We start from the raw sequence: 57,671 nt of genomic DNA on the forward strand, positions 1-57,671 counted from the left end.
ATGAGCCGTGGTCGTCTAAGCTACACCACTCCATGGGACACGATCGGGTCAACTTAAAACCGCATGCTGGGGTAGTGTGCCGCCGGCGGGGGATCAAAAATTTTCCGGCCGGGTGATCCCGCCGCCGAGCCTTTCTTAAACGTCCGCTTTGCGCCCCAACCCAGTCGTTCACGGCGCACCCATACGTTCCTAGAAGCGGACATCAAGCCGGCCGTGTGAAATTTTGCTCATCGATGAAGGTGACTTCCTGATCCGCTCGAGAACGATCTTGGCTTGCACTGTGTAGTCGCCTTGCCCCCGGTCCTCATCACGTGTCGTCTGCATACTCTTAAACCGCGAATGGAACAGTCTACGAAAGGCACGCTCAAAACGCACCAGACATAGTAAGGGGCATGTTGTGCAGTCATACTGTACAGTCCGCCCACGCAATCCCTTGTTATTGCTTGAGTCTCGGGCTACCCGGACTGCGGCCGGCAGCAAGTCGATGGTGCGGCGCACGGTACTGCCGGCTGCGGCGGCGGCCATGCTGGCGCTGGCCGCTGGGCTTGGGATCGGCTGGCAGGCAGCCTCTGTCGAACCGCGGGTCGTTGCTATTCTTCTGGATGATGCAGGCGTCCCGCGGGCGATGGTGGAAGATTTCGGAGACGATACCGCGCGTCTTCGCTTTCTCGCGGCCGTCGAGGTGCCGGACGATCGCGTGATGCAGGTGTGGACGCTGCCCTCTGCCGATATGGGCCCCAGATCCATGGATCTCTTGCCGGACTCCCGCGTGACACGGCTGGACGATTTCAACCTGCCGCCGCCGGCAAACGACCAGCTCTACGAGATCACGCTCGAGCCCGAGGGTGGATCGCCAACCGGGCTGCCGACCGGGCCCATCCTGGCGAAGGGTTTCGGCGCCTTCCAGACATACTGATGCGATGGATGGACAAGCGCCTGCCTTGCCACCCTTCGCTACCCGTCAAAGCTCGCGAAAGGGAAACTGGGACGCTTGGCAAAGGGCTGCGCGCGGGCAGAGAAGGCATGCACCCATACGCGGTGGCAATAACTGAGCTTCTCTGCCTGACGGGGTGCCGAGTGGGCGAGATCGCTAACTTGCAATGGTCCGAGATCGATGATGAGGTCCAGTGCCTTCGCTTGGGCGACACAAAAACCGGGAGGAGCGTTCGACCTGTAGGAAAGCCGCTCTTGATTTCCTTAACGCCTGAGCTCGTTAAGTTGGCTCCCCGTTCGTCTTTCCTGTACTGCGTGGGAGCGGCAGCTATCAAGGCATCAAGCGAGTGTCGCGGAAGATCTTCGAAGCTGCTGAGATCGACAGCGCGAGCAGGCATACCATTCGGCACACGTTCGCAACGGTAGCAGCCGGCCTTGGATACTCAGATGCGATCATCGGCGGCCTCCTGAGCCATGCCAGCCGGGGCGTGACGTCCCGGTATTTGCGCCGGCCGGACGAAGCGTTCGTTGCAGCCGCTGATGCCGTATCAACGAAGGTCGCGTGGCTGGCGGTCGACGATCGCGATGCAGATGGTCTCTGAATCGGCCGAGAAGGCATCGTTAACGCGCGTTTGGTGGAATTCCGGTGGTCCGTCTAGCGCGACGAAGGCAGCCCCATGTGGCGGCCTCGAGCGCTCGTGTTGCCGTGGCGGCGGCCCACAACAGATTAGCCCCGCGGGTTTCGCGTAGCTCTTGTTCAATACCGGCCCTTTTTGAGGGCTGAAGTTAACCCAACGCGTTGAACCTCATAACGAGGTAGCGCTTCTGCGCATCAAGCCCAGAAGCCTTCGGCGGTTTGACCGCAAGGCGATCGTCCTCTGACGGTGGAAGCAGCAGACGATCCCGCTTTTCCACGTGGGACAGATACGCATCAGAGTTCGGCAAAATCTTTGCAAGTTAGCTTCGCGTTTCAGACCAATATGAGCGGACGCGCTAGCTTGTAGTGAATTGATTAGGTGTTCGCGGTAGCAATCGCTACGATCAACGTCAGTCCAAGCATGAGCATGGCGCCGACTAGTAGCGTTCCCAGAACTCGCAAAAGTGCCGAAAGTGCCCTGACGCCAGCGTGCGCTGTAAACCAACGCGTCAGTACCGCCGCGTACCAGAGTAGTCCAAGCGCGAAGACGGCGGAACCGGTTACAACCTCTCCGATTGAGCCGTACCGCCCAACCGTTGTTGCGATATCGAAGATTAGTACGAAGGGCGCTGCGACATAGCACTGGCTGTAAAAAGCTGGGCGGAGCGTATCGCGCGTGACAGCCAGTCCTTTCAGGCGGACGCTCTGCACTGAAAACAGGAGTGGAAACAGACTGAATAGGACGGCGCGGAAAACAAGAAGGTTGCGCCCGTCTGCCAATATGCCGGTCAACTCACGCGTGGGTATCGCATAGCGCAGCTCAACGAGATGGGCGATCGCTAGTGTCAGGAACAAAAATATTGGCGGGCTGAGTGCTTCCGCAAAGCGTGACTTCGGGTCTCCCGTCAGTTCAAGCTGCGCATAACTCATCATATACTGGGGCCGGCGCACGCACCGCCAAAAAGTCAAAGGGTAGAAGAGAAGCCAAGAAACAATCTCGTAGAGGAGCTCCTCAACGGATTTCAAAAGGTTCATAAAATCCAAATGGCTTTCCCCACAGTGCTGCGCTTTTGCCTCAATATCAGCGGCCGGACGACAGCGGCTCTACCTTTAGGACAGCTTAGTCGGTCACCTGACCATACGCCGTAACACGTCACTATGGAAAATGAAGTGCTGCGACAGCGCGCCAGCGATATGAACGCCGATGAGCACGAGCAATGGCGTCCAAAGCAGGGTGTGGAAGCCCGCAAGCTCATCAGACTCCGTTAACCAAGCAGCAAGCCCCAAGGATGGCATTGCTAAAAGGCAGGCGTAGATCCCCGCGTGTGTGATCTTCGCAAGCAGCGTGGCCCAGCTCGGTTCGTTAACAGGGTAGGGCGGGCGGCCATTTTTGATGCGATCAGCCAATCTGATGACGGCAGCTACCAGGACAGACGTACCAGCAACAATGTGTACCCACCCGAACGTTTGAATAGTTGAGTTCAGTGCAGCGCCCTCGGTCGTGGCGTCCCAAAGACCCTCCATGTACTCGGACTCCAACCATTGCAGGAGGATGAGCGCGACGATTACCCAATGAAGTACACGGCTTAGCCGCGTCCATGAGCTACCTTGTCGATCAACGTAAGACATGCTGCTGGTCCACTTTCTGACGGCTGCGATTGACACCCGCGACGAAGAGACCACAGTTACATCGCAACAGCATTTCCCGAACTATACAAATTTGAAACCTTTGCTGACATGATTGGCGAAGTCAGCACGTGTCAGGCCATGGGGATCGAGCTACCCCACCGCCGTTCCTACGATCGCACCAATTGCGGCCGTAACTGTCATTGCGAGCGCGCCCCAGAATGTGACCCGTGCAGCAGCCTTCGCCATTCCCGCGCCGCCTGCCGCAGCGCCAACAAATCCGAGTATTGCGAGCGATACCAGTGCTGAACCTGACACGGCCCAGCTGGTGAGATTGGCAGGTGCGAGCACAGCGGCCAGAAGTGGCAAGGCTGCTCCTATGGAAAATGCCGCCGCAGATGTCAAAGCTGCTTGCACAGGCCGGGCCGTCGCCTGTTCGAACATGCCGAGCTCGTCCCGCAGATGCGTGCCGAGCGGGTCATGTTCCATCAGTTGCCGCGCCACCTCGACTGCAAGGTTTCGTTCCAAGCCGCGATTTTCATAGATGCTCACAAGCTCCTCCAATTCCGCCGCCGGCTCTTCGCGCAGTTCCTTAGTCTCGCGTTCAATGTCAGCCTTTTCCGTGTCCAGCTGCGAACTGACTGAGACGTACTCGCCGGCCGCCATGGACATCGCGCCAGCTACTAGGCCAGCTGTCCCGGCGATCAGAATGGCGCTTGTGGATGCTGAGGCTGAAGCTACGCCGACAATGAGGCTGGCGGTTGAGACGATCCCATCGTTTGCGCCGAGGATCGCTGCCCGGAGCCAACCAATTCGCGCTACAAGGTGGCGTTCGCTGTGAACTCGTGGGTTCAGCATTGCTAGCTTCCAGTACCTGAGCTTATCTGAACTGCAACCAGCCTAGCGCCGTGTTCGGGCTGTTGAGACCTGCGTATTTCCCGGTGCACCAACAGGATCCAGGATAGCATGACCCTATCTCAGTTTCAGCACTATCGCCGAATTGTACTGGCGGTCCTTATCATGCTGATTTCGGCCGGCCTGCTCTTCGTCGGGTCGAAGGGAAGTGAAGCGCGACACGATAACATCGAGGCTGTTGGCTTAGGTCTCATCGTCATCGGCATACTTGGCCGACTATGGTGTACGCTATACATCGGGAACCGTAAGAGCGCGGTGCTGGTGGATGTGGGCCCATATTCGATAACGCGCAATCCGCTGTATCTCTTCTCGAGCGTCGCTGCGGGCGGGGTCGGTGCGCAGACAGGCAGCATTATCCTGTCCTTGCTGTTCTTCATCGGATCGGTCGTAGCATTTCAACTCGTCATTCGACGGGAAGAGCGCTTCCTGAGTAGCGCGTTCGGGGCACCATATGAGACTTACCTACAGCGTGTCCCACGTTTTTGGCCATCGATACAAGGATGGCGAGATGAGCCCGTACTCACCATTTCAACCGGGAGGCTATACACGACGTTTCAAGATGGCCTCGTCTTCTTCGCTGCGAAACCAGCCTTCGAGTTCGTCGAGTACCTACAGCGTTCGGATGTCCTGCCAGTTCTTCTGCGGCTTCCGTGAATTTACCTGTTCGACTCATTAATCCGTTACAAGGGAGCGACGTGGTAAGGACGAAATTGTTTGTCGCCGCCAGTTGCAAATGCAAATCAAAGACATTTAAGATATTGATACTGTTTGCCAATTTGGCTTTGATGTTGTAGGACGCCCCTTATCGGGGAGTAGCTACCGTTGCGAAACGGGGGCGCGTCAACACACTCGTGCACGAGCACGTGGCGCGTTCAGCCGAACAGGCCCAGCAAGACCGTGGCAACCGTTTCACCGCTTGCGGACAGGTGCGACGGGCGCCCGGTTCCGCATGTCCGTTGGGTTGTTCTCATGTCTCCCTTTACCATTGCCGTACTCGCAGTCAGCATGTCAGTCGACGCCTTTGCCGTCTCGGTTGGACGCGGTGCTGCGATCGGGCAGCCCCGCTTTTCCGAAACCCTTCGCACAGAAGCGGTTTTCGGTATTGTTGAGGCAATCACGCCGGTCATCGGTTGGGCTGCCGGCGTTGCCGCAAGCAGCTTTGTCGAGGCAGTCGATCACTGGATTGCATTTGGACTGCTCGGCGCCGTCGGCCTGCACATGCTCTTCTCCGCCCTTGTCAAGAAGGAGCAAGATGCGCCGGTCGGACGATCGATGACCGTTCTTCTCGCGACGGCTATCGGTACGAGCCTAGACGCTATGGTCGTGGGTGTGTCGCTGGCGTTTCTCGACGTCAACATCGTGGTCATCGCAATCGCGATCGGTCTGGCAACGTTTCTCATGTCATCCGGCGGCATGCTCGTCGGCCGCCTGATCGGAGAACGGTTCGGCCGGATCGCGGAGGGCATGTCAGGCGTTGCCCTTGTGTTGCTGGGCGCATCAATCCTGATCGAGCACCTCAGCGCATAACCGGGCACAAGGTCAGCGGGTCGGGAAGATGGCGGGATACCGATGCGCGTTATGGATTGGTGAGCCGGTGCCTGCACTGGGCTGCCGCCTACCTCCTCGGCTGGCAATTCACCACATTGCTTGGTTGGCGCATCCTCGGTGATGGAGAGTTCATGCGCACGATCTCCAACTTTGGACCCTATCATGGGACAGTCGGCGTGCTCGTCCTTGCAATCTTTGTTCCGAGGTTCTGCTGGGCATTCCTTAACCGAAAACGTCGCCGGCAACCGGACGGTTCAGTGTGGTCCGAGTTGGCGCGCGGTGTTCATATAATCTTCAACGTGCTCATGTTCGTGGTTCCCGCTCTTGCGCTACGTCGCGCATATGGAAACGGGAAAGGCTATGACCATTGGGGGCTACGCTTATTCCCGCCACCGGCCGAGAAATGCCGTGGCTGACCGCTCCCGCCGACATGCTTCATGGCCCGTTGGCTTGGACATTGTCGGTCCTGATCGCCAGGCATATCATCATGGCTCTGCGGCCCCACGACGGGGAGGCGGGCATGAGAAGGGTAGCATGGTTTTCCGGCAAGTTGATTCTGGACCGGCTAACAGCTCTATGACTGCGGTTCATTTTGGTGATTAGGTACCCGCCCTGTGGACAAAAGAGCGACTTTGGGCTTCCCCTTCTGATCGACGGACTGCTGTCTTCAAGAGTGATTTATACCCGAAAACTTGATATGCAATCAAATGCGTTTTATGACCGAGCTGTACATACTTGGTCGTGAGGTAGTTTCGTGAGCCGCAATTTTCTCGTCGTCGATCCGGAAGAAGGTCAGGAGATCATAAGGGGGCTCGCATCGGAAACCCGCGTGCGCATCCTCAAACTCCTGCATACCGAAGGCGGCATGAACGGAAACGATATTTCCGAACGGCTGAGCCTGCCGCAGTCGACCGTATCTACCAACCTGCAGATCCTAGAATCGGCCGGCCTGATCCGGACCGATGCGCAGAAAGCCCGCAAGGGCAGTCAGAAGATCTGTTATTCCCTGTTCGACGAAATCCTTGTCATGTTCAAGGAAGGCGTGGCCAAGCAACGCGAGAACATGATCGAGGTGAGCATGCCGCTCGGCCTCTACACGAGCTGCGAGGTTACGGCTCCTTGCGGGCTTTGCTCGCCTAGCGGCATCATCGGCCTGCTCGATGTGCCCGACACCTTCCTGAACCCCGAACGCATGAACGCCGGGTTGATCTGGTTTACGCGGGGATATGTCGAGTATCAGTTTCCCAACAACGCACACTTGACGCGCAGCACGGTGGACGGGCTGGAAGTATCGCTGGAACTGAGCTCCGAGGTGCCGGGCACAGCTTCCGACTGGCCAAGTGACATTACCATGTCGATCAATGGCCGCGAGATCGGCACCTGGACATCTCCAGGCGACTTCGGCGACAAGCGCGGCGTGTACACCCCAAGCTGGTGGAAGCTGAAAGGCAGCCAGTATGGCAAGCTGAAAAGCTGGCGCGTCACGGCCGACGGTACCTATGTCGATGGGTTGCGCGTCTCTCCGATCGCCATCGCGGACCTCGATCTGGCCACGCATCACTCGATCCGCGTGCGTATCGCAGTGAAGGCAGATGCACGCCGTCCCGGCGGCATGAACATTTTCGGCCGTGGGTTCGGGAACTACGACCAGGATATCGTCCTGCGTCTGCAAACCGGGAACTGAAGAAACCTCGGATTGTGCGCTGACAGGGACGATCCGCCCTTGCCAATGCCTTGCGGCTGTTGCACAACGGATTATCTGATACGTATCAGTTTGTCTGCTGCAAGGGAGGGCGGTATGAAAGCCTATGCCATCGCCAATACGGATTTCGTCGTTTCGAAGATCGACGACCGCCTGTATGGCGCGTTTCTCGAACATTTGGGACGCGCGATCTATGAGGGAATCTACGAGCCCGACCATCCGACTGCGGATGCCGATGGCATGCGCGGCGATGTCGCTGAACTGGTTCGCAACCTGAATTGTCCTGTCGTGCGCTACCCCGGCGGCAATTTCGTGTCCGCTTACAATTGGGAAGATGGCGTCGGTCCGCGTGAGAACAGGCCGGTACGGCTCGACCTTGCCTGGCATACGGCTGAAAGCAACGCAGTCGGAATCCATGAATTCGCCGACTGGTGCGCGACCGTCGGGACCGAGATGATGCTGGCCGTCAATCTCGGCTCACGCGGTGTCGACGAGGCCCGCAACTTCCTGGAATACTGCAACCATCCAGGCGGCACCTACTGGAGCGACTTGCGCATCAAGAACGGACGTGCCGAGCCGTGGAACGTCAAGATGTGGTGCCTCGGCAACGAAATGGACGGCCCCTGGCAGGTCGGCCACAAGGATGCCGACGAATATGGCCGGCTGGCCGCCAACACGGCGCGGGCGATGCGCATGTTCGACAGCTCGCTCGAGCTGATCGTCTGCGGGTCGTCACATTCGGATATGCCGACCTTTCCCGACTGGGAGCGGATCGTACTCGAGCATACCTATGATCATGTCGATTATGTCAGCCTGCACATGTATTTCCGCAACCCGGAAAGCGATACGGCCAACTACCTCGCCTTGAGCGAAAAGCTGGATCGCTACATCGAAACGGTTGCCTCCACCATCCGGCAGGTCAAGCACAAGAAGCGCTCGAAGCGCGATGTGCGCATCTGCTTCGACGAGTGGAATGTCTGGTACCATTCCATGCAGCAGGACCGCGCCATCCGCGACGGACATCATGGTTGGCCGCATGCGCCGGCGCTACTGGAAGATATCTACAATTTCGAAGACGTGCTGATGGTTGGGCTGGTGATCAACACCTTCATCCGCCGGTCGGACGTCGTGCGCATCGCCTGCATCGCCCAGCTCGTCAACGTGATCGCCCCGATCATGACGGAAAAGGGCGGCCCGGCCTGGGCGCAGACGATCTACTATCCGTATTATTTCGCGTCCGTATACGGCCGGGGCGTGGCGTTGCAGATGCCTGTGCGCTCGCCTTCCTATGAAAGCAAGCATGCGGCCGAGACGCCGTACGTGGATATCGCCGGCGTGCATGACGAAGATGGAGGTACGCTGACCTTCTTCATCGTCAACCGCAACCCGGACGAGGCGATCGACACCACCATCGACCTACAGGGCTTTACCGGGCGCGAAATCATCGATCACCAGGTTATGACGCATCCGGATCTCCGGGCAATCAACACAGCGGAAAACCCCATGGAAGTGGCGCCGCGCAAAGGGGCAGGGGCGCTACTTGGAAGTAAGGGACTGTCGCTCTCGCTGCCTCCCTATTCCTACCAGATGGTTCGCCTTTCCATTTAGCTACATACGATCTTAGCAGGCATGGCGGGGAGGTCCGACATGCCCGAACTAGATATCATGAAAACGGGTTTATATCGGAAAGTTTGTTGACCGATAGGTCCGCGTAAATTAGGTTTGCTGCAAGAATGGCAAAGACCGTTCACGCAGGTGAAGACGGGCACGGCCCGCGGGGAGGAACGATGCGCAGGCGAGAGTTTCTGACGGGCACGGCATCCGGCGCCCTTCTGGTTGCAACCGGCGGGTGGAGCTGGGCGCAGGATGCCGCCGCACCCACGCTGGGCGATATTCCGCGCGAGCGAACGATCATTATTCAGAACCCTGAATCAGCCATCCGCAACCCGGGGTGGTTCAATATCTGGGTGAATGCCGGAGGCGGCATTATGAACGGGCTTCAGCAGCTCGCGATGGACACGCTATGGTACATCGACCCGGATGCGGGCATCGAGGGGCAGATCGACGACGGCATCTACCATTCGCTGGCGGCCGGCCCCTGGGAATATTCGGACGACTTCAAGCGCATGACCGTACGCCTGCGCGACAATCTGCTCTGGAGCGACGGCACGCCGTTCACGGCCGACGACGTTGTCTATACCGTCACCAAACAGATCGAAACGCCGGGCATGATCTGGTCCAGCACCTTCTCGACGCAGGTGGATTCCGTCACGGCACAGGATCCGGCAACGGTCGTATTCGAGCTGAAAGAGCCGAATTCCCGCTTCCACGCCATCTTCTCGGTGCGCTGGGGCGCCTGCTGGATCATGCCGAAGCATGTGTTCGAGGGCGTCGACGACGTCCTGAACTTCCCGTTCAACCCGCCTGTGTCCATCGGCGCCTATACGCTCGACAGCTTCGACCCCAACGGCACCTGGTTCATCTGGAACAAGCGGTCGGACTGGGATCGCACCTCGCTTGGCGTCGTCGGCGAGCCCGCTCCGGAAAGGGCGATCTATCGCAACAACATCTCTATCGACAACCGCCTGATCGAGATGCGCAACGGCAATCTCGACATGATCCACGATCTGACGCCGGAAGGCGCCTTCTCGATCATCCAGCAGGATCCGCAGACCCAAGGGTGGTTCAAGGGCTTCCCTTATGCCCATCCGGACCCCACCCTGATCCACGCCATGTTCAACCAGCAGGGTATGCCGATCTTTCAGGACAAGCGAGTGCGCTGGGCACTGGCCCTCATGTTGGATGCGCGTGCAATGAGCATGGCCAGCTATCGCGGGGCAGCCACGCTTTCGGCGATCGCCGTCCCGCCGACCGGTACGCATCCGCGCGACTATCACGAGCCACTGCAGCAATATCTTATGGATTACGAGCTCGATCTCGGCGCACGCAAGATCAAGCCGTATGACGCGGCGGTGCCGCTGCAGATCGCGGATATGGTGCGTGGCCAGTTCGGAGACGGCGTTCCGAGCGACGAGGCGGAGGTGCGGCGCGCCTTCGGCTATGGCTGGTGGAAGCAGGATATCGAGGCGGCTACGGAGCTTCTGACGGCAGCCGGGCTGACGCAGTCGGGCCGCCAGTGGCTTCTGCCCGACGGGCAGCCGTTTCGCTTCAGCCTGATGATGCCAACGGACGGCGTCGTCAACCGCCTTGGCAGCCTGATGGCGCAGTTGTGGTCGCAGCAGGGAATTCAGGTGACGCCCGAGCCGGCACCCGACGTTCGCGAGCGGCTGACCGCCGGCGACTACGTCGCCTGCGTCCGCTGGGCCGTGGAAACATACGGTGGCCACCCGGATCTCAGCTTCTTTCTCGACAGCTATCACTCGGACTTCGTTTCGCAGCGGGGCACGGCGCAGCCGCCGCGCAATCTTATGCGCTACAGCACCCCGAGGCAGGACGAGATCATCGAGGAGATTCGGCGGATCGACTTTTCCGACCCGAGGACGCTGGAGCTGGGGCACGAATTCGTCAAATACTATATCGACGAAATGCCGATCATTCCGATCATGGCGTACAACGTTTTCGCCATCCAATCGAACCGGTACTGGACCGGGTGGCCGAGCGCCGACCAGCCTTACGCCAACCCCGTCACCAACTGGGGCAACAGCCGGTATGTCCTGACCCAGATCCGGCCGGCAGGCTGAGGCGCTTGCGCTTTCTTATGCATCGGCGGACGGGGCGCAATGCCGGCCCGACCGCCGGGCGCCCCGTTCCGCTACGCGCTTGCCTTTCGCTTTCATGACGACGAGCCTCTCCGCCGTTCGGGCGTCTCCCAGTGGAGCACCACGATGAATCCTTACCTTCGCTTTGTGGCCGGCCGTCTGCTTCTTCTGTTCGCGGTCATCTTCTTCGGCGTATCGGCGGCGTTCTTCATTACCCACCTGTCGCCGATCGACCCGGTCGAAACGGCGCTCGGGCGCATCATCAATCAGGCGAATTTCAGTCCTGATGCCGTTGAGCAGATGCGCGCCACGCTGACGGACCTCTACGGGCGCGACGCATCGCCGGTCCAGCAATACATAACCTTCTGGAAGCGCGTCTTCGTGGGCGATCTCGGTCCCTCCATCATTGCGTTTCCGACGCCAGCCATGACGCTGGTCTGGCAGGCGTTGCCCTGGACGTTCTGCCTGCTCTTCGTATCGACGCTTATCACCTTCGCCATCGGCAATATCCTGGGCGGCATGGCCGGCTACCGGCAAAACAATGCGATCCTCAAGGCGCTCGGAATGCTGGCCGTAACCCTGCAGCCGATACCCTATTACGTGGTTGCCTTCATTCTGCTTCTGATCTTCGGCTTCGTCTGGCCGGTCCTGCCGATTTCCGGTGGCTTCGGCATGAATGTATCGCCGGGTTTGAACTGGGCGTTCGCCTCGTCCGTCTTTCTGCATTCGCTGCTGCCCGCCATCTCGCTGGTGCTTGTGGGGTTCGGCAGCTGGTTCCTTGGCATGCGGGCCCTGGTTTCGAACATCGTGACGGAGGATTACGTCACCTATGCCGAGCTGGCAGGCGTGCGCCGTCCGCGCATCATTCGCTCCTACGTCATGCGCAACGCGCTCGTGCCGCAGATCACCGGCCTTGCGATGGCGCTCGGCACCGTCTTTTCCGGCACCATCATCACCGAGCAGGTCTTCAACTATCCGGGTCTCGGCTCGCTGCTGATCGATGCCGTGTTCGGCGGTGACTACTCGGTGGTCCTGGCGGTTTCCACCGTGTCCATCGTTGCGGTGGCAACGACGATCTTCATCGTCGATCTGCTGTATCCGCTGCTCGATCCTCGCATTCGCACGGAGTGACCGGCATGTTCGCTGTCCTGCGCGACCTCATCCGATACAATATCGAATTTGCGTTCGGTCTTCTTCTGCTGGGCGCCATCATCCTCTTCTCGGCCGCCAGCCTGTTTTCGCCCAATGATCCGGCGATGCTCTATACGGTTATCCCCGATCAGCCGCCCTCATGGGAGCATTGGTTCGGCACCAATTCACGCGGTCAGGATCTGTTTTGGCAACTGTCGTTCGCGTTCCGCAACAGCCTGATCTTCGGCTTCACCGTGGCGCTTATCAGCCGGATCATATCCATCTGCGTCGGGCTTGCATCCGGCTATCTCGGCGGCTGGGTGGACCGGGCCCTGATGTTCGTCAACGATATCTTCCTTGCTCTGCCGATCTTTCCGGTGCTCGTACTGTTCTACTTCGTCCTGCGCGACAGCATGGACAGCTTCACCCTTGCACTGCTGATGGCCTGTTTCGGCTGGCCCTACGATGCGCGGCTGATCCGCTCCGTCGCGATCGGCCTCAAACACCGCGAGTTCACGCGGCATGCCGTGTTTTCTGGCATGTCGACACCCCGCGTGCTGGCGCAGGAGCATTTGCCCTACGTCATGCCGATCGTGTTTTCGACCTTCATGAACAACATGCTCTGGTCGATCGGGTTGGAGGTTACGTTGGCGGTGCTTGGCTTCACCAATATCAACGAACCGACGATCGGTACGGTGATCTATTGGGCCAACTCGCATTCGGCCATGGTCGTGGGCGTGTGGTGGTGGCTCGTCATCCCGATCATTCTGGTGATGATGACCTTCCTTGGCCTGTTTCTGCTGGCGGTCAGCACCAACGAATATATCGATCCGCGAAGCCGGCTGCGCAGGATGGGGGGCTGAGGGCCATGAGCGAGAATATCCTGACGGTGGAGGGCCTCAAGGCCTATTATCAGATGGGCTATTTCGGCGTGAACCGCGAGGTCCGCGCGGTCGACGGCCTGACGATGGCCGTGCGCCGCAACGAGGTTTACGGCATCGCGGGCGAAAGCTCGTCCGGCAAGTCGAGCCTGTTGAAGGTGCTGGCGGCCGCGATACGCCCACCCATGCGGGTTGTGGACGGTACGGTCGCCTATGATTTCGGCGATATGTGCATCGACCTGACGAAGGCATCGCCCGAACAGGTGGACGCCATCCGGTGGAAGCGCCTGTCCTACATCATGCAAGGCTCGATGAGCGTGCTCAATCCCGTAAGGCGCATCGGCAAGACCTTCGAGGATTTCGCCAGCCGGCCGCTCGGTCTGAAGGGTGAGCCATTCAGGACGCGCGTCACGGAGCATCTGGCGATGCTTGGCCTGGGGCCGGATGTTCTGCGGGCCTTTCCGCACGAACTGTCCGGCGGCATGCGCCAGCGCGTCACGATCGGGCTGGCGACGGTGTGCCACCCGCAGTTCATTCTGGCCGACGAGCCGACGACGGCTCTCGATGTCGTCGTTCAGAAGGAAGTGCTTAGCCTCATCCGGGACTTGCGCAAGGCCATGGGCGCATCGGTGATCTTCGTGACGCACGATATGAGCGTTCATGCCAATATCGCCGACAGGGTGGGCATCGTCTACGCCGGCAAGCTGGTCGAGGACGGCCCGACGCGGGACATGTTCTTCGCACCCAAACACCCCTATACCGCGCATCTGGTGGCCAGCCTGCCGCGGATCGGCGACACGTCGCAGCGACCCTCGCTGGAGGGCCGGCCGCCCAACCTTTCCAATCCGCCGAGCGGCTGCCGCTTTCATCCGCGCTGCCCTCTGGCCGTAGAAAAATGCCGCAGCAGCGTGCCGCCCCTCGAAACGGTGGCGCGCGACCACAGAACGGCCTGCTGGCGCTGGCAGGATGTGAAGCCACTGGTCGGGAGCGCCCATCGCGCGGGGGTCTCGGCATGACCACTTTGCTCGATGTTGCCGGCGTCTACAAACGCTTCTCCACCGGCGGCCTGCTGGCGCGCCGTATCGTCAACGCGGTGAACGATGCGTCGTTCTCGTTGAGCGCCGACAAGCCTGAGATCTTCACGATCATCGGGGAAAGCGGTTCCGGAAAAACGACGCTGGCGCGGATGATCCTTGGTCTCGAAGACGTGACCGAAGGGGAAATCCGCGTTCGCGGAGAGCGTGTCAGCCGCAAGGACGGGCGGCGCAAGCGGCTGGAGTACATGTCGCATGTTCAGCCCGTGTTCCAGAACCCGTTCGAGGCGTTCAACCCGCTGAAACGCGTGGATCGCTATCTTGAAAGCACCGCGCGCCGCTTCCTGAAGACGAGGGACCGCAAGGTGATCGCACAAGCAAGCGATACCGCCCTGCAAAAGGTGGGTCTGAGCCTGGCCGAGATCGGTGGCCGCTTCCCTCATGAAATGAGCGGCGGCCAGTTGCAGCGCACGGCCATCGCCCGGGCGCTGATCCCCAACCCGCGCCTGCTGATTGCCGACGAGCCAGTGTCGATGGTGGATGCGTCGCTTCGGATGAGCATCGTCAACCTGCTGCGAAGCCTGCGGGACGATCATGGCGTATCGGTCATCTACATCACGCACGATCTGGCGACCGCCTACTACATCTCAGACCGGCTGATGATCATGCAACGGGGCCGCATCGTGGAGATGGGGCCGGCGCGCGCCGTTCTGGATGCTCCCGAACATGCCTACTCGCGCCTGTTGAAAGACAGCGTTCTTTCGACGGAAGACGCGGGCGAAGGGCGGCTCGACACAAACCGTGCGGCAATCCGTGAGGTGACGGCGCTGGCCGGGCGCCCGAGTCGTTTAATGGAGCAGCCGGACGGCCGCCTGCTTCGCGTCTACGACAACAACGAAAACTAGGGTCGGCTTTCCGTGTCCAGGCAAATCTTTCGCGATCCGCTCGAGGATGGTGCAGCCGACCCGACCGTTATCCGGAACCGGAAGACCGGTGACTGGTGGATGTTCTACACCAACCGCCGCCCCTCGGTGGCAGGTGGAAAAAAGTGGATTCACGGCACGGAGATCGGGGTGGCGGTGTCGCCCGACGATGGCGCGTCATGGCATTATCGCGGCACGGTCGACGGTCTCGACAATCCTGCCCATCCGGGCCGGAACACCAAATGGGCGCCCGAAATCATCCGCGACGGCGACGTCTATCATATGTACCTGACCTATATCGAAGGCTCACCCGACTCCACGACCGCCGGCCATGACCGCTCAATCATCCATCTGACCAGTCCCGACCTTGCGCGTTGGACACGCCATGGTTCGGTCGAGCTGTCCAGCAACCGGGTTATCGACGCCTGCATCTTCCATTGCCCCGATGGCCTCTGGCGCATGTGGTACAAGGATGAAGCAGACGGCTCCAGCACCTGGAGCGCTACCAGCCGCGATCTGTTTTCATGGACGGTCGAGGGCAGGGTGATCGCCGGGCTGCCGAACGCTGCGCCTCATGAAGGGCCGAATGTCTTTAAGCTCGGCGGTTGGTACTGGATGATCGTCGACGAATGGCGAGGGCAGGCCGTCTACCGATCCGATGATTGCCTCAAGTGGCATAGGCAGGGCATGATCGGAGATCTGCCAGGTGCCGATTCCGGCGACCGACGCTATGTGCGTCATGCCGATGTCGAGGCCTTCGACGGTCATGCGGCGCTCTTTTACTTTACACACCCGGAATGGGACGAACTGGTACAGGCGACCGGCCCGCAAACCGTTGCGGCGCGCCGGACTGCCATCCATCACGCGCGCCTGACAGTTGAGGAGGGTAGGCTTTTCATGGAACGTGACATTGAAGGGAGCCATCCGATCCTTCGTCCAAAGAAGGGATCTTAAACACAAAGCGAGCCGCCTACACTGTAGATGGCTAGTGCAGAGATCTATCGCGTCACGGTATACCCTGAGGTTGGGTGCCAAACGACACGGCACCGCCGTCACATCTGGTTCAAATTCGCCAAAAGTGACACGTCCGGCCATCCGCCTAAATGCTGACGTTACAACAAGTGCCGGCGCTGATTGGGGTCGGCCGCTATGACTGCTTTGCGCCCCTTTTCAGACCGTTAGGCAAACTCCGCCTTTGCTGCAAACCGGACGCTCAGCCCTTTCCCGCGAACAGCTGCAGCGCACCCTTATTTTGGTTGTTGAGGGAGAACAACGTTTCGTCAGACCGTTCTCGCCGTTCTTGCTTCGGTGGTGATTGACGCCGGAGATATTGATATAGTCGAGACGTCCATGCGAATTGCACTCTCGCTTGATCACTCAGACATGCCGAGCTCATCCCAGAGGTGCGCGCCGAGCGGGTTATGTTCTCACAATTTTCGTGAAAGCTTACAAGCTTAAAAGCTTGCAATTCTGCAGCTAGCTCTTTGCGGAGTTCAGCTATTCGCGTTGGATGTTGGCCTTTTCCGTATCCAACCGCGAATTAACTGAAACGTACTCGCTGGCGACCTTTTACATCGCGGCAGCAGCCAAGCCAGTAGTTCCGAAGATACGATTTCTCGTTCGATGATGCTGAAGCTGCAGTTGGGTCGACAACAAAACGGGCGGCTGGGCCCATCTCATCGTTGGCGTCGAGAATTGCTGCGCACAGCCACCCAATGCGCTCTACAAGGCGGTGATTAGACATGCCGCCTACAGCAGCCCTTTGCAATATATACCGAGGCGCGCGATGCCGATGATACACGGTGCAGACTTTACGGCTTGATCACGCAGGTTGCTCGAGAGCCCAGAATTAAAAGAGTAGCTGCGGCCGTGCAGCCTTCACACAGTCTTGAAACAGGCGATCTTGCCGAAAGGCGGGGAAGCGTTCGATATCCACGCCGGGTGCAGGCGCTAAAGGGCGGATGCAGGTCTTGGAAAAACGTTGGTCGGGCCGCCAGCGTCGGAGACACTATGCATGACCCTGATCGACCTTCTCGTCATTGTTGCCGTCGCAGCCTTCATTGCCTTTGCATTCTGGTCCACCCGGCGTCACCACCAGGACCGGATTGATGCTCAGAAGGCATCCAAGGCCGAAAGGCTGGACGCGTGCGCGAAAAAACTGCGCCGGGATTCGCCTCTTCCCTGAACGGGCCGGGTCGCGTCCGCACCTTCAAATCCTCGATACAGTCGATGATGTACGCGGCCTAGCGCTCCCGTTCGACTGCGATCCGTTCCTCAAGTGAGGATCCCTGCCGCTCGATCACGCTGGAAAGTGCGTCATCGCCTAGGAGTCCATCGATCTTCTCGCCCGACGTGTAGGCCGCGCGGCCGAGCAGATGGCCTGCAATTGGAACGGTCAGCAACAGGAAGGCTATGACAAAGGCACCAATAATTGTTGGACCGACACCTTGCATCGAGCATATGGTTCCGAGGATCGCGAAGATTGCGCCGACCGTGCCCGCCTTGGTTGCGGCATGCATGCGCTGGAATGGATCGCGAAAGCGGATAAGGCCAAGGGCGGCCGCGAAGATGAAGGCGACGCTGATCAGCTTGAAGACGACGGCAAAGAGGAGAAGCAGTGCGCTCATCAAAGTCTCCGTTCCAGGAAGGCCGCGAAGGCGCATGTCGCCACGAAGGAGATGAGCGCGACGCCGACTGCTACATCCAAGAATTCGCGGCGGCCCGTCAGATCGGCCGTCAGGGCCGCAAGGGTGATAGCAATGCCCGTTAGCATATCGATAGCGATGAACCGGTCTGCAAAGCCGGGACCGCGCGCCATGCGCCAGAAGGTCATGGCCAGCGGAACCACCAGCAATGCGACGAGCGTGGCGTTTACTATACTGAGTATGTGATCGAGCTGTTCGATCATAGTTCCACCCTCCGTATCCGCGCCTCAAAAGTCGAAACGATGCCGCTGACGAGACCCTCCGGGTCCGGCGCATCGAGCGCATGGACGTAGATCCATTTGCGGTCATCGCTGACATGCAGCGAGCAGGTGCCCGGCGTCAGGGTGATCATGTTGGCCAGCGTTGCGATGCCGAGGTCCGTCTTCAGCGTGATGGGCACGGCCACGATCGCCGAGCGCGTTGCCGGGTCTCGCGCAAAGGCGGCGCGTGCGACCGCCCATGACGACGTGATCAGTTCCCGGAAGAAGACGATGAAAAGTTCCGAGCCGGCGGCGATGCGCGAGACGAGCGAGTTTGCCATCAGCCGATCCTCATGCCCAACACTGTTTCGATGTACTGGGTGGGGTCCACCAACTGCTGGGCGGCCGCTTCGGCAAAGGCCACGAATGGCTGCGCGAAGAGCCCGATGGTGACCGTCAGGGCTGCCAGCAGCATGATCGCGGCGTAGAAGGGCGCCGGAACTGCGCGCCTGCGCTTCTGCCACTGCGGTGCGGGCTTCCAGAAGCCTTCGGCCCAAATCTTGCTCATCGAATAGAGGGTGAGCAGGCCGACGAAGAGCCCAAGGCCCGCAAGCCACCAGCGCTCCGCGCTGAACGTAGCGTCGATGACCATGAACTTGGCCCAGAAGCCCGACAAGGGCGGAATGCCTCCCAGCGACAAAGCGGGAATCAGGAACAGGACGGCCAGGATGGGGTGGGCCGCCAGGAGGCCGCCGCTCCTGCGCAAATCGAAACTGCCCGAGCCGCGATGGATGGCGCCGGCGATCAGGAACAGGTTCGCCTTCACGACGATGTGGTGGACGATATAGAAGATGCCGCCCGCCAGCGCTGCGGGTGTCGCGAGAGCTAGGCCCAGGAGCATGTATCCGATCTGACTGACAATGTGGAAGGACAGGATCCGCCTCACATCCCATTGCACCGCGGCCCCGAATACGCCGAACACCATGGTGCCGGCCGCGATCACCGCTATCACCGGTCCGAGGCCAGAGGTCTCCATGGGCAGAATCAGGGTGAAGACCCGGAAGCAGGCATAGACGCCCACCTTCGTCAGAAGGCCGGCGAAGATGGCTGCCACTGTAATCGACGCCGTGTGGTAGGAGGCCGGAAGCCAGAAGAACAGCGGGAAGTAGCCCGCCTTGATGCCGAAGCCGCAGAACAGGAGGACGCCCACGATGACGAGCGTCAGGGAGGGTTCCGCGCCGCGCAGCTTCAGGGCGATATCGGCCATGTTGAGCGAGCCGGAAACGCCGTAGAGCATACCGACGGCCATCAGGAACAGGAGCGTCGACAAAAGGTTCAGCACGGCATACTTGAAGACGCCGTCGAGCTGGGCGCGGGTCCGGCCGATCGCGAGCAGGCCCATCGCCGTGATGAGCATGATCTCGAACCAAACATAGAGATTGAAGATATCCCCCGTCAGGAAGGCGCCGTTGACGCCCGCCAGCATCCCGTTAAAGAGCGGGTGGAAGCCGGCGCGTTCTTCCCGCTGCCGGATGTCGGCCGTTCCGAAGATCATCGTTGCGAGGGCCATGAGGCCGGTGATGGCGGCCATGGCGGCGGCCAGCCGATCCGCCACGAAGCTGATCCCGAAGGGTGCTGCCCAGGTACCGAACTGGACGGCCACGACGCCATCCATATCCACCCGCCGCAACAGGTAAAGACCGGCGAGGAACGTCGCCAGCGTGCCCAGCAGGGAAACGATCCGCTGCGCCTTGCGGAAATTCCACAGAAGCGCCGTCAGGCCAGCGGCCAGCACTGGCGCCAGGACCGGCCAGAGGACGGCGTTCGTCATCATCATGCCCCCCATCAACGGTGCTCCTCGGCGTCGAAGGGGCTGCCGAGGCGCTCCGCGTCGTTCAGATCGCGCGTATCGATGGCTCCGTTCGAGCGCATGAGCTGGAGCGCCAGCGCCGATGCGAAAGCCGTCAAGGCAAAGCCGATTACGATGGCCGTCAGGATCAGCGCTTGCGGCAGGGGGTTTGCGGTGTCCATGCCCAGTTCCGACATGTCGGCCGGCATGATGGGCGGAAGGCTGCTGACGATCCGCCCGCTATACAGGATCACCAGATTGACCGCCGCCGACAGGATGGCGACGCCGATGATGATGCGGATGACGTGGCGCGACAGAAGCATGTAGACCCCGCAGCTCGCCAGCGCCGAGATCGCCAGCGCGTAGATCAGGTTCATGCTTCGGTTTCCTCGTAGAAGCGCAGCACCATGGCCATGACGCCGCCGATCACGACGAGATAGACACCGATATCGAAGAAAAGCGCAGTGCCGGCGTGGAAGTTTCCGATGTGCAGCCACCAATGGGTCAGGTAGGACGACGAGGTCACCAGGCCCGGCAGTCCGCTGACAATGGCCATGGTCAGGCCGCAACCCGCTAGTGCCACGGGATGGACATACAAGGCCGTGCGTGCGGACGCCGCGCCATCCGCAAGTGCCAGAACCGCAAATCCCGAAGCCGCCACGAGGCCGCCCACAAAGCCACCGCCTGGGAAGTTGTGGCCACGGTAGAGAATAAAGAGCGATACCGCGAACATGATCACGAAAATGATGCGGGACATCGCCGACAGGACGAGCGAGCTCATGCGGATTTCCCCCTGCGATGCGCGCCACGGACACGCAGCATTCCCCAGACGCCGATGGCAGCCAGGCAGATCACCGCGATTTCCCCCATCGTATCGAGGGCGCGGAAGTCCACCAGGATGACGTTGACGACGTTCCGGCCATAGGCCTCGGCATAGGAGGCGCGTCCGTAGAATTCGGAAAGGCTTAGGTCGAGCGGCGCGCCGGTCATGGCGAGGAGGCCGGCGAAGAGCAGGAGGCCGAAGCCCACCGACATCGCCGCATCCATGACCCGTTCGGAACGGGTGCGCGAATGACCGAGTCGAACCGGAGTGCGCAGAAGAAGCGCCGTCAGGATCAGGACGATCAGTACTTCGACCGAAAACTGGGTCAGGGCGAGGTCGGGCGCACCGTTCAGGAGGAAGATCAGCGCCGAGCCGAAGCCGATCATGCCCATGGAAACGACGGAGGTCAGAAGCGAGCGCACCCGTGTCGCGATCATGCCGCCGGCCACCATCAGGATCAGCACGGCGGTCGGCGCTAGGCGGAAGCCTTCCATGGACAGGTCCAGTTGCATCGACGGTGCGACCAGAACCAGCGTCCCTGCCGACACGGCCAGGACCGTGGCTAGGACGATCGCCGTATAGCGGTGCTGGTCGCCATTCTGCAGCATGCGGGTGGACAGGCGGGCCAGCGCCAGCGTGCCCTCGAACAGGCGGTTGTATCCGGCGTCGCCGAGGAGCCTGGCCAGCACCACATTGCTGCCGAGCCGGCGCACGGCTAGCGGCCAGGCCAGGTAGAGCAGGACGCCGAGCGCCACCACGGCAAGGCTGAGCATCAGCATGGGCGTGACGCCGTGCCAGAGATACAGCGAAAAGGCGACCTCCTGGCCCGCGATCGCCGTGGCCGCCGCATTGGTCAGCGGTTCGGCGACATTGGGAAAGAGGCCGAACAGAAAGCCCGCCGCTCCGAGCAGCAGCGGCCCGGCGACGAGGCCCGGCGATTCCCCGTGATAGATTTTCGATGGGGCTCCCGAGCCAAGTAGGAAGGGCCGCAGCGCCGCCGTCAGGCCGATCATCACGAAGGCCGCGTTGCCGACGACTGCGGCGACCAGGAGCAAGTAACCCGCACGATCGCCCAGCATCGCCTCGAAGATCGTCTCCTTGGCGATGAAGGCGAACAAAGGCGGCAGGCCGGCCATCGCCAGTGCCGCGAGTACGCAGGCCGTTGCCGTGAGCGGCAGGCGCCTGCTGAGGCCACGCATGGCAAGGATGTCGGGCTGGTGCGTCGCATGGATGGCCGTCCCGGCGCAGAAGAACAGGGCCGCCTTGTACAGCGCATGGGCAAGGATGAAGGTGACGACCGCAACGCTGGCGACAGTGCCGCCGAGGCCGATGAGCATGACAAGCAGGCCGAGCGAGCCAACGGTCGACTGCGCCAGGATGGCCTTGAAGCCGCCCTGCATCAGCGCGCGCAGCGCGGCGACCAGCAGCGTCAGCGCCCCGAAGAAGACGAGCGTCGGCCCGAAGGCGGGCATGGCGGAAAAGGGGGCGTCCAAACGGGCCAGAAGGTAGACGCCCAGCTTGACCATGGTGGCCGAGTGCAGGAAGGCCGAGGCCGGGGTCGGCGCGGCCATGGCGTTGGGCAGCCAGAAATGGAACGGGAACTGCGCAGACTTGGTGAATGCGCCGATAAGCACAAGCACCAGGATGGCCGGTGCGAGCGGCGAAGCGGCAAGCTCCGGGCCGCGCATGGCGATCTGCGACAGGGACCAGGTATCCAGCGTCAGGCCGATCAGGAGGATACCGCCGAAGAGCGCCAGTCCTCCGCCCGCGGTGACTATCAGCGATTGCAGGGCCGCCTTGCGCGCATCCTTCTTGGCGGCGTCGAAGCCGATGATGAGATAGGAGAAGAGGCTAGTCAGCTCCCAGAACACATAGAGGCCGATGAGATGGTCGGACCATACTGTCCCGAGCATCGCCGCCATGAACAGGAGGATCAGGCCGATGAAGCTGGCGCGCCGGGTGGCCGGCGCATCGGCGAAATAGGCGTTGGCATACAGGACGACCAGGGTTCCGATGCCGGTTACCAGAAGGGTGAACAGCAGCGAGAACCCGTCCAGCCGGAAGGTCAGCGAAACTCCGAGTGAAGGCACCCAGCTGATGTCTTCGACGACTTCGAACCCACTGCCGATGTCCGGCAGATAGAGGATAAACCAGACGAACAGGGCGAAGGGGATGAGCGCTGCCGCCGTGCCGAGCCGCGCACCGGTCAGGCGCAGAAGCCAGAAGCACAAGCCCGAAATGATGAATAGCAGAGTTAAGCTTATTGCCACGTAAGCACAGATCCCCAATTATCACCAGCGGGATAGCGGGCTAAAGCGAGCTGCGTCAACACGCTCACAAAGAATCTATGCTTATGCAGAGTGCGAGATGGTGTTCCGGTACCGGAACACCATCAGACGTCATTTTGACCAGATATCGCTATCGATGCGGCCCTGCAGCTCCGGATAATCGTCCGCTACGAAGACTGGCGACTTGCCCGCTGCACGCTGCCGGAAATAGTCGCGGGTCAGTTTGACCACCGTACCCGACAGGAGCACGATCGCAATAAGATTGATGGTTGCCATCAGTCCCATGGACGCATCCGCAGCGTTGAAGACGGTCGCCACGCTTTCATAGGCGCCCCAGACGACCATGGCCATGGCAGCGAGCCGCAGGAGCGTCATGGGGACCTTCCCATCGGCGCTCAGGAAGGCCATCGCATTTTCGGCATAGGCGAAGTTGCCGATGATCGAAGTGAAGGCAAAGAAGAAGATTGCCACTGCAATGAAATACAGTCCGAAGGCACCGAACTGCTCACTCAGCGCATTTTGCGTCAGCGTGGCGCCTTCGATCGCGCCGCCGAACTGGTAGACGTCCGACAGAAGGATCATGATGGCGGTGCAGGTGCAGATGACGATGGTGTCGATGAAGACGCCGAGCGCCTGCACGAAACCCTGCGACGATGGATGGTGCGGTTGCGGCGTTGCGACGGCGGCAATGTTGGGTGCCGAACCCATCCCCGCCTCGTTCGAGAAGAGGCCGCGCTTCACCCCGTTGAGCATCGCGGCCAGGACACCGCCGGTGACGCCGCCGGCGGCTTCTTGAAGCCCGAAGGCGTGGCTGAAGATCAAGGCAAGGACGCCGGGGATCTCCGACAGGTTCATGATCACGACGACGATGGCCAGGAGCAGGTAGAGCCCGGCCATGAGGGGCACGATGACTTCCGCGACGCGGGCGATCTGACGGATCCCGCCGAAGATGATGATGCCGGCCAGGATGGCGACAGCGATGCCCACCGACAGCTTGTCGAAGCCGAAAGCCCCTTCCATCGCATCGGCGATCGAATTCGCCTGCACGGCGTTGAAGACAAGGCCGAAGGACAGGATGAGGAAGATCGAGAAGAGGCTGCCTGCCCAGGGAGCACGAAGACCCCTGGCGATGTAGAAGGCCGGGCCGCCGCGATACTGGCCTTCGGCATTCTCGACCTTGTACAATTGGGCGAGGGTGGATTCGGCATAGGCCGTCGCCATTCCGAGGAACGCGACGACCCACATCCAGAAGATGGCGCCGGGTCCGCCAAGCGACAGTGCGACGGCAACGCCGGCGATGTTGCCGGTACCGACGCGGGACGCGAGCGAGATGGTCAGGGCCTGGAAGGGGCTGATGCCGTGTTTGTCCGTCGTTTCGGACTTGGAGACGACCCGGAAGAATTCGGGGAAGTGGCGGAGCTGTAGAAAGCCCAGGCGAAAGGTGAAGAGAATACCGACCGCGAGAAGCCCGTATATGAGGATGTAATTCCACAGAACGCCGTTCAAGGCGTCGATAAGGACTGTCATTGTTGTGCAACTCCGAAAAAGTTCACCCCCCAGACCGGGGCATAGATGCGGTCACCACCGGAGTCTAGCGGCTCAGGATGGTACAGCAATTTCGGAACGAAAGAATTGCAGCAGCGCGTCCGGCCCCACGATTTCGGATGCGAGCATAGGAAGGCGGGCCAGAAGGCGCGGGCCCACGGCATCCTGCATCTGCGCGACGTAGGGGCGCTCGCCGGCGCGACGCGCGTCCTGGAACGCGCCGGCATCGGCCGGCGCCAGGCGGTTCAGGATAAAGCCCGCCACCGGTATGCCCGCGCGCCGAAGCCGGGTGTCGAGTTCCAGGCTTTCAAGCACAGGCAGCCGTTCCGCTGCCAGCACGATGAGAAAGGCCGTCAGCCCTTCATCCGTCAAGGCGGCGCGCATGGTGTTGAACTTGTCGCGGCGCTTCGAAAGGACGTGACGGATTGTATGCTCGCGCGCCTCGCTCGCCGTGTCGGGACTATAAGCCCGAAACTGGCCGAGCGCCGCCTTGAACCGGTCGGCCCTGTCGCGGCGTCCCATCATGCCCTCGGTCCAGGCCGCCATCTGCTCGGGCAGCTCGAGGAGCCGCGACGTATGGCCGGACGGTGCCGTATCGAAGATGACGACGTCATGGGAGGACAGGCCGGCGCTGACGATATCGGCCATCTTCTCCAGAAGGGCGGCTTCCGCCATGCCGGGGGCATCGCGCGCCAGGGTGAGATGATGCTGCAACGGGGCGCGCAGGCGTTCGGGCAGCATAGGCCGCAACGTGTCGGCTACGGCCGAAAGATGGGCATCGACCGTTTGCGACGGATCAATCTCCAGCGCGTCCAGCCCCGCCGCCAGCCGAACCGGCAGGGGGCCGACCTCGCGCCCCCATATATGGCCGAGATTATGCGCAGGGTCGGTCGATGCCAGGAGCACCCGCTTGCCGCTGTCGGCCAAGCCTGCTGCGACGGCCGATGCGAGCGTCGTCTTTCCGACGCCGCCCTTGCCGCCGAAGAAGAGCAGCCTGCGGCCCGACAGCCGTGTCAGCAGCATCGCAACCCGTCGAGGGGCGAGTGGGGTAGGCCCATGCGGCGGTGCCAGTCGTGGTACCGGTCCAGCATCTCGGGCAGAAGTTCCAGCGTATAGTAGGTCGCCGGGTTCGGCACGCCGAGCGCCTCGCTCATGGCCAGCATCATGAACAGGTCTTCTTCCTCCCGCGCCGCGCGGGCGAATGTCCGACGGTACGGGGCCACATAGAACTCGCGCAGCCCGTCGGATATGGCGGAGAAGAGGTCCCGGGTCATTCCGCCGCCTGCGTCGCCTGGGCCTCCCGCTCCCGCTTCATCGCCATGACGGCCTCGAAGGTGACGAACATCGCGGCAGCCAGCACGGCAAGGTTCAGCGTGACGAGGAGCCACTGCCCGCTGCTCACGAAGGTGCCGAGCTGGATGAACAGGGCGAAGATCGACATCGTCAGTAGGAAGACGAGCGGAATGAGGACGTAGATGACGGGGCGGCGCAGCCGCATCAGCATCACGGCGATGATGGACAGGGTCAGTCCGGCCAGGAGCTGATTGGTGGTTCCGAATAGGGGCCAGATGAGCATTCCGCCCGTACCACCCGAACCCGCGCCGAAGGCAAGCGCTAGGCAGCAGGCGAGCGCGATGAAGGTCGCGCCCATTCCGCTCTTCAGCGGCGCGGCACCGGTGATCTCTCCCACTTCCTGGACGACGTAACGCTGCAGGCGCAGGCCCGTATCCATGGTCGTCCCGGCGAAGAGCGCCGCCATCACGGTCAGGATCGTGGCTGAAATGCCGACGTCGAGCCCGATGCCATTGGACAGGATGTTGGCACCGCCTTCAACGAAGGCGTTGACCCCGCCGGCCGAGAACTGCGTGTAGACCCCCTTCCAGGCTTCGAGCGAGGCGAAGCCCGCCGTGGCGCAGACGATCGCCGCCAAGGCGAGCATGCCTTCGCCGACGGCGCCGAAGTAGCCGACGAACCGGGCATCGGTCTCCTTGTTGAGCTGCTTGGATGAGGTTCCGGACGAGACGAGGCCGTGGAAGCCAGAGACGGCGCCGCAGGCGATCGTCACGAACAGAAGGGGGATGAAGCTCGGGGTTCCGGGAGGAACGTCGGTGTTGAAGGCAGGAACCACGATGCTCGGGCCGGCAAGGACCGTGGCCCCGTACAAGAGGATCAGGCCAACGAACAGCTGCAGGCCGTTGATGTAGTCCCGCGGCTGCAGGAGGACCCAGACCGGCAGGAGCGACGCGATCCCGGCATAGATAAAGAGCAGCAGGATCCACTGCGTCGTCGGGTTCATGCCGAAGACGCTGTCCGGCAGGGTAATGGGTACGGCCTGGCCCAGCCAGATCATCGCGTAGAGGACGACGACACCGATCACCGAAGGCCAGAGCAGTCCCACATGGTGGCGGTAGATCAGCTGGCCGATGGCGAGGGCCACGACGATGGCGCCCCAGATCGGAATGACGGATGTGGGGAAGCGGACGAGCAGGCCGGCGATGACGACGGCGAAGACCGCGTTCACCATGAGCAGCAGCAGGAAGATGACCAGCATGAACACGTTGCGTGCCCGCGGGCCGAGAACGTTCGCCGTCAGCGAACCGATGGACTGGCCCTTGTTGCGCACGCTGGCCCACAAGGCGCCGAAATCGTGCACGCCGGCAAAGAAGATCGTGCCGAGCACGACCCAGGCGAAGGCCGGAGCCCAGCCCCAGATGACCGCAATGGCGGGACCCACGATCGGCGCCGCACCGGCGACTGATGTGAAGTGATGGCCCCATAGAACGAAGCGATTGGTCGGTACGTAATCGACGCCGTCCTTCATGGAATGGGCGGGCGTAACGTAGTTCGGGTCGAGCGCGTAAATCTTTTCCGCGACGAACTTCGAGTAAACGAAATAGCCGATAGCAAAGCACACCAGCCCGATCACGATCAGTAATGTCGCGCTCACGCAAACCCTCCCCTGCAGCAAGAGATTGCCCGAGCATTTTTGCGCAGGTGGCGAATCTCTCCTTTGTTCAGGTCTCTTTCAGAAAGCGGATCATGGCAACGATGCTGCGCTCGAACTCACGCTCTTGTGACCGGATCTTAAGTTGCGGTTCGCCGCGCCACGCCTGCCATGTCAGGCAAAGTAACGAACGGCCGCGAAGCCACCGATGAGCAGCACCAGAAGGACCACGAAGACGAGGCCGAGCCTGCGTTCGATGAAATCCCGGATCGGTGGGCCGAAGGCGTAGAGTAGTCCTGCGACCAGATAGAAGCGCGTTCCGCGTGCCAGCGTGCACAACAGGACGAAGCTGACGAAATCCAGGCCCGTCGCGCCGCTGGCAATCGTCACCACCTTGAAGGGGAACGGTGTCAGGCCGGCGATCAGCACGATCCAGGCGCCATACTCGTTATAGGTGATAGCGAACTCGGCGAAGCGTTCGGAGTAGCCGTAGAGTGCAAGTATGGGCCGTGCGACCTGCTCGAAAAGCGCGGCGCCGATGACATATCCTGCAATGGCGCCGAGGACCGAGGTGAGCGTGCAGATCAAGGCGAGCCGCCAAGCCCGCCGGCGATTCGCGATCACCATGGGTATCAGCAAGATATCCGGTGGAACCGGAAAGAATGAACTGTCCGCGAAGGAGACGGCGCCCAGCGCGTAATTCGCCCGTGGTTTGGCGGCGAGGCGAAGGGTCCAGTCGTAAAGAGCTCTAATCATCCTGCGGCTTTCGTTCGATTATGATTGGAGTTGACGCTCGACCCAGCGGGGGTGCGAGCATTTTCAGTTGGCGGCGCTCCTGCACAGCTCTACCGCGGCTCGCTTGGCAAGGAGCCTGTCATCGCCCGGGATTGGGGATCTTCAGGATATGACCGCAGGCCTTGCAGTGGACCGCGTCTAGGTCGTGCTTCTGCAGGGCACATTGCGGGCAGGGATAGACGACCTTGGCCGGCCGGAAGAGGGATTGCCCGAGGCGGACGAACAGGGAAATGCCGCAGATCATCATGACGATCGAGGTGAGCTTTCCCATCGTACCCGGCAGCGTGATGTCGCCGAACCCCGTCGTCGTCACCGTTGCGACCGTGAAGTAGAAGGCATCGACGTAGCCTTCCAGGCCTGATCCGTCACGAAAGAAGAAGGTGTAGACGAAGCCGGTCGACACGAACAGGAAGGTGACGAGGTTGAGCGACGCGCGGACCGTTTCCTCCCACCGGCGCAGCGAACCGCCCAGGAAGGCACGCCAGAACACGTCGTTCCGCGACAGGGTCCAGAGCCGGACGATCCGCAGGAAGCCCCAGTTGGCGAATGTGTACGGGAACATGAGCGTGATCAGGACCACGATGTCGACGAGGACCGCCGGTTCGCGCAACCAGCGCCGACGATCGAGCGATGCGAGCCCGCGCGCCGTCAGCTCCGCCGCGACGACGAGGGCGATGGCATAATCCACCCACAGGAAGATGGCCTGGTCGCGCAGGACCGGCGTGGCCACGAAGAAGGCGATGATCACGAAATCGATGAGAAGGACCGCGCGCTGGTAGCGCAGGGCGCTCTTGCTGCGTCCGTGATACAGAGAGCGCAGACGCCGTACGGCCGGTGACGGGTTTCGACGCTCCGGCCGGTCGGCGGGGAGCGCGGCGTCGCCATCGGTGCCACGATCCGGCGCGCCATAGGCTGGATGGGTCATCGGCCGCGTGTCGGCCCATGCGGTGTACGGGCGGTTCCCGTCCACCGCTTGATCCAAGCGTCCGGCACCCCGGCCACGGAGAGATAGGCGTGTTCCAGAAGCCTGGTCCATGCTTTACCAAAGGCCATGTCGAGCTGGACAGCAAGCCAGGAGGACGGGAGCGACAGAATGAGCGCACCCACCATGTCGAAGGGAAAATGGACGCCTAGGTAGATGCGTGACCAGGCCACCGCGATCCCCGCAATGGCAATGGTCGCGGCGAGCCGCCCCCAGCCAATAAGTACCAGCGTCATCGCATAGGTGAACATGATGAGCCCGTGGTTACTTGGGAAGGAAGGGCTGCCGCGATGGTCGAGCAGCTGATGGCCGAGAGGAATCTGGAAGGGGCGTTGCGCGGGAAAAAGCGCACCGAGAAGGTAGCTCGCAACCAAGGCCAGGATGAGTGACGCAAACAGCGTGAGCGCTGCTCTTCGGGCCGCGCTGCCGCCGAGCACCCAGAGCAGGATAAGGTGCACCGGGACGAGGTAGATCACCAGCTTGGCGGCTAGGAAGGCTGCCCAGGCGAGGAACCCAAAATGCTCTGTCGATGCGTTTAGGGCGAGGAAAAGCGACTGATCGAACGAGTTCATCGAGGGGTATTAGGCAACGCCTCTCTCGGAGGCAACATCGTTTAACAAGGCGTTGCCAAAGCTCGCAAGCGGAAGGGCAGCTTCCGTGCGTCCACTTCACCAGAGCCAACTGCCTCGACGGGGTGGGAAGCCGACAGCTGGCTTTCCAAGGTGCGACGGCCACTTTGCGCCCCCAGCTTAGACGTTGAGGCAGAACTTGCTTTTACCCACAAGCGGACGCTCGCGCACGACACTACGGACGTCGGCAATGCGCCCCGAAGCTGAACGGCAGCCTTCGCCTATCGTAAGCCCAGAAGCGGACTGTCCGCAAACGGCCCCAAAATCAGACAAGCGTATGCCTTCAATGGAGGTAGAATGCGGTTAGGCAGTTTTGATCCGGTAGCGATCTAATGCGCATGTGCCGTGGTCAGCCAGAAGTCCGTTAACCCGGTACTTGGCGCTGAAGCTGTTCGAGCAGTCCGTCACGCACCTAAGCTGAGGCTACCGTGAGAACATGACCAGATGGAGCGGCAGCTCAGAGAAATGGTGCGGTTTTGCCTTTAGGCAGGAATAGCGGAGTAGTCCATCCTCGCGAGGTTCTCTGAGAGTGTCGGACCTTCGGGCACCCAACCGAGCCGTTCGCGGGTGATAGCACCCGAGCCAGGCATGTCGAAGGCGGCAAAGCCCGCCATCCACCCGAAATGCTTCTTCGCCTCGCTTTCCGTCAATGAAGTGACCGGCACGTCCAGCCCATCGCCGATCGCCTCCGCAATAGAGCGGAAGGAAAGGGCCTCCTCGGTCACTGCGTGCCAGCGGGCGCCGGGTTCATGTCGCTCCAGCGCAAGCACGTACAGGCGGGCGACGTCCTCGACGGCGGCGGCGCACCAACGGTTGCTACCGTCCCCGACATAAGCCGAGACGCCCGTTTGCCGAGAAAGCGCTATCAAGGGCGAGACCAACCCCTGCTTTACTGGATCGTGGACCTGCGACAATCGAACGACCCCCACGGAGACGCCGCGCTCCCCGACCGTCAAACCCGCGAGCTCGCTAGCGATGCGGGGCATGAGGTGGTTGCGGTCAAGCACGTCCTCACGCGCGAACTCCCCGGCTCTAGGGCTCCCCATGCCGATGGCCGAGGTAATGAGTAGGGGTCGATCCGACCCAACGAGCACGTCGCCGATCGCCTCGATGACACGCCGATCCTTCTCGCAATTCTCGGCGTACCGCGAGAAATCGTGATCGAACGCCGTGTGGATCACGGCATCAGCAGTCTCGGCGCCTTTGGCGAGTCCCTCCGGATTGCTAAGGTTGCCGCTGTGCACAGCGGCGCCAACCTGCTCCAACCGACGGGCGCCAGCCTCGGATCGAGCGTTGCCGATCACCTGGTGGCCGGCGGCGAGCAGTTGAGGCAGTATACGGGAACCGATAAAGCCGGTTGCCCCGGTCAAGAAGACGCGCATGAAAACCTCCTGTTTGAGGGGAGGAATGTCGCTGCGGACTTCAGCATGTTAAAGTAGTGATCTTATCGGGGTATAGAATTCAACAGGACCGGTCATGCCTGAAAAGTCGACAAACGAGTTCGGCATTTACCTGCGCGATCGGCGGACCCGCCTCGACCCAGCATCGTTTGGCTTTGTCGGCGGCAGACGTCGCACGCCTGGGCTTCGCCGCGAAGAGGTCGCCGCGCGTGCCAATATCAGTCCGACGTGGTATACTTGGCTAGAGCAGGGGCGCGGCGGCGCTCCGTCGGCCGACGTGCTCGATAGGATCGCCAAGGGGCTGATGCTCACCGCATCCGAGCGAGAGCACATCTACATGCTAGGCTTGGGCCGCCCGCCGGAGGTAAGCTACCAGCCGGTCGATGGCGTCAGCCCGCGGCTGCAACGCGTGCTGGACGCGATGCGGTTCAGTCCCGCCATCATCAAGACAGCGATGTGGGACGTGGTCGGTTGGAACCGTGCTGCCGCCGCTTTGCTGACCGATTACTCCAAGCTGCCGAGGGAGGGACGCAACATCCTGCGTCTGATGTTCAGCAGTTCGCGCATCCGCGCCAAGCAGGAGGATTGGGAAAGCGTCGCTCGCTTCGTGGTAGGCGCGTTTCGGGCGGACGTGGCGCGAGCGGGGGCAAGCGGCAGTGCTGAAGCAACGGCGCTCATCGGAGATCTTCGCCGGACAAGCCCCGAGTTCGAGGCGCTGTGGCAGGACAACAACGTAGTCGCACACGGCGAGGGCATAAAGCGCATCCACCACCCGGAAGCAGGTTCGCTCGAGCTGGAGTTCTCGTCCTTCGCGGTCGAGGGGCGGCCCGAACTTGGCATGATCGTATACAACCCCGCTAGCCCTGCGGACGCTGAACGCTTAAGGGCGCTCATCGGCACCAAGACGGCGTGATCCAGCATAACTGCATTGCGGCGGTGCCGATGTCCGCTTGCCGGCCAACCTCATGCAGCTCGCAGTGGTCTGGAAGGGGTCGGAGGCTGAATGGCAGTTACCGTAGACAGCCTTTACTCGGCATACGCTGCGGTGTGGGCTTTCAGCCTTGAGTTGTCATTCGGTGTTGTAGCGGATCCTTTTGGCGGCGCACTCAATGTGGCTCCGCATGGCCGCGCTGGCTGCGCGCGATGAACCGTCGCGGATCGCCGCAAGGATGGCGCGATGCTGTTCCACCATCTCCTCGCTGACCCCGGGCGTGAACACCTCTCGGCGCGCTCGGATCCACTGCTGTTCCGAACGCACGGAGTTGACGAGGCGGAAGACCGCAAGCAGCATGCGGTTGCGGACGCTTTCGGCAATCTTCGTGTGGAAGAGACTGTCCCAACGCTCGTAGGACTCGGCGTCGACAGCCGTATGCGCCCGCTCTACGACGACCTCCATCTCGGCGATCTCTCGCGGTGTCGCGCGGACGGCTGCGAGCCCAGCAAGCATCGGTTCTATAAGCTGCCGCGTCTCGATCAGATCGCTGGGACTGGTGATCTGGCTTAATGATAAATGGTTGGTCGAGCGGTTCGGCATTTCCCGCACGAAGGTGCCATGCCCCTGTTTGCGGTAGACCCGACCCTCTCCCTCCAACCGCGTGAGAACCTGCCGGACGACGCGGCGCCCAACGCCCAGACGTACCGCTATCTCGCGCTCGGGTAACAGCTTGCCGTCTTCGACGAAGTGCTCGTCGCTGGTGGAAAGCGCGTCGCGCAACGTCGATTCGACCTGTTTCAGCTGGTTGGACAAAGCGGACACGTGGCGGACCCATATGATGCGTTGCAAAAGAAAGCGGCGAACCTATCCGAACCAATCCATTAGACAGGCAATTTGCAGGTTTGGTGGGCAGCTGCCACGTTAGCATATGCAATAGCCACATCTGCCGGCAATATGCGGTTGACGGAATGGGTCATGCGCGTTCTGCTATAGGCAAGGATACACGAAGGCGAATGAACCAATTTGATATGGTTCGTACTTTTGGGGATGCTCCGATGCAAAGAAGAACGTTTTTGACCATGGCCGGCTCGGTCGCCGCCTACGGTGCATTCGGTCGAGTGCCAGCCTTTGCTCAGGCAAAGCCGGAAACGCTGTCGATGATGACGTGGGGTGGTCTATGGGGCGACGGGATGGCTCAGAACATCGACGCCCCCTTCGCGGAAGAGACCGGTATCCGCATCGTTCAGGATCGTGGCTCCAGCCCGGTCGAGCGCATCACCAAGTTGCGCATCAGCCTCGACAACCAGATCTACGATCTTGTTCAGCTGGCGGACGGCGTCGTTCCGTTGGCGGAGTCCCAAGGCGTCCTGGAGGATCTGGACCCGGGCTCCGAGAACCTGCCGTTCCTTGCTCAGGTTCCCGAGCGGTTCCGGCGAAAGGGTTGGGTTGCCCAAATCTACTCAGCTCTCGGCATCGCCTACAACCCGGATCTTGTGGAAACGCCGCCCAAAAGCTTCGCCGATCTCTGGAATCCTGAATATGCAGGCGCGATCGTCCTACCGGAGATCACCCATTCGATCGGCCCCTACATCATTCCCATCGGAGCGCTTGCAGCCGGCGCGGACCTGAAGGACGAGGAAGCCGGATTCGCGAAACTGAGCGAAATGGTGGAACTGGATCCGATCTGGGCCAAGGATACCGACTCCATCATGAGCGCGCTCGTCAACGAGGAAGCGGCGATCGGCCTGCTTTACAAATCGCAGACCAACACCGTCATCGAGCAGGGCGGCAACGTCGCGTGGGTTTTTCCCGAAGAGGGAGCGATCTCGTATCTCTCCGGCACGGGTATCGCCCGCAACACACGCAACAAGCAGTGGGCGGAAGCTTACGTGAACTCCACCCTCGATCCGCAAAAGCAGCTATGGGTCGCCGATGTCTTCAACTACAGCGGCACCAACCCCGCGATGATCGATATGCTTCCGGTTGAGTTGCAGGAGCGTATCCAATTTACGCCCGAGCAGTCCGAGCGGATCATCGATCTCGACCAGGAGTTCATGTCGGCCCAGCGCGGCGCCTGGGTCGATCGGTGGAACCGCGTGATAGCCGGCGGTTAGGCCGCCGGCGCGATATCGACATGACCATCGAAGCATACCGCATCCCCGAAGCCGGCCCGTTCGATGCCCGGCCGTTGGCCTTCGCCAATCGCGCGCGCTACCGCGGACTGGGTGCTACGGCACCGGCAGGGGTCCTCGCCGTATCGGCGGACGCCTTGCCGGCGGCTCGCCGGTACGGACTTGTCTTGGAGGCGGCTGCCGGCGGCGCTAGTGCGGCAACGGCGCCTGACTTTCGCGTCGCCATCTATGCGGGAGTCGCCATCGGGTATCCTTACTGGGGATACTACGCCCACGCTTTACTCAGCATCGGGCGGACCTTCGAAGCGATCGATGCGGACGACATTCTGGACGGCGCACTGGACCATATCGACCTTTTGGTCCTGCCGGGCGGGTTCGCCACGTGGGGACTTGATAGGGCCGAGGCCAAAACGGGCGTCGATGATCGCGTTTCCACCTTCATACGGGCGGGTGGTCGGGTACTCGGCTCCTGCGGCGGGGCGTTCTATCTCTCTTCCGGGCGACCGGGCTGGCTCGGCGCGTTGGATGCCACGCCGCGCTTCACGCAGGAGTATCTCTCGACCGGTGCAGGGCTGGTCAGTATCTCCGAATTCGATGAGGGACTTGCAGCCGGACTTCCGGAGGCGGTCGAGTTGCCGTATTTCCATGGGCCGATCTACACATGTGCCACACGTACGGCGCAGACCGGGGCGCGCTTTCGGGACTTTGTCGCCGCCACTGGTGCCTTCATAGAGAACCCCCTGTCGCAAGCCTTCTTCGACCGCGCGATGCACGGCGCGCCTGCGGTGCTTCACGCGCGGATGGGAAGGGGCGCTGTCCTCGCTTTCTCTCCGCACCCTGAAATGGGCGAGTTCGTGCGCAAGGGCATGATCCTCGACACTTACGTTCGCCGCTTCCTGCCGATCAGAGGCGAGCAGGTGATGGACGAGACCGTACGGTTTTTGGGTGGCGACGATAGCGCCGGTTTCCGGTTGATCGAGAACGCCGTCGAGTTGCTGCAGACGATGTCCCCGATTTCGGGTGAGAGCACTAGGCCTCGGCGACCGGAGCCCGAACAGGGAGTGCTCGCGGCGCTTATCGAAGCGATGCAAGGCCATGTCACGATGCTTCTCGACCGGGTCGAGACCATTGGCTCAAATCAGGATCCAGTGTTTCGCTCGCTTCTTGCAAAGGAAGTGGAACGTCGCCGTACGGAACTGGCTGACCTGCTGCCTCGGCTCCACACATGTTTCGTCGCGCGGCGAGCTGCGCCCGACATCGCGCGTGCGTTGGTGGCATCCCTGAAGGCGGCCGGCCGCCACGGCGAACGCGCCGTGGCCGACGGACCGGCCGAAAGTCTGGTCCTGGCAGAGCTGCCTCTCCGGATCTGTTCCGTCGCGGTACGGCTCGAAACGATCGACCGCGCTTTCATCGGAGTGAACGAATGAGCGCCACCCCACAACGCCAGGCGAAAGACGTTCGATTTGCGGGGGTTCGCAAGAATTTCGGCCCTGCGGTCGCCTTGCATACGTTCGATCTCGATATTCCAAGAGGCACGTTGTTCTCTCTTCTCGGCCCCAGCGGCTGCGGAAAGACGACGACGCTTCGCCTGATAGCCGGCTTCGAGCAGCCCAGCGCGGGAACCGTGACGATCGGAGACCGGAACGTGACAGGCGTGCCGGCCCACAAGCGCAATTTCGGCATGGTCTTCCAGAATTTCGCACTGTTTCCCCATCTGTCCGTTTCCGAGAATGTCGCGTTCGGGCTGCAGATGCGCCGACTCCCGAAGGCGGAGATCGGCGAGCGGGTCGCCAAGGCGTTGAGCCTCGTTGCGTTGGATCGCTTCGCCGAGCGTTACCCGAGGCAGCTCTCGGGCGGCCAGCAACAACGCGTGGCGCTGGCGCGCGCCGTCGTATTCGAGCCCGACGTGCTCCTGCTCGATGAGCCGCTGAGCGCGCTCGACAAGATGCTGCGCGACCAGATGCAGATCGAGATCCGTCAGCTTCAGCAGAGGCTTGGCATGACGACCGTCTTCGTCACCCACGACCAGGAAGAGGCCCTGACCATGTCCGATCAAGTAGCGGTCATGAGCGAGGGGCGCGTACAGCAGGTGGGTCCGCCCCGCGCCATCTACGAGAACCCGAGCAATGAGTTCGTGGCCCGGTTTCTTGGCTCGAGCAACATCGTGACGGCGCGCGTCGTCGGCCGCGACGCCGATAGCGTCGTGGCCGATGTTGCGGGATCCCGCGTCCTGCTCGCGCCGTCGCCGGAAACCACCGATGGCACGGTGCGGTTTGCGGTGCGGCCCGAGCGGATCATGGTCGCCAGGGAGGGTGCGGCGGGAGCCGGCGCCGTGTTGCGGCAATGCGTGTTCAAGGGCGCACAGACGCATCTCCTGTTCGACCTCGCGGGAGAGCCGGTGTCGGCGACGGTGCCGAACACCGTGGCCGACGCCCTCGACCTGCAGCCCGGCGAGACGGCCTATCTGACCTGGGAGCAGGGTGCGGCAGTCGTTCTGGCGGGACCCGCAACGTGAAGGGCCGCTATCTCGTCACGGTCGCGGTCGCGGCCCCGCCCGTAGCGCTGCTGGCCGCCTTCTTCGTCGTGCCGCTCGCCTACCTTCTCTATGTCAGCTTCATGAGCAATTCCGATACGGCGCTCTTCGATGCAAGACCCACGATCGAGAATTACACGGTCGTTCTGACGGACCCGTTCTACTGGATGATCATCCAGCGAACACTGTTGGCCACCGGCACCGTCCTGGTTCTCTGCTTCGTCATCGGCTATCCCGTCGCCCTGTACGCGGCGCGCCTCTCGCCCCGTGGCAGGATGCTGATGCTGCTGGCCATGATGGTGCCGCTGATGGTCAGCAACGTGGTGCGGGCCTATGGCTGGGTTGCCATTCTCGGCCGTCGCGGGGTCGTCAGCAGTACGCTGGAGGGTCTCGGGGCTATCGCTCGTCCGGCCCAGTATCTCTACTCCTTCGAGGCGGTGACGCTTGGGCTCCTGACCATTCTCCTGCCGTTCATGATCGTGTCCTTGACCAACTCGATCGCCGCCATCGACAAGACCTACTCCGAAGCCGCGCAATCGCTCGGGGCCGGGCCTTGGCGGTCATTCTGGCGCGTGACCCTGCCCCTGAGCAGTCCAGGCATAGCCTCCGGGTTAATGCTGGTGACGTTTCTCGCCCTCAGCGCCTATGTCAGCATCGCGCTCTTGGGGGGGCCGCGCTACAAGCTGCTCGTCAGTTTCGTGTTCGAGAGTGTGTCGACATTCCGTTGGCCCCGCGCGGCTGCGCTTTCCTTCATCCTGCTTGCCATAGCACTCGTCATCGCTGTTGCGATACAGATGATCGTGCGTCCGCAGCGCGTCCAGGGAAGGGGCGCCTGACCATGGGGACATTCCTGCTCCGGCTCATTACGGGCATCGCATTGGCACTCATCGTGGGTCCGATCCTCGTCGTGCTCGTCGTCGCATTCAGCTCGGGCGCCAGCCTGTCCTTCCCGCCGCCGGGGGTGTCGCTGCGCTGGTTCGTCGCCTTCCTGCAGAACAACGAAATGCGCAACGCCTTCGTGCTGAGCATCGGTCTGGCGCTCGTATCGGCAAGCGCATCGACGGTGCTGGGCCTTCTAGCGGCCGTCCACGTGTCGCGAACGCGGGGAACCGCGTCGAATATCGTGCAGATCTTGACGATGGCGCCGCTCGTGTTTCCGGCACTTATCCTGGGCGTGGCGCTTCTTCTCATGTTCAAGTCGCTTGGCATCGGGATCCTGCCTGGGCTGTTCATCGCCCATGTCGTCGTCTGTCTGCCCTACGCCTTCCGCAGTGTCCTGACGTCGCTGCAGAGCTTCGACCTGACGCTGGAGGAAGCCGGGCGCAGCCTCGGCGCGAGCCCGATGCGCACCTTCATGCTGATCACCCTGCGCATCGTTTGGCCGGGTGTGCTGAGCGGTTGGCTGTTCGCCTTCGTGGTTTCCTTCGGCGAACTCAACACCGCCTTGTTCCTGACCGGGCCCGGCGTGACGACCTTGCCCATCGAGATCTTCAGCTACCTGCAGTTCCAGGGCAATCAGCTGGTGGTCGCCGCGGCGTCGGCGCTTCAGATTCTCGTCATCATCCTTGTCCTTCTGGTCGCCGAGCGCATCGTCGGCGCCCGTCAAATCGTTCAACGGTAACATCATGGCTCCCTTCACCACACGTCCCGAACTGTCCGGAACCTTCGGTGCCGTCAGCACGACCCATTGGCTGGGCACCGGGGTCGGCATGTCCGTCCTGGAACGTGGCGGCAACGCCTTCGACGCCGCCGCCGCATGCGGTTTCGTCCTCCAGATCGTCGAGCCGCATCTGAACGGTCCCGGCGGTGAAGTGCCGATTATTCTGCAGGCAGCCGGACAAGACGCTCCCATCGTCATCTGCGGGCAAGGGGTTGCTCCGGGCCTGGCGACCGTCGATCGGTTCCGCGAACTGGGTCTCGCCATGGTGCCCGGTACGGGCCTGCTACCCGGCGTCGTACCGGGCGCCTTCGACGCATGGATGCTCATGCTGCGCGACTACGGTACATGGCACCTGGAAGACGTGCTTTCCTACGCGATCGGGTATGCGGAACGCGGCTTTCCGCTCATCGAGCGTGCGGTTTCGTCCATCGTGCCGGTGGCCGATCTCTTCCGGCAAAGCTGGACCAGTTCGGCGGAGGTCTGGTTGCCCGCAAACCGCATCCCGCGACCGGGCGCGCTGATGACTACTCCGGGGATCGCGCAAACCTATCGCCGTATCATAGACGAAGCCAAAGCGTCGTCCGCCGACCGCATCGCGCAGATAGAGGCCGCGCGGAACGCGTTCTACCGAGGGTTCGTCGCGGAGGCGATCGACCGTTTCTACCGGACCGCTTCGCTGCCCGACACGTCGGGCCGTGACAACCCCGGCCTGCTACGAGGCGACGACCTTGCCGCATGGTCGGCAACGGTCGAGGAAACCACCTCGTGCACCTATGGCGGCTTGGAGGTGCACAAGACGGGCCCGTGGGGTCAAGGCCCGGTGATGCTTCAGCAGCTCAAGATGCTCGAGTGCTTCGATCTGCCGGCGCTGGACCCGCTCGGCGCGGAGTTCGTGCACTTGCAGGTCGAATGCGCCAAACTCGCCTTTGCCGATCGCGAAGCCTTTTACGGCGACCCGCAAGCATCCGACATTCCGATGGAAACGCTTCTGTCCACAGCCTATGCCAATGAGCGCGTCAAGCTGGTGGGTGCGCAAGCGAGCATGGAACTGCGCGCAAGCCATCTGCCTGACGCCGCAAGACGGCTTGCAGCCATCGCCGCCCGTGGTGGGAGCGAGGTTCCAATGGGACCCGGCGGAGGCGAGGTGACCTTTGCACCCGTACCGGAAATCGAAGGCGATACGGTTCATCTCGACATCATGGATCGCTTAGGAAACGCCGTTTCTGCCACACCCAGCGGCGGATGGTTGCAGAGTTCGCCGGTGGTGCCGGGTCTCGGTTTCCCATTGTCGACGCGCGCCCAGATGTTCTGGCTCGATGACGATCTGCCCTCGACCCTGCGACCGGGAACGCGCCCGCGGACAACTTTAACGCCGACATTGATTACCCGGGAAGGCCGGCCTTGCCTAGCCATCGGTACGCCGGGGGGCGACCAGCAGGACCAGTGGCCGCTGACCGTGCTGCTTCGGCACCTGCATCATGGCTATGCACTCCAACGCGCCATCGATGCGCCGATGTTCCACAGCCGACATTGGCCGGGCTCCTTCTACCCGCGCGAGTACGAGCTGGGCAGCCTGCTTATCGAAGACAGGTTCGCCCCCCATGTGCAGGCTGACCTTCAGGCGCGGGGCCACCTGCTGAACGTGCAAGGCGCTTGGTCTTTGGGCCGCGTCTGCGCTGTTTCGCGCGACGGCGATCTGCTGGGCGCCGCAGCAACGCCGCGCCACATGCAGGGCTATGCGTTGGCGCGTTGATACGAACCGTCGGCCCGCAGTCTTCTCGACCATCTCGTATCGGACGATAAGACTTCGCCGATGACGTATGCTTGAGGCTGCGGAGGTTTTCGCTTTCGGGGTGATCTTACGGTAAGCCCGATGTCCTGAATGGGGTTGGTCGCTGAACGGCGGCTTTCCCCGATCCTTCATTGAAATCGGTCAGTCCGCTGTCGGCCCCGAACCGTACGGGCCATAAACAGCTTCGATGCTCCGCGAATATCGGGAGCGTCTTCGAAGAGGTGGTAGGGAGAAGGGCAACCTTTTGCAGTCCCCTTTACATGCGCGGAAGCTGGAGGATGATGTGGGGATGAGCATAGGCCCGGCGCTTACAACTCGGTGATTCCAGGCTAAAGGCTTCCAGGGCGCGATGCGATTTCCTAGCCACTTCTTCCGCCGCCGCAAGGCTGAGCCGGCCCCAGTGACGCCGTGGCCAGACGGTCCTGCACCCGCCGAAGTTAAGCCAGATCCCGACGGCATGAACCCGATCCTGCGCCTTGCGGACGAGTGGCGCCTACCTCGGCACGAGACGCGCATGGAGGTCGAGGCACGCTGCGGCATTCTACCCGATCCGATCTATGGGTGGCCAGCTCTCGTCCTTTTTGATGCCAAATCCCTGCCAGGCGCAATGGCGCCCTGGACGGCGAGCGCCTTCGAGCGCATTCCGCCTCAGTTTCCCATCACGCGCTTCAGTGTCCTCGCGTGGTTCGAGGACGACGCACACGAGAACTTGCGACGCACAGCCGATTATCTCGAGACATCGCTCGGGCCGGCGCCGGTCGGTCAGCAATGGAACACTGTCGTTGCCAAGTGGCGCTCGGGGCTGGCCGAGGTCTCGCTCACGGTATGGCCGCCAGCCTGGCAGTCGCACGATGTGCAGAACCCCTCCGAGGATCGCGAGCCCCGCATAGGGACCGCCTGCCATGTGACGTTGATGACTGGCTTCCGTTTGGGCCTGAGCGGAACGGAGAGGGAATGGGTTGAAGGCTTCCAACCGATCGCGATCGACGGAAATGTAGGGACTGTAAGCATGGCACGGGCCGGACGCCACGCGCCAAACGAAACGGAACTCGAATACGTGCGTGACCCAGAAGACCTGGTAGAAGACCGGCTCAGGACGCTCGGCGTGTCACGGGACGGCGAGGCGCTCATCGTGGTGTCGGATCAGCTTTACGTCATACCTTGCACTGACATCCTGCGCTTGGAGGTGCTCCGCATGACGCCGGCTAAGGGCGGAGGCGGTTCGTCGCTCCATGCTCATTGCCGGACGAGGGCACCGGGCGCGGACGACCATTCCGTGTTCGTCGCGCAGCACAGCGATCCCAACGGCATGACGGCGCTCGGGCAAGAGCTTGGCAAGCGGCTCGGCTGCTCAGTCGAGATCAGCCCCTATTTTCCGGATTGCTGACCTAATGCGAATGACGGTTCAAATGAATGACGGCTTTCGGGATGGCACAAAAAGCGTTGCTCGGGCTGAAACGGGGTCGTTTGCTGAACGGCCGCTTTCCCATCACCTGAGCCAGAAACGGACAGTCCGTTGTCGGTCCCAGCTCTGCCATCCGTGCGGGCAGACTGGATGGCAAGTTTCCGGCGATGCCGGAAGCACCACGAACGGCTACAATGGGGGTCGGAACCCGCCCTTGCGATCAGCTTGCATTCAATTGCAGTGTCGGCGTTGAGTCACGCGGATCCGGACTTTTCGGTATCGGCGCGGAAGCGTACGAGGAGGTTATCTCCGATGAGGCGTGGTTTCCTGTCAGTCTCCTTTCGGGCAATGAATACAGAAAGGCCGCCGTCGATCGTCGGCGGTCAGGCACGACGAGGCATCGACATCAACGGATTGCTAACGAAGTATGAGAACGTTCTAAAAGCACTGTCGGCATGGGCTGCGGGCAGCGATAACATCCGATGCGTCGTACTTACAGGCTCAGCCGCTTCCAAAACCGCCCATCCGCTATCCGATCGTGACGTCGAGCTCCATGTTCGCGATCCCGCGATCTTTGAACATGACGACCCATGGTGGAGAACGCTCGGCAATGTTCTCGCAGTCGAGCGGCTGGAGAACGGTAACTGCCAGTCGACGCGTATCGTGTACTAGGTCCAGGCAAGCTCGACTTCACTTTGGTAGATATCGGTGACGAGCGCGGCGCCTACGATCGGCCGTTCGAGGTTCTGCTCGATAAGGACGGTGACGGATTACGCTTTGGTGGCGGACCAAATTCGGAAACTTCACGGCCGATAAGCGCGGAGAATGTCGGTGTTTAGTAGCACGACACGCGGCTCGCTACACGGCCCGTTTATCGGCTGGTTCGATAAAGGCAATGGGACGTGACGGGGATTGGTGGTCTATCCGTTGAAAGAGGCTCACCCAAGTGTTGTCGTCTCGATGGCGGAACTTCGCTACGAACATAAGGGTTCCTAATGCAACGCACTCTTCGGCCTGGCTCAGCAACTCATCGCCATAAGCGCCATGAACACCGACGCCATGCTGCACAACCAGATACCCGTTGTATTTGTCCAAGCCTGTTTGAACTAACCGCTGCGTGTCTATCATCGCCAATCCGCTATGTTGCAGCGTGCCCGTAAGTGCTGCTCGTCACGGTTCCAGATACGGAACAGCACTGCTGTTGGATGCACTGCAGCAAACTATTTTCTCATACCCATACCTCCGCTCTGAATATGCAGGGTTTTCCGCGGGTAGCGCTATCGTCTGACGTGCGCCGGCGTTACTCCGAGATCGCAACGAGGTGCCAAAGCGCTCCGGCTGCTGCCGCACCGAGCAATGTTGGAATTACCCCAAGGCGGAAGCGGAAAAGGGCGACTGCAGCAGCGACAAACAGAATGAGGGCGGCGGGATCGACGCTCGTCATCTGCGGCAAGTCCAGGGACAGATAGCCGAGCCGGACCTCCAAGACCTCGCGGAATAGGACATGCAGCCCAAACCAGACGGCAAGGTTCAGTATCACCCCAACTACTGATGCCGTGATAGCGGAAAGTGCTCCCGAAAGCGCGCGATTGCCGCGCAGCCGTTCTATGAAAGGCGCGCCGAGGAATATCCATAGGAAGCACGGCAGGAAAGTCACCCACGTCGTCAGCAGTCCTCCGAGAGTGGCCGCGAGGTATGGGTTCAGGGTGCCAGGATCGCGGAAGGCAGCCAGGAAGCCGACGAACTGCGTGACCATGATCAAAGGTCCCGGCGTCGTCTCAGCCAGCCCAAGGCCATTCAGCATTTCGCCGGGCGCCAGCCAGCCAAAATTGTCCACTGCCTGTTGAGCGACGTAGGCGAGCACGGCGTAGGCTCCGCCGAAGGTGACCACCGCCATTTTGGAGAAGAACACGGCTATGTCGGCGAAGACGTTCTCGGTTCCAAGTGCGAGGATCAAAGCCCCGACGGGGACGAGCCAGAGAGCCAGGAAGACCACCGAGATGCGCAGCGCCCAACCAAGGTTTGGGCGGGTATGCTCGGGCACACCTTCGCCGAGAGCTGAGTCTGAGTCCGACAGCACATCGCCCTTCGAAGCGCTGTGTCCACCACCTCCGGCGAAAGTTGCCGACCCTGAACGGGCGCCGGCGTAGCCAATCAGGCCAGCCGCGACGATGATGGCAGGGAACGGTACGTCGAAAAGAAAGATCGCGGCGAAGGCGGCGCTGGCAATGGCGACCATGGTTCGGTTGCGCAACGCTCTGCGACCAATACGGTTCACAGCTTCGAGCACGATCGCCAGCACCGCCGCCTTGAGGCCGAAGAACAGCCCGGCAACTATCCCAACGTTTCCGAACAAGACGTAGACGAAGGATAGGGCCATGATCGCCAACAGGCCCGGCAGCACGAACAGTCCACCCGCCACGAGACCGCCCTTCGTGCGATGAAGAAGCCATCCGACATAGGTGGCGAGCTGCTGGGCCTCGGGACCGGGCAGGAGCATGCAGTAGTTCAGCGCATGGAGGAACCGCTCCTCGCCGATCCAGCGCTTCTCGTCGACGAGCACCCGGTGCATGAGGGCGATTTGTCCGGCGGGACCGCCAAAGGACAAACAGGCGATCTTGAACCACACCCAGGCAGCTTCCCCGAAGGCAATACCATGAGCGTGGGCGGCCGGGCGGTCGGCATCTGAGAGCCGGGTCACGTGAGCGTCGGTCATGTCATGCTCCTCCCTTCCTGCCCGGCCAATTGTGCGTCTCCTCCGTCGCGTCACGGCACCAGCGGTAGAACGCGTCGTAGAGGATAAGGCCCGCGTTCAGCTGCTCCAGATCGTCGGAAAACATTCGGGAAAGCCCGAGGGAGGCAGCAAGAAGGCCGGGCGCTTCAGTCGCGAGCTCTGGGCGCGCGGTGTCGGCCCCCCGTACCATCGTCGCGAGGCGCAGGAGCGGCGCGGTGCCAAGTGCGAGCTCGTCAACCATGGTGTCGAAGGTGCAGCGCTCCCCGCGGTGACTCCAGAAGACGCTCTCAACGTCGAAGGGCGTTGCGCCGAAGCGCTCGGCAACGGCCTCGACCTCGGGGGGCTGGACGAACAGGAAGACGGCGAAGGGGTCGACAAAGCGGCGGATCAGCCAGGGACATGCGATACGGTCGACCTTGGGTCGGGCCCGCGTCACCCAGACGGTACGACCCTGCTTGTCCCGCCGCGGGAGTTTCCCCTCCGGAACGAGAGGAAGTTCGGCCGCCGCCCATGCATTGTGTCCGCCGTCCAGCGCCTCCGCGGGAATGCCCTCGTGGCGAAGCCAAGCCGCGACCCCGTGACTGAGCCCGGCGCCCGTCCGACAGACCACGACGGCCGTTCGTCCCGTTAGGTCCCTCGACCACGAGGCAGCATCGAGGTGCCCCCGTCGCAGGGCACCGGGAAGGAGGCGTGGGTCGGCGAAAAAGTCCTCGTCGGTGCGTACGTCGACGATGAAGGGTGACTTCGGGGTGCCCACGAGGCGGGCGAGCTTGTCGTGCGTAATGGTAATAGAAGAGGCCATGCCGCGTCCGTCCATGAAATGGATATGGGGGAACGCGATACTTCGACCGTGGCCTCGTGGGGAGATCGCAGTCCCCATTCGTCTACATCACCTGCCTGCATAACCCGTGTCAACGGCCGCTTCGAGCGTTTCTGCAGACCCCTCGTAAACGTCTCGATTGGGGTCGTGAGCGGACCAGGCAAACTTTGCCCGATGATGCGAGCCCAGACGTCAGCTTACCGCCAAGCGTTCACCAGAACCGGACGGTTGGGAATCGGCCCCGAACCAGACGGGCCATAAATGGCTTCCATGGGGTGGAAAGGAGATCTTCCGCTTCCGGCAAATTGAGACATGAAAGCTGCCACTCGTGGCGAGGAATCGTCCAAAGACAAGGACGCCTTCCGTTGCGAGTGCTGCCGGGTTCAAACTGTGTCTAACCCCGTCCACGCAGTGGACAATTGCCATAGGCTTTCGGCCGAGTCCGGATCGCATGCCCACGGACTGACGCCCTTCCTCCCTATGCTCGGCTCGTTGACGACCGCGACGTCGCAGTCCTCGCAGTAGACCCCACCCATGCTGTTAAGCTGCGGGCTCGTGGCGCACCAAACGCTCGTGGCGGCCCCTTGCTCCACCGTCTTCATCCCACGCTCGGGATCGACTATTGGACGGCCCGCTTCGTCGAGTGCGTCGAACGAGGCGATCTCCTCCGCGCTGAGGTGCCGGGCGAGATCGGTGAGGATCTGGCCTGGATGAAGCGAGAAGGCCCTGATGCCGTGACCTTGTCCTCGGCGGTCGAGTGCCATCGCGAAGAGGGCGTTAGCTGTCTTTGATTGGCCGTAGGCAATCCACTTGTCATAGGGACGAACCCGGAAGTCGATGTCCTCGAGATCGACCCCGGCGATCTGGTGGCCGCGCGACGAAACGCTGACGACCCGTGCGCCCCACGCCGCCACGAGAGCCGGCCAGAGGCCGAGCGTAAGCCGGAAGTGGCCGAGGTGGTTCGTCGCGAACTGCGCCTCGTGTCCGTCCGCGTCCCGCGTCTCGGGCGTCGCCATAATGCCCGCGCTGTTGACGAGGATCGACACCGGACGGCCGGCGGACACGACCCGACCAGCGAAGGCGGCGACGGAATACGAATCGACGAGATCCGTGTGCTCGACCGTGGCTCCGACAAGCCCGCGCAAGGCGGTGCTCGCTCGCTCGGGATTGCGCGCCGGCACGATCACCTCGGCCCCCGCATGAACGAGAGCGCGCGTCGTTTCGAGCCCAAGGCCCGAGGCGCCTCCGGTCACAACGGCGAGCTTACCCGAAAGATCGATCCCGGAGACGACCTCCATTGCCGTGCTGGCAGCACCGAAGGAGGAGCCGATGGGCTTTTGCTGGGTCATGCTGTTGTCCTGCGTGAGTTGGCGCGCCATGACTGAGTATGGAGCGTGCACTGAAAGGTAGATGCCAAGCCGAGGCGACCCGCTGGTCGCTTGATACCCGATCACTGTGTCCGCAAAGTCGGGTCCGGATCCGCCGCGAGAGCCTGCGCGACGTGGCGAAGCTTGTCGGGATTGCGCGTGATGTAAATTGCGGTGATCTGGCCACCTTCGATGGCGAGCGCCGTCGTCTGGAGGATATCGCCGCGCTCGCGGCTGACATAGCCGGGGAGCCCGTCGATCCAGACGGGCTCGAGCATCTGCGCCGAGCCTTTCCCCCACTTGCGCTGCACGGTCTCGTATAGCCGTAGGAGGCGGTCCAGTCCTGTGATCGGGTTGATGAATGCCTGAACCTTGCCGCCGCCATCAGAGCGCAGAACTGCGTTCTCGGCAAGAAGCGTGCGCAGCGTCGCGGTGTCGCCGCTTGTCGAGGCTGCGAAGAAGGCGCGCGCGATCCGCTCGCCCTTTTCGCGCTCGACCGGGAAACGTGGCCGGGCGGCCTGAATGTTCCGCCGCGCCCGGGCGGCGAGCTGGCGCACGGCTGCGTCTTCCCGGTCGAGCGCGTCCGCGACTTCACCAAGCGGCATACCGAAGACGTCGTGTAGCAGGAAGGCCGCCCGCTCAAGCGGCGACAGGCGCTCCAATGCCATCATCAGCGTCAGCGTCAGATCGTCCTCGTCCATGCCATCCTCCTCCGCTTCCACCAGCGGCTCGGGCAGCCAGGCGCCGACATAGGTCTCCCGGCGAGCGCGGGCCGACTTCATCTCGTCGAGGCAGAGCCGGGTGACGACGCGCGCGAGGAAGGGATAGGGGGCTGCGATCCCGCTCCGGTCGGCGCCAACCCAACGCAGCCATGCGTTCTGCACGATGTCCTCGGCCTCGCTGCGTGAACCGAGCATGCGGTACGCGATGCGCAGGAGCCGCGCCCGATGCGTCTCGAAGATGACCGTGGCTTCGTCTGCTTGGCGCATGCGCGTTTCCTCGGGGATGGTTTTAGGCTGCTTCAGCGATGATGGCCAGCAATGTGCCCGCTGCCCAGAATACATGGGTTCCTTACGGGCGGTCCGGCGTCGTCAGCTTGGTATCGTCCGTATCCACGACGAAGACGGCAAGGAGCTTGGACGGCTCGACGTCACTGGCGTTGGCGCTGACGCCGTGATGATCGCCCGGCATCTCGACGAAGCTTTCGCCTACGTGGAAAACCTTCTCCGGTCCGTCGTTGATCCGGCTGCGCACTGCGCCCTCGATCACTGTCGCCGTGATGAAGGCGGAGGCCGCATTGGTGTGAGACGGCGAGGAGCCACCCGGACCATACTCCACGAGAACACCGCGCAGGCTCTTGCCCGGAACAGAGGGCAGCGGATGGTCAAAGATAGTCGTGACGCGTGCCTCACCAGTCGCGACATCCGCCGCCATGGCCGGAACGGCAGAGGTGACGGAGACGCAAAGGAGGGCTCTCAGTAGGACGGATCTGAACATGGAGAAGGGCTTTCTTCGTGGATGGGGAAAGGGAAGCTGAGTTCAAGCGGCGGTGAGCCAGTTCTTGAACCGCGTCCGCCCGAGCCTCGCCGCTCCCGCATGCTCGGGAACAAGTGACCCCACCTCGAGCGCGGTGCCGAAGTAGCGCGCCGCCCTGTCGGCTAGTACCTGCCGATTGTCGCCATTGGCGGCGAGGCCGCTAGCCACAAAGTCACGGAACGGTAGGCGGTCGGGCCCGGCGATCTCGATCGTCGCATTGCGCGGCGGAGCAAGCGCGGCATCGGCGAGTGCTGCGGCGACATCGACGGCAGCAATGGGCTGGAAGTCGGCATCAGGAACGATAATGCGACCGCCATCGACGGAGGCTTCAGCGATGGTGGCGACGAATTCGAAGAATTGGGTCGCGCGCACAATGGTGAAGGGGATGCCAGAGTCCCTGATGAGCCGTTCCTGGACGACCTTGGCCCGGAAGTACCCGTTCCCCTCGAGGCGGTCAGTTCCGACGATGGACAGGACGACGTGATGCCTCACGCCCGCCCCGAGCTCGGCGGCGAGGAGGTTGCGACCCGAGCGCTCGAAGAACTCGAGCACCGCGGCATCCTCGAAGGAGGGCGAGTTCGACACGTCGACAACGACGTCGGCTCCGTGGAGGACGTCCGTGAGGCCTTCGCCCGTCAACGCGTTCACCCCGGTGCTCGGCGAAGCCGCGATGGCCTCGTGCCCCTGCCGCGCAAGTTCGGTTGTCAGGTGGCGCCCGATGAGTCCGCTTCCGCCTATCACCACAATCTTCATGGGTTTCCGTCTCCTTGCTCGAGAACGGACCGGGCGGCTCCATGCCGCGCCCTCCTGTCCGTCGAACAGAGGACGAGGCGGGCGGGGCCGGATGTGACATGCCTTGGAAAAAATTAGCGACGTGAAGCGCCGAACTGCGGTCGAGGATGGATTGGCATCTACAGAAGAAGGACGGCGCTGGCGCCGCCCTGGCAGGTAAGACGGATTTGACTAGGCTTTTGCCTGGACCGGGAGGCGGAACGGCGCTCCGAGACGGTTGAACGCGTTCATCGCCGCAATGGTTATCGTCAGGTCAACGAGGTCCTTGGGAGCGAAGGCAGCGCTTGCGGCTGCGTAGGCCTCGTCGGAGGCGTGCGTCTCGCTGACCAGCGTAACCTCCTCCGCCCAGGCGAGAGCGGCGCGGTACTGGTCGGAGAACAGGTGGGGCACCTCGGCCCAGACCGGAACCAGGACCACCTTCTCGAGCGGCATCGTCTTCAGCAGGTCCCGTGTGTGCAGGTCGATGCAGTGCGCGCAGCCGTTGATCTGCGACACGTGCAGGAAGATGAGATGGATCAGCTCATTTGGCAGATCGGTGCTAGTCGTGATGTAGTGGTGGATGCCATAAAGCGCCTTCGCACCCTGCGGTGCCACTTCGTTCCACACCAGCCGCTTGTTCTCGCTCATATTTCGTCCTTGTGCTCGTAACGCCGGGAAGTGACGTTTGAAGGCAGGACGAACAGAGCGATCCGGATGTGACATGCCAGCAGCATTTTCACTCAAATCAGCTCGTATTTGACCCGAACGCATCTACGTTCGCTTCCGATCAAGTTGGGTAGGTCGATGGCCGACTAATGTGGGTCGTAAACGGGCATTGGTAACTTTGCCTGATCAGAAGGCTCTCGACGGCAGCTTTCTGCCGTGCACCTCCTGGAAGCGGACAGTCCGCATTCGACCCTTTCGCTGCCAGTGATCGACAGCGTTTCTCTACCGGCCAATCAAGGCCGAGGAGAACTCACATGGGCCATTCTCAATACGATGACGCTATCCGCGAACGTGCAGCTTGGAATGCAGGCAAGACGGTCGGCACCAAACGTCCGTTCACTCAGAAGCAAATCTGGGCAATTCGCTTTTTCCTCGATCGCGAAAGACGCGTTCGCGACAGAGCGCTGTTCGATCTAGCAATCGACAGCAAGCTCCCCGGCTGTGACCTGGTCAAGATCAGGATCCGCGATGTCGTCGCTGGGCCAGAGATTCGTACTCGCGCAATCGTCGTTCAGCAAAAGACGGGAAGGCCGGTCCAGTTCGAGATTACCAGCGACGTCAGAGCCAGCCTTCAAGCTTGGCTTGAACGCCGAAGAGGTTCCATCGAAGACTATGCGTTCCCTAGCCGCATCGATCACTCCCGCCACATGAGCACTAGGCAGTACGCGCGCCTGGTCGACGAATGGGTGACCGCGATTGGTTTGCGTGCGGAGGAATTTGGAACACACTCGCTTCGTCGCACCAAGGCATCGATGATCTACCGGGCGACTGGCAACATACGCGCCATCCAAATCTTGCTCGGTCACTCCAAGATTGAGAACACTGTTCGATATCTGGGCGTTGACGTGGAGGACGCGCTGCTCTTGGCCGAACGGACCGAGATATGACATTGGGCGGCCATCCGACAAACGCACGGATGGCCGCTGTTGGCATACGGAACGATGGGCTGCGCTGGCTATGGGGGTGGAAAGCCGTCAGTCGGCTTTCGAGCGAAGAGCACTATCATTTGACGTTCCCGTCCTCCGTTCGGAACGGGACACGATGAGGATGCCTGCGGTGAGGATTACCGCCTGCCGATCAGTGTGAAGGCGTCGAGCTTCCTCGGCGTGCGTCGGGGATCGCGCGCGCCCGGTTCCGCGCAACGCTCTCGGCGAACGGAATGTCTGCCTTCGAACGTGAAGTCGAATGCCTTCGGCCTCGAATCGAGGAAAATTCCCGACCAAGGCGCTACTTCTTGCAACGATTTGACAACCTGACTTCGCGACCAATGCGGCCCCCTGGTACTTATCATGTGAGGTTTCGTTAGACGCGCCGAAGTCGCGGAAGCATCTCATCATTGCGGCGACTGCGATCATAAGCTTTATTTCGCAACATTCCGAAATGGGTGTCGCGATGTCAGTTATCGAATCAACCTCGTTGTACCAGAGCGATCTACCGATCGAGCAGAAACTCGAACGTGCTCGAACCGAACTGCTCGACCTCTCAGCACGGAATCGTCTATTGAACGTGCCGCGAATGTCTAAAGCGGCCCGAACGATCGACATCGTCGACGAGCGTTCCGCGGATGTTTACCGCCTGCTCGCGAAGGAAGCGAAGGCGTTCACGTTCGCCGCCGGGCGTCCGGACCGCCCGGGCGTGGAGGGTACGGAGGAGGAAGAGGGCTTGCCCGTTGTCGAACTCGCGCAGCCGGACGAGGCGCACGACGAGGTCGACGAGCAAGGCCGCACCAAGCGGCATGTCGACACAAAGCTTCAGACGCGCATGACCCCGAAAGGACTCCAGAGGCGGCTTCTCGACCTGTACCATGACGCCAGGACGTTGGAGGAGGAGCAGGGCGTTAACGTCCTCTTCCTCGCGCTCGGCATGCTCCGTTGGGTGGATCCGAACAACAAGGAGAACCTTCGGCACGCCCCGCTCGTCCTCGTACCCGTGCGGCTCGAGCGCGGCACTGCGGGCGAGCGCTTCCGCCTGCGGGTGCGGCCGGAGGACCAGACGTCGAACCTGTCGCTCGAGGCCTACCTCGACCGGGTCCACAAACTTCGCCTGCCGACGTTCGAGGGCGGCGACGAGTTCGATCCGGATGCTTACTTCCGCGAGGTTGCCGAAGCCGTCTCGACGAAGGACGACTGGTCGGTCCTCCCCGACGACATCGTTCTTGGGTTCTTCTCGTTTTCTAAATTCCTGATGTACCGGGACCTCGATCCAGAGAACTGGCCCGCGGACGGGCGCATCACCGACCAGTCGACGATCCGGTCGCTGCTGTCCGACGGCTTCGACGCAGGTGAGCCCCTCCTATCGGAGGACGAGCGGATCGACCGCCACATCGACCCAGCGGACATGCTGCACATCGTCGACAGCGACGGGTCGCAGACGCTCGCCGTCCACGATGTCCGCCGTGGCCGCGACCTCGTCATTCAGGGGCCGCCCGGGACGGGCAAGTCCCAGACGATCGCCAACGTGATCGCCTCGGCCGTGGCCGACGGGAAGACCGTCCTGTTCGTCGCGGAGAAGATGGCCGCGCTTGACGTCGTGAAGCGCCGGCTGGACAACGCCGGGGTCGGCGACGCCTGCCTCGAGCTTCACAGCAACAAGGCGAACAAGCGGGGTCTCTTGGAGGAACTGCGCCGGACTTGGGAGCTCGGCTCCCCGCGCGGCGAGTTCCCGTCGAGCCTGGCGGGCAAGCTCCGCGAGGCGCGCGACGTCCTGAACCTCCATGCCGAGCGCATGCACGTGCCGCACGTCGCGTCCGGCCTCACGCCCTACCAAGTGGTCGGGGCGTTGACGAAGCTCAGGCAGGAAGGACAGCGGCCGGTCGACCTGAACCTCGACGGCGCGACGCTCTGGTCGCCCGATGACCTGTCTGCCCGGCGAAGACTCCTCGTGGAGTTGACGCAGCGCGTCGACGAGATCGGCTTGCCCGTCCGTCACCCTTGGCACGGTGTTGGCCTCGACCTTGTCCTGCCGACGACCCTCGAACGGCTGCTGCCGCGCATCGAGGCGCTCCGGTCGGCCGTCGCCGAACTGGAGACCGAATACGCGGAACTAGCTGGGACGCTCGAGCTGGAGCCGAAGCCCGATACGTTCGCGGGGGCAGCCGCGCTGCGCGATCGCGCGGACATCTTGGCCCGTGCGCCCGACCTATGCCCTGAAGCGCTCGGGGCCGCGGCCTGGGGCGACCGGCGCGGGGCGATCGCCGATCTCGTGAGGGCGGGCGCTGACTTCCGAAGGCAGGGCGTGTCCTTGGGCGATGCCGTCCATCCCGCGGCGCTAGGCACGTCCATCGAAGGACTGGAAGCCCAGCTCGCCTGGTTGCCGCGAGACTTTCCGGCGGAGGCGTTCGGCCGGGCCGTCGAGCTCGCCGATCTGCTTCCGCGCTTGCGTGCGGAGGCCAATCGCCTCGCGTCCGAACTGGGTGTCCCAGGCCCGGTCGACACGCTCGCTGCCATCTCCCGCCTCATCACGACGGGCGAGCGCGTGGCGGCCGCACCCGACGCCAGTCCCGAGGCGTTCGCCGCCACCGTCTGGGACCAAGGCGTCGAGCAGGCGGGCGATCTGGCGGAGGCCATGGAGACGCTGGAGCATTCGCGCGCGGCGATGAGCGATCGGATTCTCGACGTCGCCTGGACGACCGAGGTCGCGGCCGCGCGACAGGCGCTGGCGACGAACACCGGGTTCCTGAAGTCGCTGAACGGGGACTACCGCAAGGCAAAGGCGCTGGTCCGCTCCATACTGCGCAATCCCGACATGGCGACGCAGGAGATCATCGAGCTCCTCGACACGCTGATGAAGGGGCAGGCTGCGGCCAAGCGAGTGCGCGACGACGACGCCTTCGGCCGCTCGGCGTTCGGCGCCGACTGGCGGGGCGAGCGCTCGGCGTCCGCGCCTCTCCTCGCGCTCGTCGCCTGGATGCGCACGCTGCGCGGTCTTGGCGCCGAGCCACGGCTCATTGCCGGCCGCCTCGCCGAACGGCAGGTCGTCGGCGAGCACGCTGCACTGGTCCTTCGTCATGTCGACGCCGCCAAGCCTTTGCTCGAAGCGGTGTGGAGGGACCTCGGCTCATCGGCCGGCCCTGCGTTCGACAACGCCGTGTCCGTGGACCGGGCGTCCCTTGACCTCGTTGAGGCCCGGGCACGCAACCTCGCCTGGGCCGATGGCCTCTGCCGAGAGATCATGCGCTCCGTCCCCGAAGCCCTCGCCGACCGCCTCGGTCTCGTCGCGCGCGTCGCGGCGTTGCAGGCCGCAGCCCGGTCGCTCGACGAGCGCGCCGACCTCGGGGGCGAGGCGTTCGGCCCCGTATGGCGCGGCAAGGATTCGGACTGGGACGCGCTCGTGGCGGCCGTCGAGTGGATCGGGGCGCACGGCGACCTTCGGCACCTTGCCGCGCGCCTGCCCGACCGTGCCGCGGTCGCGGAGCGGGCCGGACGGGCCGTCGCCGCGTCCGACACGGCGCAACGCACGCTCGCGGAGGTCGCCTCGTTCCTAATAGCCGACGCCAAGAGCCTGTTCGGTGTCGAAGGCCACGGCGACGTGGCGCTCGCGCGTTGCCATGAACGGATGGAGATTTGGCTCGCCAACGCCGAGCAGCTTTCGAAGTGGGTCTCCTACCGCGATCGGGCGGACCGGGCCCGAACGGACGGCATGTCCGTGTTCGTCGACCACCTTGAGGACGGTCGCCTTTCGACGCCAGAGACGCTTCCATCGTTCGAGATCGCCTACCACGAGGCGATCCTCGACGAACTGATCCGTGCGAACCCCGAGCTTGGCCGCTTCGACGGCAACCTCCATGGCCGGCGGGTCCGCGAGTTCGCCAATCTCGACCGCGAGCGCATCAAGGCTGCCAGCCTGGAGGTCGTGCGCGCCCACCATCGGCGCATCCCGCCGCGCGACGGCGGCGTCGGTCCGGTTGGCATCCTGCGTGGTGAGATGGCGAAACGCAGCCGTCACATGCCGATCCGCCAGCTCATGCAGAGGGCGGCGCCTGCAGTACAGGCGCTGAAGCCCGTCATGATGATGAGCCCACTCTCGGTTGCCCAGTTCCTGACGCCAGGCAAGCTGTCCTTCGACCTTCTCGTCATGGACGAGGCGTCGCAGATCCAGCCTGTCGATGCATTGGGCGCGATCGCCCGCGCCGGGCAGGTCGTCGTGGTCGGCGACGAACGCCAGCTCCCGCCGACCAAATTTTTCTCAAAGATGACGGGAGGCGCCGAGGACGACGATGACGAGGAGGGTGCGCAGGTCGCCGACATCGAGAGCATCCTCGGGCTGTTCACGGCCCGTGGGCTGCCGCAGCGCATGCTGCGGTGGCACTACCGCAGTCGTCACCAGTCGCTGATCGCCGTTTCCAACACGCAATTTTACCAGAACAAGCTCTTCATCGTGCCGAGCCCCTATACGGCCGAAGCCGGGATGGGGCTCCGCTTCCACCACGTGCCCGACGGCGTCTTCGATTCCGGTGGGACATCGGTGAACGCCGTCGAGGCGAGGATTGTCGCCGAGGCGGTCATAAGGCATGCCAAAACGAACCCCGGGCAATCGCTCGGCGTTGCGTGCTTCTCCGTGTCCCAAAGGCGAGCGATCCAGGACGAGGTCGAACTCCTCCGCCGCCTGAACCCAGATACCGAGGAGTTCTTCCACGCCCATGCCTCAGAGCCGTTCTTCGTCAAGAACCTCGAGAATGTGCAGGGCGACGAGCGCGACGTGATCATGATCTCCGTCGGCTACGCCAAGAACGCCCAAGGGTACATGGCCATGCGGTTCGGCCCACTCGGAGCGCAAGGCGGCGAGCGACGTCTGAACGTACTCATCTCCCGCGCCAAGCGGCGCTGCGAGGTCTACGCCTCGATCACCGATGAGGACATTGACCTCGAGCGCGGCAAGGGCGCGGGCATCTTCGCGTTCAAACTCTTCCTCCACTACGCGAGGACCGGACGGCTCTCGATCGCTCAAGCGAGCGAGCGCAACATGGACAGCGTCTTCGAGGAGCAAATAGCGACCGCACTTCAGGCGAAGGGTTACCAGGTCCATCCACAGGTCGGCATAGCCGGGTTCTTCGTCGATCTTGCCGTATCCGATCCGGAGTGGCCCGGACGCTACCTCATCGGCATCGAGTGCGACGGCGCATCCTACCACGCGTCGAGGTCTGCCCGGGACCGGGACCGTTTGCGGCAATCGGTTCTCGAGGACCATGGCTGGATCATCCATCGGATCTGGAGCACCGACTGGTTCCAGCGGCCGCAGGAACAGCTCGAAAGAACGGTCGCCGCGATCGAGGCCGCGAAGGCCGAATTGGACGAGCGGATGGAGCGGGGCCTGGCTTCCCACCGCGCGGTGCCGATCGAGATCGTCACGGTAGATCGCGGCGAGGTCACCGAGGTCGGTCTCGGCGACACCGTTCCCGAGGGTCGCGCGGCCCCTATAGCCTACATCGAGGCCACGCTGACGCGCCCTGGATCATACGAGTTGCACGAGACCCCCGTCGGGACCATGGCAGACCTCGTGACGCAGGTCGTCCAGGTCGAGTCCCCAGTCCACGTCGACGAGGTCGTCGCCCGCATCCGCGACGCCTTTAAGCTCCAGCGCGCCGGCGCTCGGATCCAGGCCGCCGTCGAACAGGGCATCGCACGCGCCGTCGCCCACCTCGGGATCGTGCGTCAAGGAGCGTTTCTCGCGTTGGCGGATGCCGAAGCGACCGTCCGCAACCGGCGCGACGCGCTGTCGCTCGGCTTGCGGAAGCCCGAGTCCTTGCCTCCGGCCGAACTCCAGGTCGGCGTCATGCGCATCGTGACCGACAACTTCGGGGCGACTGACGACGAGGTCGCGGGAACACTTTCTCGCCAGCTCGGTTTCAAGGCGACCAGCGCACAGCTCCGCTCCGTCATAAACGCCGCTATCAAGGCTCTGTTGGGGGAGGGGCGGTTGCAACGCCGCGACCAAATGCTCGTAGCGTCGGCTCCGGTCGCACCGGACGATGTGGCTACGGAGGCAGGCTAGCACGGCTAGCAAGGGTGTTTCAGGGACGTTTGCCGCCGCACCGGCGAACTTCCTACCTGCCTTGAACCAAGTCCGTTAGGAGTAACCAGTCACGAGGCTTGTTCCTCGAAAGGCTCGAACCGTTCGAGACCGAACGGTCGGAGGCTGTCGATACCTCTGGGTGCGAAGATCAGCGTCCCCCACTCGGTAAGGAGCGACGTGTCCGTCGCTTGCTCGACTAAGCTTTCCGTTCAAGCCAGCGTCGCTGAGCCTCCGACAGTTTCTTCACCGATAACGCTCACCCACCCGACTCGGACTGCACCTTTACAATCACACTCCACACATTCACGCACGTTGCACGCAGCCTAACCGCACGCCGCTGGAGGATCGCGCATCGTCATCAAATGCTGTAAAGATTCACGGAGTACGATTTGCTACAGCCGTGGCCGCTGGAACCCCACCGGAACCCCGGTTGGTTTTTCGAGGCATTTATCACTTATCTTGCCTCGAAAAACTCAATGATTTCAGGTGTTTCATGGTGAGCGCGGTGGGGCTCGAACCCACGACCCCATGATTAAAAGTCACGTGCTCTACCAACTGAGCTACGCGCTCACAACGCGTCAAACGAGTCGCGGAAACGGGCGGACCATAGGCATGGCGGTCTTGCGCGTCAATGCCCAGTTTGCCATGTCGGCCAGCCGGTTTGCGTGGCGCGGGCGGGCGCGATAAGAACGCCTCGCGATCCAACGAAGACGGCGTGCCGATGCTGGAATTATCATACCCGACAGCCGTACTGGCCGGTGCGCTCTCGTTCCTGTCGCCCTGCGTGCTGCCCCTGGTGCCGCCCTATCTGTGCTACATGGCGGGCGTGTCGGCCGACGACCTGCGCGCCGGCCACACCGCCGCCGCGCGGGTACAGGGGCGGGTCGTGGCCAGCGCCGTCGTCTTCGTGCTCGGCTTCTCGAGCGTCTTCATAGCCCTTGGCGCCGGCGCATCCAGTATCGGCCAGATCCTTCGGCAAAACCTCGACTGGCTGGGTATCCTGGCGGGCGTGGCGATCATCGTCATGGGTCTCAACTTCCT

General features: G+C 62.3%; 54 protein-coding genes, 1 tRNA gene and 1 riboswitch (1 of these 56 running past the window's edge). Of the genes, 27 read left to right on the plus strand and 28 right to left on the minus strand.

Translation table 11 applies throughout. The annotated features are described in order from the left end of the window. Positions 1-484 precede the first annotated feature (484 nt). The 3 genes from NDN16_RS11140 (at position 485) to NDN16_RS11145 (ending at position 1,535) form a co-directional block, all read left to right on the plus strand. Positions 485-916 carry an anti-sigma factor gene (locus NDN16_RS11140; RefSeq protein WP_192386126.1) on the plus strand — a complete coding sequence of 144 codons (432 nt, stop codon included), beginning with the start codon at positions 485-487 and terminating at the stop codon, positions 914-916. Between the two features lie 107 nt (positions 917-1,023). Further along, the gene (locus NDN16_RS21100) at positions 1,024-1,359 is read left to right on the plus strand and encodes a tyrosine-type recombinase/integrase (protein WP_353050216.1); all 336 of its coding nucleotides are present in this window, start codon (positions 1,024-1,026) and stop codon (positions 1,357-1,359) included. Then, positions 1,272-1,535: a hypothetical protein gene (locus NDN16_RS11145; protein ID WP_281413065.1), complete on the plus strand. Its 264-nt coding sequence runs from the start codon at positions 1,272-1,274 to the stop codon at positions 1,533-1,535. The genes NDN16_RS21100 and NDN16_RS11145 overlap by 88 nt, the downstream gene beginning before the upstream one ends. Positions 1,536-1,945: 410 nt before the next feature. Here the strand turns inward: NDN16_RS11145 and NDN16_RS11150 are convergent, their stop codons facing one another. From NDN16_RS11150 to NDN16_RS11160, 3 genes are all read right to left on the minus strand, one after another. Continuing rightward, on the minus strand, positions 1,946-2,614 hold the full coding sequence (locus NDN16_RS11150; protein ID WP_192386128.1) for an MFS transporter permease: 669 nt from the start codon (positions 2,612-2,614) through the stop codon (positions 1,946-1,948). A gap of 84 nt (positions 2,615-2,698) precedes the next feature. After that, a complete protein-coding gene (locus tag NDN16_RS11155) occupies positions 2,699-3,199 on the minus strand; it encodes a cytochrome b (protein WP_192386129.1) in 501 nt (166 codons plus the stop codon). Between the two features lie 150 nt (positions 3,200-3,349). After that, on the minus strand, positions 3,350-4,054 hold the full coding sequence (locus NDN16_RS11160) for a VIT1/CCC1 transporter family protein (protein ID WP_192386130.1): 705 nt from the start codon (positions 4,052-4,054) through the stop codon (positions 3,350-3,352). Between the two features lie 108 nt (positions 4,055-4,162). On the opposite strand from NDN16_RS11160, the gene NDN16_RS11165 reads away from it, so the two are divergent. The 12 genes from NDN16_RS11165 to NDN16_RS11215 all read left to right on the plus strand — a co-directional run bounded on the left by NDN16_RS11165 (position 4,163) and on the right by NDN16_RS11215 (position 17,234). Further along, positions 4,163-4,765 (plus strand): methyltransferase family protein, encoded by a 603-nt coding sequence (locus NDN16_RS11165; RefSeq protein WP_192386131.1) that lies wholly within the window; start codon positions 4,163-4,165, stop codon positions 4,763-4,765. 141 nt (positions 4,766-4,906) lie between these two features. After that, positions 4,907-5,092, plus strand: a riboswitch (yybP-ykoY riboswitch). After that, positions 5,081-5,638 carry a manganese efflux pump MntP gene (locus NDN16_RS11170; protein WP_192386132.1) on the plus strand — a complete coding sequence of 186 codons (558 nt, stop codon included), beginning with the start codon at positions 5,081-5,083 and terminating at the stop codon, positions 5,636-5,638. Its footprint overlaps the riboswitch before it by 12 nt. A 59-nt stretch (positions 5,639-5,697) precedes the next feature. After that, complete coding sequence (locus tag NDN16_RS21105; protein ID WP_192386133.1) at positions 5,698-6,075, plus strand: cytochrome b/b6 domain-containing protein; 378 nt, start codon at positions 5,698-5,700, stop codon at positions 6,073-6,075. A 338-nt stretch (positions 6,076-6,413) separates the two neighbouring features. Then, entirely contained in the window at positions 6,414-7,343 is a 930-nt protein-coding gene (locus tag NDN16_RS11175; RefSeq protein WP_192386134.1) for an ArsR/SmtB family transcription factor, read from the plus strand. Between the two features lie 114 nt (positions 7,344-7,457). Then, entirely contained in the window at positions 7,458-8,969 is a 1,512-nt protein-coding gene (locus NDN16_RS11180; RefSeq protein ID WP_192386135.1) for an alpha-N-arabinofuranosidase, read from the plus strand. 179 nt (positions 8,970-9,148) lie between these two features. Further along, positions 9,149-11,062: an ABC transporter substrate-binding protein gene (locus tag NDN16_RS11185; protein WP_192386136.1), complete on the plus strand. Its 1,914-nt coding sequence runs from the start codon at positions 9,149-9,151 to the stop codon at positions 11,060-11,062. 144 nt (positions 11,063-11,206) lie between these two features. Then, a complete protein-coding gene (locus NDN16_RS11190) occupies positions 11,207-12,211 on the plus strand; it encodes an ABC transporter permease (RefSeq protein ID WP_192391746.1) in 1,005 nt (334 codons plus the stop codon). Between the two features lie 5 nt (positions 12,212-12,216). After that, positions 12,217-13,074: an ABC transporter permease gene (locus NDN16_RS11195; protein ID WP_192386137.1), complete on the plus strand. Its 858-nt coding sequence runs from the start codon at positions 12,217-12,219 to the stop codon at positions 13,072-13,074. Between the two features lie 5 nt (positions 13,075-13,079). Next, the gene (locus NDN16_RS11200; RefSeq protein ID WP_192386138.1) at positions 13,080-14,108 is read left to right on the plus strand and encodes an ABC transporter ATP-binding protein; all 1,029 of its coding nucleotides are present in this window, start codon (positions 13,080-13,082) and stop codon (positions 14,106-14,108) included. Then, entirely contained in the window at positions 14,105-15,031 is a 927-nt protein-coding gene (locus NDN16_RS11205) for an ABC transporter ATP-binding protein (protein ID WP_192386139.1), read from the plus strand. The genes NDN16_RS11200 and NDN16_RS11205 overlap by 4 nt, the downstream gene beginning before the upstream one ends. Before the next feature lie 99 nt (positions 15,032-15,130). Further along, entirely contained in the window at positions 15,131-16,003 is an 873-nt protein-coding gene (locus tag NDN16_RS11210) for a family 43 glycosylhydrolase (RefSeq protein ID WP_192386140.1), read from the plus strand. A gap of 1,060 nt (positions 16,004-17,063) precedes the next feature. Further along, positions 17,064-17,234, plus strand: coding sequence for a hypothetical protein (locus tag NDN16_RS11215; RefSeq protein WP_192386141.1), 171 nt, complete (start codon positions 17,064-17,066; stop codon positions 17,232-17,234). Positions 17,235-17,292: 58 nt separating this feature from the next. Here the strand turns inward: NDN16_RS11215 and mnhG are convergent, their stop codons facing one another. The 15 genes from mnhG to NDN16_RS11290 form a co-directional block, all read right to left on the minus strand. Continuing rightward, positions 17,293-17,676 (minus strand): monovalent cation/H(+) antiporter subunit G, encoded by a 384-nt coding sequence (gene mnhG, locus NDN16_RS11220; RefSeq protein ID WP_251113704.1) that lies wholly within the window; start codon positions 17,674-17,676, stop codon positions 17,293-17,295. Continuing rightward, positions 17,676-17,957 carry a monovalent cation/H+ antiporter complex subunit F gene (locus NDN16_RS11225; RefSeq protein WP_192386142.1) on the minus strand — a complete coding sequence of 94 codons (282 nt, stop codon included), beginning with the start codon at positions 17,955-17,957 and terminating at the stop codon, positions 17,676-17,678. The genes mnhG and NDN16_RS11225 overlap by 1 nt, the downstream gene beginning before the upstream one ends. Further along, the gene (locus tag NDN16_RS11230; RefSeq protein ID WP_192386143.1) at positions 17,954-18,295 is read right to left on the minus strand and encodes a Na+/H+ antiporter subunit E; all 342 of its coding nucleotides are present in this window, start codon (positions 18,293-18,295) and stop codon (positions 17,954-17,956) included. The genes NDN16_RS11225 and NDN16_RS11230 overlap by 4 nt, the downstream gene beginning before the upstream one ends. Further along, entirely contained in the window at positions 18,295-19,800 is a 1,506-nt protein-coding gene (locus tag NDN16_RS11235) for a Na+/H+ antiporter subunit D (protein ID WP_192386144.1), read from the minus strand. Before NDN16_RS11235 ends, NDN16_RS11230 begins: the two co-directional genes overlap by 1 nt. Further along, positions 19,800-20,180: a sodium:proton antiporter gene (locus tag NDN16_RS11240; protein ID WP_192386145.1), complete on the minus strand. Its 381-nt coding sequence runs from the start codon at positions 20,178-20,180 to the stop codon at positions 19,800-19,802. The genes NDN16_RS11235 and NDN16_RS11240 overlap by 1 nt, the downstream gene beginning before the upstream one ends. Further along, entirely contained in the window at positions 20,177-20,584 is a 408-nt protein-coding gene (locus NDN16_RS11245; RefSeq protein ID WP_192386146.1) for an MnhB domain-containing protein, read from the minus strand. The genes NDN16_RS11240 and NDN16_RS11245 overlap by 4 nt, the downstream gene beginning before the upstream one ends. Beyond that, positions 20,581-22,896 (minus strand): hydrogen gas-evolving membrane-bound hydrogenase subunit E, encoded by a 2,316-nt coding sequence (gene mbhE / locus NDN16_RS11250; RefSeq protein ID WP_206688143.1) that lies wholly within the window; start codon positions 22,894-22,896, stop codon positions 20,581-20,583. The genes NDN16_RS11245 and mbhE overlap by 4 nt, the downstream gene beginning before the upstream one ends. 129 nt (positions 22,897-23,025) lie before the next feature. Then, positions 23,026-24,441 (minus strand): alanine/glycine:cation symporter family protein, encoded by a 1,416-nt coding sequence (locus tag NDN16_RS11255; protein ID WP_192386147.1) that lies wholly within the window; start codon positions 24,439-24,441, stop codon positions 23,026-23,028. A gap of 72 nt (positions 24,442-24,513) precedes the next feature. Beyond that, positions 24,514-25,482: an ArsA family ATPase gene (locus NDN16_RS11260; protein ID WP_192386148.1), complete on the minus strand. Its 969-nt coding sequence runs from the start codon at positions 25,480-25,482 to the stop codon at positions 24,514-24,516. Beyond that, on the minus strand, positions 25,473-25,733 hold the full coding sequence (locus NDN16_RS11265; protein ID WP_192386149.1) for a cory-CC-star protein: 261 nt from the start codon (positions 25,731-25,733) through the stop codon (positions 25,473-25,475). The genes NDN16_RS11260 and NDN16_RS11265 overlap by 10 nt, the downstream gene beginning before the upstream one ends. Further along, positions 25,730-27,406, minus strand: a complete 1,677-nt coding sequence (locus NDN16_RS11270; RefSeq protein WP_192386150.1) for a carbon starvation CstA family protein — start codon at positions 27,404-27,406, stop codon at positions 25,730-25,732. Before NDN16_RS11270 ends, NDN16_RS11265 begins: the two co-directional genes overlap by 4 nt. 171 nt (positions 27,407-27,577) lie before the next feature. Further along, positions 27,578-28,159, minus strand: a complete 582-nt coding sequence (locus NDN16_RS11275) for a YqaA family protein (protein ID WP_192386151.1) — start codon at positions 28,157-28,159, stop codon at positions 27,578-27,580. 118 nt (positions 28,160-28,277) lie between these two features. Further along, positions 28,278-29,123 (minus strand): potassium channel family protein, encoded by an 846-nt coding sequence (locus NDN16_RS11280; RefSeq protein ID WP_192386152.1) that lies wholly within the window; start codon positions 29,121-29,123, stop codon positions 28,278-28,280. Next, on the minus strand, positions 29,120-29,752 hold the full coding sequence (locus NDN16_RS11285) for an undecaprenyl-diphosphatase (protein ID WP_192386153.1): 633 nt from the start codon (positions 29,750-29,752) through the stop codon (positions 29,120-29,122). Before NDN16_RS11285 ends, NDN16_RS11280 begins: the two co-directional genes overlap by 4 nt. A gap of 539 nt (positions 29,753-30,291) precedes the next feature. Next, a complete protein-coding gene (locus tag NDN16_RS11290) occupies positions 30,292-31,191 on the minus strand; it encodes an SDR family oxidoreductase (RefSeq protein ID WP_192386154.1) in 900 nt (299 codons plus the stop codon). Between the two features lie 94 nt (positions 31,192-31,285). Between NDN16_RS11290 and NDN16_RS11295 the strand changes: the two genes are divergently transcribed. Continuing rightward, positions 31,286-32,122: a helix-turn-helix transcriptional regulator gene (locus NDN16_RS11295; RefSeq protein WP_192386155.1), complete on the plus strand. Its 837-nt coding sequence runs from the start codon at positions 31,286-31,288 to the stop codon at positions 32,120-32,122. A 156-nt stretch (positions 32,123-32,278) separates the two neighbouring features. On the opposite strand, the gene NDN16_RS11300 is transcribed toward NDN16_RS11295, so the two are convergent. Then, a complete protein-coding gene (locus NDN16_RS11300) occupies positions 32,279-32,965 on the minus strand; it encodes a FadR/GntR family transcriptional regulator (RefSeq protein WP_251113706.1) in 687 nt (228 codons plus the stop codon). A gap of 146 nt (positions 32,966-33,111) precedes the next feature. Between NDN16_RS11300 and NDN16_RS11305 the strand changes: the two genes are divergently transcribed. The 8 genes from NDN16_RS11305 (at position 33,112) to NDN16_RS11340 (ending at position 42,337) form a co-directional block, all read left to right on the plus strand. Further along, positions 33,112-34,257, plus strand: a complete 1,146-nt coding sequence (locus NDN16_RS11305; protein WP_192386157.1) for an ABC transporter substrate-binding protein — start codon at positions 33,112-33,114, stop codon at positions 34,255-34,257. A 185-nt stretch (positions 34,258-34,442) separates the two neighbouring features. Next, on the plus strand, positions 34,443-35,702 hold the full coding sequence (locus NDN16_RS11310) for a hypothetical protein (protein WP_192386158.1): 1,260 nt from the start codon (positions 34,443-34,445) through the stop codon (positions 35,700-35,702). Continuing rightward, positions 35,699-36,790 carry an ABC transporter ATP-binding protein gene (locus NDN16_RS11315; RefSeq protein WP_192386159.1) on the plus strand — a complete coding sequence of 364 codons (1,092 nt, stop codon included), beginning with the start codon at positions 35,699-35,701 and terminating at the stop codon, positions 36,788-36,790. The genes NDN16_RS11310 and NDN16_RS11315 overlap by 4 nt, the downstream gene beginning before the upstream one ends. Further along, the gene (locus tag NDN16_RS11320; protein WP_192386160.1) at positions 36,787-37,644 is read left to right on the plus strand and encodes an ABC transporter permease; all 858 of its coding nucleotides are present in this window, start codon (positions 36,787-36,789) and stop codon (positions 37,642-37,644) included. The genes NDN16_RS11315 and NDN16_RS11320 overlap by 4 nt, the downstream gene beginning before the upstream one ends. Before the next feature lie 2 nt (positions 37,645-37,646). Next, the gene (locus NDN16_RS11325) at positions 37,647-38,429 is read left to right on the plus strand and encodes an ABC transporter permease (RefSeq protein ID WP_192386161.1); all 783 of its coding nucleotides are present in this window, start codon (positions 37,647-37,649) and stop codon (positions 38,427-38,429) included. Between the two features lie 4 nt (positions 38,430-38,433). After that, the gene (locus NDN16_RS11330; RefSeq protein ID WP_192386162.1) at positions 38,434-40,221 is read left to right on the plus strand and encodes a gamma-glutamyltransferase family protein; all 1,788 of its coding nucleotides are present in this window, start codon (positions 38,434-38,436) and stop codon (positions 40,219-40,221) included. A gap of 553 nt (positions 40,222-40,774) precedes the next feature. Continuing rightward, positions 40,775-41,647 (plus strand): hypothetical protein, encoded by an 873-nt coding sequence (locus tag NDN16_RS11335; protein WP_192386163.1) that lies wholly within the window; start codon positions 40,775-40,777, stop codon positions 41,645-41,647. 330 nt (positions 41,648-41,977) lie between these two features. Beyond that, positions 41,978-42,337 (plus strand): aminoglycoside 6-adenylyltransferase, encoded by a 360-nt coding sequence (locus NDN16_RS11340; protein WP_192386164.1) that lies wholly within the window; start codon positions 41,978-41,980, stop codon positions 42,335-42,337. Positions 42,338-42,523: 186 nt separating this feature from the next. Here NDN16_RS11340 and NDN16_RS11345 read toward each other — a convergent pair whose 3' ends face one another. From NDN16_RS11345 to NDN16_RS11380, 8 genes are all read right to left on the minus strand, one after another. After that, positions 42,524-42,793 carry a hypothetical protein gene (locus NDN16_RS11345; protein WP_251113707.1) on the minus strand — a complete coding sequence of 90 codons (270 nt, stop codon included), beginning with the start codon at positions 42,791-42,793 and terminating at the stop codon, positions 42,524-42,526. Between the two features lie 172 nt (positions 42,794-42,965). Further along, positions 42,966-44,381: a chromate efflux transporter gene (chrA, locus tag NDN16_RS11350; RefSeq protein WP_192386165.1), complete on the minus strand. Its 1,416-nt coding sequence runs from the start codon at positions 44,379-44,381 to the stop codon at positions 42,966-42,968. Between the two features lies 1 nt (position 44,382). Further along, complete coding sequence (locus NDN16_RS11355) at positions 44,383-45,201, minus strand: chromate resistance protein ChrB domain-containing protein (protein ID WP_192386166.1); 819 nt, start codon at positions 45,199-45,201, stop codon at positions 44,383-44,385. A 401-nt stretch (positions 45,202-45,602) separates the two neighbouring features. Beyond that, entirely contained in the window at positions 45,603-46,568 is a 966-nt protein-coding gene (locus NDN16_RS11360; RefSeq protein WP_192386167.1) for an oxidoreductase, read from the minus strand. A 101-nt stretch (positions 46,569-46,669) separates the two neighbouring features. Then, entirely contained in the window at positions 46,670-47,575 is a 906-nt protein-coding gene (locus tag NDN16_RS11365) for a sigma-70 family RNA polymerase sigma factor (protein ID WP_192386168.1), read from the minus strand. An 82-nt stretch (positions 47,576-47,657) separates the two neighbouring features. Further along, complete coding sequence (locus NDN16_RS11370) at positions 47,658-48,083, minus strand: cupin domain-containing protein (RefSeq protein WP_192386169.1); 426 nt, start codon at positions 48,081-48,083, stop codon at positions 47,658-47,660. Between the two features lie 42 nt (positions 48,084-48,125). After that, positions 48,126-48,875, minus strand: a complete 750-nt coding sequence (locus NDN16_RS11375) for an SDR family oxidoreductase (RefSeq protein WP_192386170.1) — start codon at positions 48,873-48,875, stop codon at positions 48,126-48,128. A gap of 210 nt (positions 48,876-49,085) precedes the next feature. Next, positions 49,086-49,541 (minus strand): carboxymuconolactone decarboxylase family protein, encoded by a 456-nt coding sequence (locus NDN16_RS11380; protein WP_192386171.1) that lies wholly within the window; start codon positions 49,539-49,541, stop codon positions 49,086-49,088. A gap of 332 nt (positions 49,542-49,873) precedes the next feature. On the opposite strand from NDN16_RS11380, the gene NDN16_RS11385 reads away from it, so the two are divergent. Continuing rightward, positions 49,874-50,506 carry a tyrosine-type recombinase/integrase gene (locus NDN16_RS11385; RefSeq protein WP_192386172.1) on the plus strand — a complete coding sequence of 211 codons (633 nt, stop codon included), beginning with the start codon at positions 49,874-49,876 and terminating at the stop codon, positions 50,504-50,506. Between the two features lie 505 nt (positions 50,507-51,011). Beyond that, positions 51,012-56,609, plus strand: a complete 5,598-nt coding sequence (locus NDN16_RS11390) for a DUF3320 domain-containing protein (protein ID WP_192386173.1) — start codon at positions 51,012-51,014, stop codon at positions 56,607-56,609. 515 nt (positions 56,610-57,124) lie between these two features. Here the strand turns inward: NDN16_RS11390 and NDN16_RS11395 are convergent. After that, positions 57,125-57,200: transfer RNA gene (locus NDN16_RS11395), tRNA-Lys, on the minus strand. 151 nt (positions 57,201-57,351) lie between these two features. Here NDN16_RS11395 and NDN16_RS11400 point away from each other — a divergent pair. Next, positions 57,352-57,671: the beginning of a cytochrome c biogenesis CcdA family protein gene (locus tag NDN16_RS11400; protein ID WP_251113708.1), read on the plus strand. Its footprint extends 418 nt past the window's final position; the window shows 320 of its 738 coding nt (coding positions 1-320); it begins with the start codon at positions 57,352-57,354; the stop codon falls past the right edge of the window.

This window comes from Aureimonas altamirensis (assembly GCF_023702225.1).
GTDB classification, from domain to species: domain Bacteria; phylum Pseudomonadota; class Alphaproteobacteria; order Rhizobiales; family Rhizobiaceae; genus Aureimonas; species Aureimonas altamirensis_B.

Bases quoted from the DNA above. Each gene is read 5' to 3' on its own strand.
- NDN16_RS11140 (WP_192386126.1), top strand. From the start codon at position 485: ATGGTGCGGCGCACGGTACTGCCGGCTGCGGCGGCGGCCATGCTGGCG.
- NDN16_RS21100 (WP_353050216.1), top strand. From the start codon at position 1,024: ATGCACCCATACGCGGTGGCAATAACTGAGCTTCTCTGCCTGACGGGG.
- NDN16_RS11155 (WP_192386129.1), bottom strand. From the start codon at position 3,199: ATGTCTTACGTTGATCGACAAGGTAGCTCATGGACGCGGCTAAGCCGT.
- NDN16_RS11160 (WP_192386130.1), bottom strand. From the start codon at position 4,054: ATGCTGAACCCACGAGTTCACAGCGAACGCCACCTTGTAGCGCGAATT.
- NDN16_RS11165 (WP_192386131.1), top strand. From the start codon at position 4,163: ATGACCCTATCTCAGTTTCAGCACTATCGCCGAATTGTACTGGCGGTC.
- NDN16_RS11170 (WP_192386132.1), top strand. From the start codon at position 5,081: ATGTCTCCCTTTACCATTGCCGTACTCGCAGTCAGCATGTCAGTCGAC.
- NDN16_RS11180 (WP_192386135.1), top strand. From the start codon at position 7,458: ATGAAAGCCTATGCCATCGCCAATACGGATTTCGTCGTTTCGAAGATC.
- NDN16_RS11185 (WP_192386136.1), top strand. From the start codon at position 9,149: ATGCGCAGGCGAGAGTTTCTGACGGGCACGGCATCCGGCGCCCTTCTG.
- NDN16_RS11190 (WP_192391746.1), top strand. From the start codon at position 11,207: ATGAATCCTTACCTTCGCTTTGTGGCCGGCCGTCTGCTTCTTCTGTTC.
- NDN16_RS11195 (WP_192386137.1), top strand. From the start codon at position 12,217: ATGTTCGCTGTCCTGCGCGACCTCATCCGATACAATATCGAATTTGCG.
- NDN16_RS11200 (WP_192386138.1), top strand. From the start codon at position 13,080: ATGAGCGAGAATATCCTGACGGTGGAGGGCCTCAAGGCCTATTATCAG.
- NDN16_RS11205 (WP_192386139.1), top strand. From the start codon at position 14,105: ATGACCACTTTGCTCGATGTTGCCGGCGTCTACAAACGCTTCTCCACC.
- NDN16_RS11210 (WP_192386140.1), top strand. From the start codon at position 15,131: ATGTTCTACACCAACCGCCGCCCCTCGGTGGCAGGTGGAAAAAAGTGG.
- NDN16_RS11215 (WP_192386141.1), top strand. From the start codon at position 17,064: ATGACCCTGATCGACCTTCTCGTCATTGTTGCCGTCGCAGCCTTCATT.
- mnhG (WP_251113704.1), bottom strand. From the start codon at position 17,676: ATGAGCGCACTGCTTCTCCTCTTTGCCGTCGTCTTCAAGCTGATCAGC.
- NDN16_RS11225 (WP_192386142.1), bottom strand. From the start codon at position 17,957: ATGATCGAACAGCTCGATCACATACTCAGTATAGTAAACGCCACGCTC.
- NDN16_RS11230 (WP_192386143.1), bottom strand. From the start codon at position 18,295: ATGGCAAACTCGCTCGTCTCGCGCATCGCCGCCGGCTCGGAACTTTTC.
- NDN16_RS11235 (WP_192386144.1), bottom strand. From the start codon at position 19,800: ATGGGGGGCATGATGATGACGAACGCCGTCCTCTGGCCGGTCCTGGCG.
- NDN16_RS11240 (WP_192386145.1), bottom strand. From the start codon at position 20,180: ATGAACCTGATCTACGCGCTGGCGATCTCGGCGCTGGCGAGCTGCGGG.
- NDN16_RS11245 (WP_192386146.1), bottom strand. From the start codon at position 20,584: ATGAGCTCGCTCGTCCTGTCGGCGATGTCCCGCATCATTTTCGTGATC.
- NDN16_RS11255 (WP_192386147.1), bottom strand. From the start codon at position 24,441: ATGACAGTCCTTATCGACGCCTTGAACGGCGTTCTGTGGAATTACATC.
- NDN16_RS11260 (WP_192386148.1), bottom strand. From the start codon at position 25,482: ATGCTGCTGACACGGCTGTCGGGCCGCAGGCTGCTCTTCTTCGGCGGC.
- NDN16_RS11265 (WP_192386149.1), bottom strand. From the start codon at position 25,733: ATGACCCGGGACCTCTTCTCCGCCATATCCGACGGGCTGCGCGAGTTC.
- NDN16_RS11275 (WP_192386151.1), bottom strand. From the start codon at position 28,159: ATGATTAGAGCTCTTTACGACTGGACCCTTCGCCTCGCCGCCAAACCA.
- NDN16_RS11280 (WP_192386152.1), bottom strand. From the start codon at position 29,123: ATGACCCATCCAGCCTATGGCGCGCCGGATCGTGGCACCGATGGCGAC.
- NDN16_RS11285 (WP_192386153.1), bottom strand. From the start codon at position 29,752: ATGAACTCGTTCGATCAGTCGCTTTTCCTCGCCCTAAACGCATCGACA.
- NDN16_RS11290 (WP_192386154.1), bottom strand. From the start codon at position 31,191: ATGCGCGTCTTCTTGACCGGGGCAACCGGCTTTATCGGTTCCCGTATA.
- NDN16_RS11295 (WP_192386155.1), top strand. From the start codon at position 31,286: ATGCCTGAAAAGTCGACAAACGAGTTCGGCATTTACCTGCGCGATCGG.
- NDN16_RS11305 (WP_192386157.1), top strand. From the start codon at position 33,112: ATGGGTCATGCGCGTTCTGCTATAGGCAAGGATACACGAAGGCGAATG.
- NDN16_RS11315 (WP_192386159.1), top strand. From the start codon at position 35,699: ATGAGCGCCACCCCACAACGCCAGGCGAAAGACGTTCGATTTGCGGGG.
- NDN16_RS11325 (WP_192386161.1), top strand. From the start codon at position 37,647: ATGGGGACATTCCTGCTCCGGCTCATTACGGGCATCGCATTGGCACTC.
- NDN16_RS11330 (WP_192386162.1), top strand. From the start codon at position 38,434: ATGGCTCCCTTCACCACACGTCCCGAACTGTCCGGAACCTTCGGTGCC.
- NDN16_RS11335 (WP_192386163.1), top strand. From the start codon at position 40,775: ATGGAGGTCGAGGCACGCTGCGGCATTCTACCCGATCCGATCTATGGG.
- NDN16_RS11340 (WP_192386164.1), top strand. From the start codon at position 41,978: ATGAGGCGTGGTTTCCTGTCAGTCTCCTTTCGGGCAATGAATACAGAA.
- NDN16_RS11345 (WP_251113707.1), bottom strand. From the start codon at position 42,793: ATGATAGACACGCAGCGGTTAGTTCAAACAGGCTTGGACAAATACAAC.
- chrA (WP_192386165.1), bottom strand. From the start codon at position 44,381: ATGACCGACGCTCACGTGACCCGGCTCTCAGATGCCGACCGCCCGGCC.
- NDN16_RS11355 (WP_192386166.1), bottom strand. From the start codon at position 45,201: ATGGCCTCTTCTATTACCATTACGCACGACAAGCTCGCCCGCCTCGTG.
- NDN16_RS11360 (WP_192386167.1), bottom strand. From the start codon at position 46,568: ATGACCCAGCAAAAGCCCATCGGCTCCTCCTTCGGTGCTGCCAGCACG.
- NDN16_RS11365 (WP_192386168.1), bottom strand. From the start codon at position 47,575: ATGCGCCAAGCAGACGAAGCCACGGTCATCTTCGAGACGCATCGGGCG.
- NDN16_RS11370 (WP_192386169.1), bottom strand. From the start codon at position 48,083: ATGTTCAGATCCGTCCTACTGAGAGCCCTCCTTTGCGTCTCCGTCACC.
- NDN16_RS11375 (WP_192386170.1), bottom strand. From the start codon at position 48,875: ATGAAGATTGTGGTGATAGGCGGAAGCGGACTCATCGGGCGCCACCTG.
- NDN16_RS11380 (WP_192386171.1), bottom strand. From the start codon at position 49,541: ATGAGCGAGAACAAGCGGCTGGTGTGGAACGAAGTGGCACCGCAGGGT.
- NDN16_RS11385 (WP_192386172.1), top strand. From the start codon at position 49,874: ATGGGCCATTCTCAATACGATGACGCTATCCGCGAACGTGCAGCTTGG.
- NDN16_RS11390 (WP_192386173.1), top strand. From the start codon at position 51,012: ATGTCAGTTATCGAATCAACCTCGTTGTACCAGAGCGATCTACCGATC.